At 33.1% G+C, this 57,671-nt stretch carries 57 protein-coding genes, 2 tRNA genes and 3 pseudogenes (2 of these 62 only partly in view); 38 read left to right on the forward strand and 24 right to left on the reverse strand.

Going from position 1 to position 57,671, the window contains the following annotated elements; translation table 11 throughout:
* Nucleotides 1–1,651, forward strand: partial view of a penicillin-binding protein 2 gene (gene mrdA / locus NIL_RS04125; protein WP_187648347.1) — the 3' portion only. 134 nt of this gene lie to the left of the window's left edge; 1,651 of the gene's 1,785 nt are visible here — the last part of the coding sequence; the start codon falls outside the window, past its left edge; the stop codon is at nucleotides 1,649–1,651.
* A 40-nt stretch (nucleotides 1,652–1,691) separates the two neighbouring features.
* On the opposite strand, the gene NIL_RS04130 is transcribed toward mrdA, so the two are convergent.
* Nucleotides 1,692–2,627: a calcium/sodium antiporter gene (locus tag NIL_RS04130; RefSeq protein WP_187648348.1), complete on the reverse strand. Its 936-nt coding sequence runs from the start codon at nucleotides 2,625–2,627 to the stop codon at nucleotides 1,692–1,694.
* 144 nt (nucleotides 2,628–2,771) lie between these two features.
* Entirely contained in the window at nucleotides 2,772–3,200 is a 429-nt protein-coding gene (ybeY, locus tag NIL_RS04135; RefSeq protein ID WP_187648349.1) for an rRNA maturation RNase YbeY, read from the reverse strand.
* A 152-nt stretch (nucleotides 3,201–3,352) separates the two neighbouring features.
* Here ybeY and NIL_RS04140 point away from each other — a divergent pair, with 152 nt between their 5' ends.
* From NIL_RS04140 to queC, 4 genes are read left to right on the forward strand one after another with little or no spacing between them, the layout of a single operon-like run.
* Entirely contained in the window at nucleotides 3,353–5,350 is a 1,998-nt protein-coding gene (locus NIL_RS04140) for a methyl-accepting chemotaxis protein (protein ID WP_187648350.1), read from the forward strand.
* A complete protein-coding gene (locus tag NIL_RS04145) occupies nucleotides 5,347–5,916 on the forward strand; it encodes a CheB methylesterase domain-containing protein (RefSeq protein WP_187648351.1) in 570 nt (189 codons plus the stop codon). The genes NIL_RS04140 and NIL_RS04145 overlap by 4 nt, the downstream gene beginning before the upstream one ends.
* Entirely contained in the window at nucleotides 5,909–6,676 is a 768-nt protein-coding gene (locus NIL_RS04150) for a CheR family methyltransferase (protein ID WP_187648352.1), read from the forward strand. Before NIL_RS04145 ends, NIL_RS04150 begins: the two co-directional genes overlap by 8 nt.
* A gap of 29 nt (nucleotides 6,677–6,705) precedes the next feature.
* Nucleotides 6,706–7,374, forward strand: coding sequence for a 7-cyano-7-deazaguanine synthase QueC (gene queC, locus NIL_RS04155; protein WP_187648353.1), 669 nt, complete (start codon nucleotides 6,706–6,708; stop codon nucleotides 7,372–7,374).
* A gap of 71 nt (nucleotides 7,375–7,445) precedes the next feature.
* Here the strand turns inward: queC and NIL_RS04160 are convergent, their stop codons facing one another.
* The 7 genes from NIL_RS04160 to mobB are packed head-to-tail and all read right to left on the reverse strand — an operon-like array spanning nucleotide 7,446 to nucleotide 14,227.
* On the reverse strand, nucleotides 7,446–8,537 hold the full coding sequence (locus NIL_RS04160; RefSeq protein WP_187648354.1) for a TRAP transporter substrate-binding protein: 1,092 nt from the start codon (nucleotides 8,535–8,537) through the stop codon (nucleotides 7,446–7,448).
* A gap of 37 nt (nucleotides 8,538–8,574) precedes the next feature.
* Nucleotides 8,575–9,726: a calcium:cation antiporter gene (locus NIL_RS04165; RefSeq protein ID WP_246434466.1), complete on the reverse strand. Its 1,152-nt coding sequence runs from the start codon at nucleotides 9,724–9,726 to the stop codon at nucleotides 8,575–8,577.
* 13 nt (nucleotides 9,727–9,739) lie between these two features.
* Nucleotides 9,740–10,705, reverse strand: a complete 966-nt coding sequence (locus NIL_RS04170) for a UDP-N-acetylmuramoyl-tripeptide--D-alanyl-D-alanine ligase (RefSeq protein WP_187648355.1) — start codon at nucleotides 10,703–10,705, stop codon at nucleotides 9,740–9,742.
* Complete coding sequence (metG, locus tag NIL_RS04175; RefSeq protein WP_187648356.1) at nucleotides 10,702–12,633, reverse strand: methionine--tRNA ligase; 1,932 nt, start codon at nucleotides 12,631–12,633, stop codon at nucleotides 10,702–10,704. The genes NIL_RS04170 and metG overlap by 4 nt, the downstream gene beginning before the upstream one ends.
* Before the next feature lie 56 nt (nucleotides 12,634–12,689).
* Entirely contained in the window at nucleotides 12,690–12,890 is a 201-nt protein-coding gene (locus NIL_RS04180) for a hypothetical protein (protein WP_187648357.1), read from the reverse strand.
* 3 nt (nucleotides 12,891–12,893) lie between these two features.
* A complete protein-coding gene (locus NIL_RS04185) occupies nucleotides 12,894–13,739 on the reverse strand; it encodes a class 1 fructose-bisphosphatase (RefSeq protein WP_187648358.1) in 846 nt (281 codons plus the stop codon).
* A gap of 2 nt (nucleotides 13,740–13,741) precedes the next feature.
* On the reverse strand, nucleotides 13,742–14,227 hold the full coding sequence (gene mobB, locus NIL_RS04190; RefSeq protein ID WP_187648359.1) for a molybdopterin-guanine dinucleotide biosynthesis protein B: 486 nt from the start codon (nucleotides 14,225–14,227) through the stop codon (nucleotides 13,742–13,744).
* Between the two features lie 179 nt (nucleotides 14,228–14,406).
* On the opposite strand from mobB, the gene NIL_RS04195 reads away from it, so the two are divergent.
* Nucleotides 14,407–14,889: a hypothetical protein gene (locus tag NIL_RS04195; protein WP_187648360.1), complete on the forward strand. Its 483-nt coding sequence runs from the start codon at nucleotides 14,407–14,409 to the stop codon at nucleotides 14,887–14,889.
* Here NIL_RS04195 and NIL_RS04200 read toward each other — a convergent pair.
* Genes NIL_RS04200 through gltX form a run of 3 tightly spaced genes read right to left on the reverse strand, consistent with a single transcriptional unit; the run spans nucleotide 14,846 to nucleotide 18,041 of the window.
* Complete coding sequence (locus tag NIL_RS04200; RefSeq protein ID WP_187648361.1) at nucleotides 14,846–16,450, reverse strand: lytic transglycosylase domain-containing protein; 1,605 nt, start codon at nucleotides 16,448–16,450, stop codon at nucleotides 14,846–14,848. The two genes, NIL_RS04195 and NIL_RS04200, sit on opposite strands and share 44 nt — an antisense overlap.
* Nucleotides 16,447–16,746, reverse strand: a complete 300-nt coding sequence (locus NIL_RS04205; RefSeq protein WP_246434467.1) for a YggT family protein — start codon at nucleotides 16,744–16,746, stop codon at nucleotides 16,447–16,449. The genes NIL_RS04200 and NIL_RS04205 overlap by 4 nt, the downstream gene beginning before the upstream one ends.
* Complete coding sequence (gene gltX / locus NIL_RS04210) at nucleotides 16,743–18,041, reverse strand: glutamate--tRNA ligase (RefSeq protein ID WP_187648362.1); 1,299 nt, start codon at nucleotides 18,039–18,041, stop codon at nucleotides 16,743–16,745. The genes NIL_RS04205 and gltX overlap by 4 nt, the downstream gene beginning before the upstream one ends.
* A 412-nt stretch (nucleotides 18,042–18,453) precedes the next feature.
* Here gltX and NIL_RS04215 point away from each other — a divergent pair, with 412 nt between their 5' ends.
* The 13 genes from NIL_RS04215 (at nucleotide 18,454) to NIL_RS04275 (ending at nucleotide 32,394) form a co-directional block, all read left to right on the forward strand.
* Nucleotides 18,454–19,278: a phosphatidylserine decarboxylase gene (locus NIL_RS04215; protein WP_187648363.1), complete on the forward strand. Its 825-nt coding sequence runs from the start codon at nucleotides 18,454–18,456 to the stop codon at nucleotides 19,276–19,278.
* Between the two features lie 31 nt (nucleotides 19,279–19,309).
* Nucleotides 19,310–19,588 carry a hypothetical protein gene (locus NIL_RS04220; protein ID WP_187648364.1) on the forward strand — a complete coding sequence of 93 codons (279 nt, stop codon included), beginning with the start codon at nucleotides 19,310–19,312 and terminating at the stop codon, nucleotides 19,586–19,588.
* 288 nt (nucleotides 19,589–19,876) lie between these two features.
* Nucleotides 19,877–21,739, forward strand: a complete 1,863-nt coding sequence (locus NIL_RS04225) for an EAL domain-containing protein (protein ID WP_187648365.1) — start codon at nucleotides 19,877–19,879, stop codon at nucleotides 21,737–21,739.
* Between the two features lie 320 nt (nucleotides 21,740–22,059).
* The gene (locus tag NIL_RS04230; RefSeq protein ID WP_187648366.1) at nucleotides 22,060–23,259 is read left to right on the forward strand and encodes an OprD family outer membrane porin; all 1,200 of its coding nucleotides are present in this window, start codon (nucleotides 22,060–22,062) and stop codon (nucleotides 23,257–23,259) included.
* A gap of 1 nt (nucleotide 23,260) precedes the next feature.
* Nucleotides 23,261–23,482 (forward strand): FeoA family protein, encoded by a 222-nt coding sequence (locus NIL_RS04235; RefSeq protein WP_187648367.1) that lies wholly within the window; start codon nucleotides 23,261–23,263, stop codon nucleotides 23,480–23,482.
* Between the two features lie 57 nt (nucleotides 23,483–23,539).
* Nucleotides 23,540–25,636, forward strand: a complete 2,097-nt coding sequence (gene feoB, locus NIL_RS04240; protein ID WP_187648368.1) for a ferrous iron transport protein B — start codon at nucleotides 23,540–23,542, stop codon at nucleotides 25,634–25,636.
* A gap of 199 nt (nucleotides 25,637–25,835) precedes the next feature.
* Nucleotides 25,836–26,267, forward strand: a complete 432-nt coding sequence (locus NIL_RS04245; RefSeq protein WP_187648369.1) for a CoA-binding protein — start codon at nucleotides 25,836–25,838, stop codon at nucleotides 26,265–26,267.
* A 73-nt stretch (nucleotides 26,268–26,340) separates the two neighbouring features.
* The gene (ilvA, locus tag NIL_RS04250) at nucleotides 26,341–27,549 is read left to right on the forward strand and encodes a threonine ammonia-lyase (protein WP_187648370.1); all 1,209 of its coding nucleotides are present in this window, start codon (nucleotides 26,341–26,343) and stop codon (nucleotides 27,547–27,549) included.
* Nucleotides 27,549–28,469 carry a Ppx/GppA phosphatase family protein gene (locus tag NIL_RS04255; RefSeq protein WP_187648371.1) on the forward strand — a complete coding sequence of 307 codons (921 nt, stop codon included), beginning with the start codon at nucleotides 27,549–27,551 and terminating at the stop codon, nucleotides 28,467–28,469. The genes ilvA and NIL_RS04255 overlap by 1 nt, the downstream gene beginning before the upstream one ends.
* A gap of 80 nt (nucleotides 28,470–28,549) precedes the next feature.
* The gene (locus tag NIL_RS04260) at nucleotides 28,550–30,250 is read left to right on the forward strand and encodes an acetolactate synthase large subunit (RefSeq protein ID WP_187648372.1); all 1,701 of its coding nucleotides are present in this window, start codon (nucleotides 28,550–28,552) and stop codon (nucleotides 30,248–30,250) included.
* Nucleotides 30,251–30,253: 3 nt separating this feature from the next.
* Nucleotides 30,254–30,718, forward strand: a complete 465-nt coding sequence (gene ilvN / locus NIL_RS04265) for an acetolactate synthase small subunit (RefSeq protein ID WP_187648373.1) — start codon at nucleotides 30,254–30,256, stop codon at nucleotides 30,716–30,718.
* Nucleotides 30,719–30,824: 106 nt separating this feature from the next.
* Nucleotides 30,825–31,784: a UDP-3-O-(3-hydroxymyristoyl)glucosamine N-acyltransferase gene (lpxD, locus tag NIL_RS04270; protein ID WP_187648374.1), complete on the forward strand. Its 960-nt coding sequence runs from the start codon at nucleotides 30,825–30,827 to the stop codon at nucleotides 31,782–31,784.
* A 55-nt stretch (nucleotides 31,785–31,839) separates the two neighbouring features.
* The gene (locus NIL_RS04275) at nucleotides 31,840–32,394 is read left to right on the forward strand and encodes a Uma2 family endonuclease (RefSeq protein WP_187648375.1); all 555 of its coding nucleotides are present in this window, start codon (nucleotides 31,840–31,842) and stop codon (nucleotides 32,392–32,394) included.
* A gap of 191 nt (nucleotides 32,395–32,585) precedes the next feature.
* Here the strand turns inward: NIL_RS04275 and NIL_RS11120 are convergent.
* Nucleotides 32,586–32,822 (reverse strand): annotated as a pseudogene (locus NIL_RS11120) (ATP-binding protein); the annotation flags it as partial.
* Between the two features lie 127 nt (nucleotides 32,823–32,949).
* Here NIL_RS11120 and NIL_RS11190 point away from each other — a divergent pair.
* Nucleotides 32,950–33,639, forward strand: a pseudogene (locus NIL_RS11190) (transposase).
* A gap of 48 nt (nucleotides 33,640–33,687) precedes the next feature.
* Here NIL_RS11190 and NIL_RS11195 read toward each other — a convergent pair.
* The 7 genes and pseudogenes from NIL_RS11195 to NIL_RS04325 all read right to left on the reverse strand — a co-directional run.
* Nucleotides 33,688–34,410: pseudogene (locus NIL_RS11195) on the reverse strand (IS256 family transposase); the annotation flags it as partial.
* 95 nt (nucleotides 34,411–34,505) lie between these two features.
* The gene (gene cysE / locus NIL_RS04300) at nucleotides 34,506–35,216 is read right to left on the reverse strand and encodes a serine O-acetyltransferase (protein WP_187648377.1); all 711 of its coding nucleotides are present in this window, start codon (nucleotides 35,214–35,216) and stop codon (nucleotides 34,506–34,508) included.
* Nucleotides 35,213–37,057 (reverse strand): biosynthetic arginine decarboxylase, encoded by a 1,845-nt coding sequence (speA, locus tag NIL_RS04305; RefSeq protein WP_187648378.1) that lies wholly within the window; start codon nucleotides 37,055–37,057, stop codon nucleotides 35,213–35,215. The genes cysE and speA overlap by 4 nt, the downstream gene beginning before the upstream one ends.
* A 3-nt stretch (nucleotides 37,058–37,060) precedes the next feature.
* Nucleotides 37,061–38,293, reverse strand: a complete 1,233-nt coding sequence (hisS, locus tag NIL_RS04310; protein ID WP_187648379.1) for a histidine--tRNA ligase — start codon at nucleotides 38,291–38,293, stop codon at nucleotides 37,061–37,063.
* A gap of 1 nt (nucleotide 38,294) precedes the next feature.
* Nucleotides 38,295–38,873 carry a dTMP kinase gene (tmk, locus tag NIL_RS04315; protein WP_187648380.1) on the reverse strand — a complete coding sequence of 193 codons (579 nt, stop codon included), beginning with the start codon at nucleotides 38,871–38,873 and terminating at the stop codon, nucleotides 38,295–38,297.
* A 98-nt stretch (nucleotides 38,874–38,971) separates the two neighbouring features.
* The gene (coaD, locus tag NIL_RS04320) at nucleotides 38,972–39,445 is read right to left on the reverse strand and encodes a pantetheine-phosphate adenylyltransferase (RefSeq protein WP_187648381.1); all 474 of its coding nucleotides are present in this window, start codon (nucleotides 39,443–39,445) and stop codon (nucleotides 38,972–38,974) included.
* A complete protein-coding gene (locus NIL_RS04325; protein WP_187648382.1) occupies nucleotides 39,438–39,965 on the reverse strand; it encodes a UbiX family flavin prenyltransferase in 528 nt (175 codons plus the stop codon). Before NIL_RS04325 ends, coaD begins: the two co-directional genes overlap by 8 nt.
* Nucleotides 39,966–40,045: 80 nt before the next feature.
* Here NIL_RS04325 and NIL_RS10810 point away from each other — a divergent pair, with 80 nt between their 5' ends.
* The 14 genes from NIL_RS10810 (at nucleotide 40,046) to NIL_RS04385 (ending at nucleotide 48,565) form a co-directional block, all read left to right on the forward strand.
* Nucleotides 40,046–40,225: a response regulator gene (locus NIL_RS10810; RefSeq protein WP_197972135.1), complete on the forward strand. Its 180-nt coding sequence runs from the start codon at nucleotides 40,046–40,048 to the stop codon at nucleotides 40,223–40,225.
* 43 nt (nucleotides 40,226–40,268) lie between these two features.
* Nucleotides 40,269–40,697, forward strand: coding sequence for a response regulator transcription factor (locus NIL_RS11060; protein ID WP_281389214.1), 429 nt, complete (start codon nucleotides 40,269–40,271; stop codon nucleotides 40,695–40,697).
* The gene (locus tag NIL_RS04335) at nucleotides 40,694–41,446 is read left to right on the forward strand and encodes an ATP-binding protein (RefSeq protein WP_187648383.1); all 753 of its coding nucleotides are present in this window, start codon (nucleotides 40,694–40,696) and stop codon (nucleotides 41,444–41,446) included. Before NIL_RS11060 ends, NIL_RS04335 begins: the two co-directional genes overlap by 4 nt.
* Nucleotides 41,430–41,762 (forward strand): sensor histidine kinase, encoded by a 333-nt coding sequence (locus NIL_RS04340; RefSeq protein ID WP_187648384.1) that lies wholly within the window; start codon nucleotides 41,430–41,432, stop codon nucleotides 41,760–41,762. Before NIL_RS04335 ends, NIL_RS04340 begins: the two co-directional genes overlap by 17 nt.
* Before the next feature lie 51 nt (nucleotides 41,763–41,813).
* Complete coding sequence (locus NIL_RS04345) at nucleotides 41,814–42,050, forward strand: PqqD family protein (RefSeq protein WP_187648385.1); 237 nt, start codon at nucleotides 41,814–41,816, stop codon at nucleotides 42,048–42,050.
* Nucleotides 42,047–43,078 carry an ATP-grasp domain-containing protein gene (locus NIL_RS04350; protein WP_187648386.1) on the forward strand — a complete coding sequence of 344 codons (1,032 nt, stop codon included), beginning with the start codon at nucleotides 42,047–42,049 and terminating at the stop codon, nucleotides 43,076–43,078. Before NIL_RS04345 ends, NIL_RS04350 begins: the two co-directional genes overlap by 4 nt.
* Nucleotides 43,071–43,331 carry a hypothetical protein gene (locus NIL_RS10955; RefSeq protein WP_246434468.1) on the forward strand — a complete coding sequence of 87 codons (261 nt, stop codon included), beginning with the start codon at nucleotides 43,071–43,073 and terminating at the stop codon, nucleotides 43,329–43,331. Before NIL_RS04350 ends, NIL_RS10955 begins: the two co-directional genes overlap by 8 nt.
* Nucleotides 43,332–43,366: 35 nt before the next feature.
* Nucleotides 43,367–44,419 (forward strand): alanine racemase, encoded by a 1,053-nt coding sequence (locus tag NIL_RS04355; protein WP_246434479.1) that lies wholly within the window; start codon nucleotides 43,367–43,369, stop codon nucleotides 44,417–44,419.
* A gap of 17 nt (nucleotides 44,420–44,436) precedes the next feature.
* Nucleotides 44,437–44,664, forward strand: a complete 228-nt coding sequence (locus tag NIL_RS04360; protein ID WP_281389215.1) for an urea transporter — start codon at nucleotides 44,437–44,439, stop codon at nucleotides 44,662–44,664.
* Complete coding sequence (locus NIL_RS04365) at nucleotides 44,645–45,982, forward strand: urea transporter (RefSeq protein WP_187648388.1); 1,338 nt, start codon at nucleotides 44,645–44,647, stop codon at nucleotides 45,980–45,982. The genes NIL_RS04360 and NIL_RS04365 overlap by 20 nt, the downstream gene beginning before the upstream one ends.
* Nucleotides 45,983–46,092: 110 nt before the next feature.
* On the forward strand, nucleotides 46,093–46,512 hold the full coding sequence (locus tag NIL_RS04370; RefSeq protein WP_187648389.1) for a hypothetical protein: 420 nt from the start codon (nucleotides 46,093–46,095) through the stop codon (nucleotides 46,510–46,512).
* Between the two features lie 13 nt (nucleotides 46,513–46,525).
* The gene (locus tag NIL_RS04375) at nucleotides 46,526–47,416 is read left to right on the forward strand and encodes a hypothetical protein (RefSeq protein ID WP_187648390.1); all 891 of its coding nucleotides are present in this window, start codon (nucleotides 46,526–46,528) and stop codon (nucleotides 47,414–47,416) included.
* Between the two features lie 8 nt (nucleotides 47,417–47,424).
* Nucleotides 47,425–48,033: a tetratricopeptide repeat protein gene (locus tag NIL_RS04380; protein ID WP_187648391.1), complete on the forward strand. Its 609-nt coding sequence runs from the start codon at nucleotides 47,425–47,427 to the stop codon at nucleotides 48,031–48,033.
* A gap of 67 nt (nucleotides 48,034–48,100) precedes the next feature.
* The gene (locus tag NIL_RS04385) at nucleotides 48,101–48,565 is read left to right on the forward strand and encodes a c-type cytochrome (protein ID WP_187648392.1); all 465 of its coding nucleotides are present in this window, start codon (nucleotides 48,101–48,103) and stop codon (nucleotides 48,563–48,565) included.
* Between the two features lie 22 nt (nucleotides 48,566–48,587).
* Here NIL_RS04385 and NIL_RS04390 read toward each other — a convergent pair.
* From NIL_RS04390 to NIL_RS04400, 3 genes are all read right to left on the reverse strand, one after another.
* Nucleotides 48,588–48,662, reverse strand: a tRNA-Gly gene (locus tag NIL_RS04390).
* Between the two features lie 11 nt (nucleotides 48,663–48,673).
* Nucleotides 48,674–48,760 (reverse strand) — tRNA-Leu (locus NIL_RS04395).
* 91 nt (nucleotides 48,761–48,851) lie between these two features.
* Nucleotides 48,852–49,130 carry an HU family DNA-binding protein gene (locus tag NIL_RS04400; RefSeq protein WP_187648393.1) on the reverse strand — a complete coding sequence of 93 codons (279 nt, stop codon included), beginning with the start codon at nucleotides 49,128–49,130 and terminating at the stop codon, nucleotides 48,852–48,854.
* A gap of 311 nt (nucleotides 49,131–49,441) precedes the next feature.
* Here NIL_RS04400 and NIL_RS04405 point away from each other — a divergent pair, with 311 nt between their 5' ends.
* The 3 genes from NIL_RS04405 to acnB all read left to right on the forward strand — a co-directional run bounded on the left by NIL_RS04405 (nucleotide 49,442) and on the right by acnB (nucleotide 55,601).
* Nucleotides 49,442–51,622, forward strand: coding sequence for a DNA translocase FtsK (locus tag NIL_RS04405; protein ID WP_246434469.1), 2,181 nt, complete (start codon nucleotides 49,442–49,444; stop codon nucleotides 51,620–51,622).
* A gap of 8 nt (nucleotides 51,623–51,630) precedes the next feature.
* The gene (locus NIL_RS04410) at nucleotides 51,631–52,884 is read left to right on the forward strand and encodes an MgtC/SapB family protein (protein WP_187648394.1); all 1,254 of its coding nucleotides are present in this window, start codon (nucleotides 51,631–51,633) and stop codon (nucleotides 52,882–52,884) included.
* A gap of 134 nt (nucleotides 52,885–53,018) precedes the next feature.
* Nucleotides 53,019–55,601, forward strand: a complete 2,583-nt coding sequence (gene acnB, locus NIL_RS04415; protein WP_187648395.1) for a bifunctional aconitate hydratase 2/2-methylisocitrate dehydratase — start codon at nucleotides 53,019–53,021, stop codon at nucleotides 55,599–55,601.
* Between the two features lie 26 nt (nucleotides 55,602–55,627).
* On the opposite strand, the gene lolA is transcribed toward acnB, so the two are convergent.
* The gene (lolA, locus tag NIL_RS04420; RefSeq protein WP_187648396.1) at nucleotides 55,628–56,143 is read right to left on the reverse strand and encodes a LolA-like outer membrane lipoprotein chaperone; all 516 of its coding nucleotides are present in this window, start codon (nucleotides 56,141–56,143) and stop codon (nucleotides 55,628–55,630) included.
* Between the two features lie 108 nt (nucleotides 56,144–56,251).
* On the opposite strand from lolA, the gene secA reads away from it, so the two are divergent.
* Nucleotides 56,252–57,671: the 5' portion of a preprotein translocase subunit SecA gene (gene secA / locus NIL_RS04425; protein WP_187648397.1), read on the forward strand. Its footprint extends 1,184 nt past the window's final position; 1,420 of the gene's 2,604 nt are visible here — the first part of the coding sequence; it begins with the start codon at nucleotides 56,252–56,254; the stop codon falls past the right edge of the window.

Genomic DNA, 57,671 nt, shown 5'->3' on the forward strand with positions numbered 1-57,671 from the left:
GATTATTCCCACAAGAGGAGAGATTCTTGATAGAAATTTAAAACCTCTAGCAGTGAACAATATAGGATTTAAAATAAAGGTTAAACCGCATCTATCATATAAGAAAAAAATCAAAGAACTTAATACCACAATAGATTATATTCACTCCCTTTTTCCAAATCTTGATAAAGCGAAAATGTATAGAAAATATAAAAGAAAGGATTCTCCTTACAATCACGATTTTATAGAAGTTGTGAGTTTTATTCCTTATGAAGAGGTTCTTCCCCATTTTGTAAAGTTAAATCTAAAAAAAGATATTTTGGTAGAACCTACGTTTAAAAGATACTATCCCAATAAAGATTTGGCTTCTCATATTATAGGTTATGTCTCAAGGACAAATAAAAAAGAGGCAAAAAGAGATCAAGTTGCAAAACTTGTTGGAATTATAGGTAAAGCGGGAGTCGAAAAATATTATAACAAATATCTTCAAGGCGAACTTGGATATAGACTTGTAAAAGTAACCGCTTTTAACGAAGAGATAGAGACTCTTGAACAAAAAGAACCAAAAGAGAATAGAGATCTTGTTTTGACGATAGATATAAGACTTCAAAAATATATAGAAAAACTATTTGAATCAAAAGCTGGTGTTGCTATTGTTATGGGGCTTGACGGAGAGATTTTGGCTGCCGGGAGTTTTCCAGAATATGATATAAATATGTTTGTATCGGGAATTTCAAAAGATAAATGGTATGAGCTTATAAACAACTTTGACCACCCGTTTACAAACAAACTCATAAACGGACTCTATCCTCCGGCTTCTACTATAAAGATGGGAGTTGCGCTCTCTTTTTTAGATACAAAAAAAATAAACGCATATACTCCATTTTACTGCAATGGTGCGATAGAACTAGGAAAAAGAAAGTTTAGGTGTTGGAAAAGAACGGGACACGGCGAAACAAGAATGAAAAAAGCTATAAGAGAGAGTTGTGACGTATATTTTTACGAAGGTAGTTTGAAAGTTGGTATAGATAAAATTGCAAAAACTTTAAGAGAGTTGGGTTTTGCAAGAAAAACCGGCGTTGATCTTCCAAATGAATTTATAGGAATTATTCCAGACAAAGAGTGGAAAGAGAGAAAATACGGTAGAAAATGGTATATAGGCGAAACCGTTGTAGCATCGATAGGACAGGGATATGATTTAGTAACGCCTATGCAGATGGCTAGACATACCGCTCTTTTAGCTTCAGGTAAACTTCCTACTCCTCATTTCGCAAAAAGGTTTGTAAACAAAAAGTATAAACCAAAATATGAAGATGTTTTGACACCTCTTCAAAAAAGAAAGCTACCAGCTATAAGAAGGGCTATGTATGAAGTTTGTAATCATCCTAAAGGGACGGCTACGGCACATATAAAGACATCTATAAAAATAGCAGGTAAAACCGGTACCGCTCAGGTTATTGGCATTCCTCAGGATGAAAAGGAGAGAATGAAAGAAGAAGAGCTAAAATATTATAGCCGTTCTCACGCTTGGCTGACAACTTACGGGCCTTATAAAAATCCAAAATATGTGGTAACCGTTTTAGTAGAACACGGAGGACATGGAGGAAGTGCGGCCGGGCCGATAGTTTCAAAAATATATGATAAGTTAATAGAACTAGGATATATAAAATAAAAATATAGGCAAGGGTTAAAAAACTTGTTTGCTTTGTTTGTTAACCCAAGCTTGATATGGAGTTGTAAGCAAAAAGAGTAAGTATTGTTAAAAGAGCTATACCAGCAGCCTTGTTATACATTTTGTTAGCCGTTATGAAAACTAAAACTACTGAAACAACAAGAGCTGTTGATATATCAAACAGATATTTGTGAATATCAACATCTAACGGATTTACAATTGCGGCCGAACCTAAGACAATTGTGAAGTTTGCCGCATTAGATCCTATTATATTTCCTATGCTCATATCTGCTTTTTTGTTTATTGCGGCAACTATACTAACCATAAGTTCAGGAAGACTCGTTCCGAAAGCTATCAAGAATAGACCGATTATCCACTCGCTTATTCCAAAATTTCTAGCTACATTTGAAGCGCTCTGGATTGCAAAATCGGCTCCTCCAACTACACTTACAAATCCAACGATTAATAGTATCGATGTTTTTAACCATGAAAAAGGCTCTTTAACAAGATCCTCATCTATCTCTTCAGAGAGCAGTGTAGCCTCTTTTGATAAAAATATTACATATCCTACCATTAAAATCAAGAACAAAAAACCTTCAAATCTAGTAATTACGCCGTCAAAAGCCATTAAAATAAAAACGAAAACCGGAATTAATGCCCATGTGCTATCTTTTGCAAAGATGTCTCTTTTTGGATTGATATTTTTGGAGATTAAAAAAACGAGACCTAAAACTAAAGTTATATTGAGTATGACACTACCTAAAACGTTTGCTACCGCCATTTCGCTTTTATGGTTGTAACTTGCCGCTATGCTAGCGGCCATTTCCGGAAGACTGGTTCCTATCGCAACTAAGGTAGCGCCTATTACAAATTCGGAAATATTGAAATGCAAAGCTATTCTTTCTGCCTCTTTTATGATTAAGTCAGCTCCTTTTATAAGAATCGTCATAGAAATTATGAAGATGATAAAATCCAAATATGCTCCTTTATTATTAAGTTAAAATAGTTAAAAATGTTTAGTAGTAAAGTGGTTGAAATAGTTTAAAAAAGTTAAATTAGTTGAGTAGTTTTATAACCAATTCTTCTACTCAACTACTCATCCACTCAACAATTTAACAACTTAACCATCTAAATCTTCATTTCTTACAATCAAACTTTTTGGCAAACCAAATTTATCTATAATCTCTTTCTCTTTTTCTCTCATCTCTCCGTTATCTTTTTCATGATCATATCCTAAAAGATGTAAAAGGCCATGTATAAAAAGAAGTGCCAATTCCTCTTTGGGTGTATGTCCAAACTTTTGTGTAGCCTCTAAAACTTTATCTACAGATATTACAATTACTCCAAGCAAAGCTCCTGGTGTTTCTTCAAGAGGAAAACTTATAACGTCTGTTGGTTTATCTACATTTCTAAATTCATGATTTATAGCTTTTATTTCCGCATCGTCGGTTAAAATAAGTTCAATATCTCTGTTTGTTAGATTTTGCGCTATCTTTTCCAAAAAATCTATATCGAAATCGTAGTCTGTTCTATTATCTAAATCTATCATATTATCTCCCTAAAGTTTAAGTTATTTTAGCAGAAGTAGCTTTATTTAACTCTATTTAATAAAAAAAAATATAAAATTTATATAAAATATTGTAAAAACTTTGTAAAATATAAAAATAAATAAATAAAATAAAATGTGGAGAAAGGCTGTATATGAAATTTTTAAAAAATCTTACAATTAAAACAAAGCTTATTTTGCTTGTTGCAATATCTGTTTTAAGCGTAGTAATACTCTCTTATATTTTAATATATGAAAACTACAAGGATTACAAAATTAACAAAAATTTGAAAAATAGCGTTGTTTTATCAGTAAAAATTTCAAATATAGTTCATGAGTTGCAAAAAGAGCGTGGTAGAACGGCAGGTTTTCTAGGAAGCAAAGGAAAAAAGTTTGTTAATGAGATTAAAGAGCAAAGAGAGTTAACCAATATTAAAAAAGCAGAACTTATTTCTTTTATGAAGTCTAAAAATTTTAGTGAAATCGACAGTACTATAAAAAAAGAGTATAAAAAAGCTTTTGAACTTCTAAAAAAACTTGATAGTGTTAGAAAAGAAATCGATAATTTCTCTATAGATACGAAAGAGGCATTAAAATATTATACTACACTAAACGGATATTTTTTAGATACTATTGCCCTCATATCAAAAAAGAGTAACAATGCAGAATTGGCAAAAAAATTAATAGCGTACACTAATTTTCTTTTATCTAAAGAGAGAGCCGGGATAGAGAGGGCGGTTCTATCTAATACTTTTGCAAGAGAGAAGTTTTTAGAAGGTTTTTTTGTAAAATTTTTAACTCTTTTAAGCGAGCAGAAGGCATTTATAAAAAGTTTTGAAGTAGCAGCTCCAAAAGAGTTTATCGACTATTATAAGAGTAAAATAAAAGGAGATGTGATTCAAGAAGTTGAAAGAATGGAAAGGATTGCCATTGAAAAGGGTGATGTAGGAGGGTTTAATATAGAACCTTCGTATTGGTTCAAAAAAATTACCCAAAAAATCGATCTTTTAAAAGATGTTGAAAATTTTATGTCAAACAAATTACTTTTATATATATCAAGAACTATAGAAGTTAAGAAAAGAGTTTTGATAACACATACATTTTTTTCAATTGTAATTGTTATTATAATATTGATATTAGGTTATGTTATTGCAAATAGATCTATCAGTTTCAAGATTGTTAAAATAAAGGATATATTAAAAGAGATAGCCGAAAAAAAAGATTTTACAAAAAAAATTGAGATAGATACAGATGATGAGATTGGAATTATAGCAAAAAGTATAAACCAAACAATGAACTCTGCAAAAGAAGTTATAAATCAAGCAAAGATTGCGGCTCAAGAAGATGCTTCTATAGCAGCAGAACTAAGCTCAACTGCTATGGAAATAGGAAAGAGAGCCGAAGAAGAATCAACCATTGTCTCTTCTACCACACAAAAAGCAAATTATATGAAAGAACCTCTTGAAAATACCGTGAAAAGGCTTGATGAATCAAAGGAAGAGGTAAAAAAAGCCAATGAAAAACTTGATATTTCTAGAAACAGTATTCTCGAGTTAGTAAAAACAGTTCAAGATAGTTCGAAAAATGAAGAAAAAATAGTGCAAGATCTGGAAAAATTAATTGAGCGAACAAATGAGACTAAAAATGTATTAAATCTTATAGAGTCAATTGCTAGTCAGACAAATCTTTTAGCGTTAAACGCAGCTATAGAAGCGGCAAGAGCTGGAGAACACGGTAAAGGTTTTGCTGTTGTTGCCGAAGAAGTTAGAAATTTGGCCGAAAAATCTAGTGAGCATGTTGAAAATATTAGCGATACAATGAATAGGTTAATTGATAGTATAAATATAATAAGCGAAAAGATCTCATTAAATGCTAAAGAGTTTTCAAAGATGACTAAATCGGCTTCGATTGTTGAAAAAGATATTGATGAAGTATCTCATGTTATGCAAAATAGTGTAAAAAAATCTGAAGAGTCTTCTAAAAGTATAAAAGAAATAAGAATAGAAATAGAAAATATTTTAAACGAAATAGAAAGAATAAACGATATATCATCTTCAAACGCAAGAAGCGTGGAAGAGATAGCTACTGCAACGGAACATCTTTATAAACAGATAGAAGAGTTAAGCAACCTTCTTGAACAGTTTAAAACATGAAAATCGTAGCTATTGGAATCTCTACCGGCGGCCCCTCTATTATAGAAAAAGTTGCAAAAAGGATTGAAAAAGCGCAAAAAGGCTCAATTGTTATCTGTTTACATATGCAACCCGATATTTTAGAAAGTTTTGTCTCAAGAATCTCGGCTATAGCTAATTTGCCAATAGAAATTACAAAAGATAAGTTGGAGTTGCAAATAGGAAAAATATATATATGTACTGCTTTTAAAAACACTTTGTATAAAAATTATAATGGAAAAGAGATTTTTCAGCTTTCAAACTATCAAACCTTGTTTCAACCAAATATAGATATTTTTTTCGAATCATTAGCAGATAGAAAAAATGATGTACATAATATTTTGGGAATTATATTGACCGGGATAGGTGATGATGGTGTAAAAGGTCTAATGTCTTTAAAAAAAAGAGGTGCAGTTACGCTGGCCTCCAATAAAGAGAGTTCCGTAATTTACGGAATGCCTAAGAGGGCCAAAGAGATTGGTGCAACTTCTAAAGTCCTGTCACTAGATGAAATCATCAAAGAGATAGAAAGATTTTTAAATGAATAAATGCCTTGATGATATTTTGAAATTTTTTTACAAAAAAACCGGAATTGTTTTTGAAAACAAACTATACATTTTAGAAAATAAAATTGTTAAATTTTATAAACATATAAATTACAGCGATTGTAGAGATTTTTTAATGGCATTAAAAAATTCCGAGAAGCTTTTTCAAGATTTTGTAAATTTTTTGACCGTTTCTGAGAGTTTTTTTTTCAGAGAGAAAGGGCATTTTGATTTTGTTATTGAAGAGATTAAAAAAGATATAAAACAAAAATATAGATTTCTATCGATTCCTTGTTCTAGCGGTGAAGAACCATATACTATCTTAATATATTTGTTTGAAAACGATTTTAGAGATTTTGAGATTATGGGCGCCGATATAAATACAAAAGTTATAGAAGAGGCAAAAATAGGTATATATACGCAAAGAAGAGTGTTGTATGTTCCAAAAGATTTGTTAGAAAAATATTTTGAAAAAGTTGGTAAAAATTATATGTTTAAAGATATGTATAAAAAATATATCACTTTTAAATATTTAAATCTCTTTGATAAAAAAATATTCTCTCTTGGAAAATTTGATTTTATTTTTAGCAGAAATCTTTTTATCTATTTTGACGATCAAAGTAGAGAAGAAGCGCTTAAGATTTTTCACAAACTTTTACTGCCAGGTGGATATCTACTTTTAGGACACGCGGATATAATAAAACAAATGCCAGGATTTGAAAGAGTGAAGATACCTGGTTTGCAGATTTTAAAAAAAATCTGATAAAATCTCAAAAAAAATTAAGGTAGGATATGAAAAAAGCGGTTTGTATTATTAGCGGAGGTATGGATAGTGCGGTGGTGGCATATATAGCAAAAAACAAAGGGTATGAAATAATAGGTTTGCATTTTAACTATGGACAAAGAACCGAAAAAAAAGAGCTAGAATGTTTTGAAAAAATCTCAAAAGCCTTGAATGCAAAGATTTATGTTGTAGAATTACCGTTTTTTTCTCAAATAGGCGCTTCTGCGTTAATAGACAAAAATATTGCAGTACCTACAGATGGTTTGAAACCGGGAGTTCCGATTACATACGTTCCTTTTAGAAACGGTATATTTTTGAGTATTGCTGCGGCTGTTGCAGAAAAAGAGGCGGCCGAAGCTATTTACATAGGTGTTGTAGAAGAGGATAGTAGCGGTTATCCAGACTGCAGGGAAGAGTTTATAAAATCTATGGAGAGATCAATAAATCTAGGAATTAAAGAGGAAACTAAGATTAAACTAAAAACTCCTCTTGTTCATTTACGTAAAGAGGATATTGTCTCTAAGGCTATAGAGTTAGGGGTTCCTCTTGAATTTACATGGAGCTGTTATCAAGCCGAAGATGAAGCATGTGGGGTTTGTGATAGTTGTCGTTTAAGGTTAAAGGGTTTTAAAAAGGCTGGCATAAAAGATAAGATACCTTATAAAATTAGCAATTAAATTTATTAAATGTAGATCAGAAAAGTTACATTTTTGGCTTTGATTCTACTTTACGATTTATAAATTTCTAATCAGCCTCTCATCTGAAGATATTTTTTTAATCCAAGATTTGACCACTCTCTATTTTCTAACCAAAAAGGTTCGATTATATCCCAAACTTTTTTGAAATCATCACTCTTTTTAGATTGCTCTTTAATTACTTCAAAAAGAGCATTTTTTGCCGCATCTACAATCTCTTTTGGCCATTTTTTTAAAATTACGCCTCTACTTTTTAACTCTTTTAAAGCCTTAGCGTTTTGTGCTTGAAATTCGAAAACCATAGTGGAGTTTAGTTCATTGGCGCAAGATTCTATCAATTTTTTATGCTCATTTCCCAAGTTATCCCACACTTTTTTATTGAAAGTTAGTTCCAAAACGCTTCCGGGTTCATGAAAACCGCTATAGTAATATTTTGCAACTTTAAAAAATCCCATTTTTATATCTAAAGCAGGACCAACCCATTCGGTAGCGTCTATAGTACCTCTTTCCAGAGCGGTATAGATCTCTCCGGCAGGCAAAAGTATTGGATTAACTCCAAGTTTTGCCATAACCTCTCCGCCAAGACCCGGAATTCTCATCTTTAGACCTTTGAGGTCTGAGAGAGTTTTTATCTCTTTTCTAAACCATCCTCCCATTTGAACGTCTGTATTTCCTCCAAGCATCGGATAGAGATCATATTTTTTATATATCTCTCTCCAGATATCCAATCCTCCTCCAAACATCATCCATGCGCCCATCTCGTTTGCCGTAAATCCAAAAGGAAATCCTCCAAAAAGACTAAAAGCGGCATTTTTACCTTTCCAGTAGTAAGGACCTGAATGAAAAGCGTCTATCTGACCGCTGCTACATGCATCAAAAACTAGGAGTGCTGGAATGAGAATGTTTTTTGGGAAAACTTTTATCTCTATTTCTCCGTTACTTGCCTCGTTGACTCTTTTTGCAAATCTCTCTACGCCTTCTCCCATTATAGGAAAATTTGCCGGCCAGCTGGTACAGAGTTTAATCTCAATTTTTTTCTTTTTATTTATATTTATGGAAGAGTAGTTTTTCTCTTCTCTTTTACACCCCGAAATAAAAGAAGCCGTAGCTATAGCGGTAGTAGCGATAAAGGTTCTTCTTTTCATTTCAAATCCTTTTAATTTTCCATAACCTTCTATCTATTTAATACAGCGCGGCAATTACGGCAAAACAGATAAATAGCATTAGATGTGATATTCCCTCTATATAGTTGGTTTCACCATTATCGGTTGTTTTCCAAGCAAGAATTACCGTAAAAATCAAAGCACCAATCTGTAAAGAGTTAAAATCTAAAGTAAAATGAATACCGTTCATATAAGAAAGAGCCATCAATATAGGAACAGTCAACAAAATAGAAACCGTTGATGCTCCCATCGCTATGTTGATAACTCTTTGAATCTGATCATTTTTAGCAGCTTTTACGGCAGTGAAAATTTCTGGAGTAACGCTTATGATAGCTATGATTAAACCGGCTAAACCTGTAGATATACCAAGTTCTTTAAAAACCGGCATACCGTCGCTAGCAAAAATCTCTGCTATAAATCCAACCATCAGTATAAGAGCAAAAATAACTATAAAATTTATAAAGTTAGAGAATTTATCGAATATATAATTTTCCTCTTCTTCCTCTTCGTTGATTTTTCTTTTCATTCTCATAATCCTGCTTCTTGCAGTAGATTTAAAAAAATGAGAATGGGTTTTTGTCTGGAATATATATATAAAAATATAATATATTGCTAACATTATCGATATTATTATACTCGCTTCTGTAAGTTTTTTTTCCGCTTCGTTGGAAAACTGTAATACACTTGGAACTAAAAGTGCTAGTGCAGAAACAAATAAAATTGTAGTATAGGTACTCGACGTATCTTCATTGTGTTCTTGCTCTTTAAAAGCCAGACCTCCTACGAATACGGCAAGTCCTAAAAGTACGTTCATATCGACTATTACAGCAGAGATTATACCGCTTTTTACTGTTTCAAGCGTTTCAGGATCAGCATGTTCACCACTGCTTAGTATCATAAAAAGTAAAAGTATCTCAACCGCAACCGCACTAAAAGTCAAAACGAAACTACCGTAAGGCTCGCCTAATCTTTCGGCTAAGATTTCGGCAATCTCCGAAATTGTTACGGATAGTGCGCCTATTGAAATCGCTGCTAATATAGTGCTTACTAAAGGAAGGCCGTTTTTGTGAGCCAAAAAAGCTAATATACCAAAAAAAATACCTACGAAGATATCCCAATATGCGGAGAAAAACTCCATAAAACTCGACGAAGGTTTGTCAGAAGATTCCAATTTATAATACTCCTTAAAAAAGTGATTTGTATGTTTTTTTGATCTCTAAATCTTCAAGTTTTAGATCTTTCTTTGCTATAAGAGCAAAATTAAAATGTTCATTGTACAAAATTTCCTTTATTTTATCAAATCTTTTTTCAAATATAAACCCTTTTGTTTTTTTATCGCTTATATAAATTTTTTTAGCCCATTTAGCGTCGCTTTCCAAAAAACTCCTCTCTTTTTCCAAAAGTGTATAATCATTTTCGATTATTATTACTTTATCACTCTTTCCAAACTCTTTTAAAGAGAATCTATTATCTATAAAATAAGGCTTGAAATGGTCTAATTTTTCTATATTTTTTAAGTTAAATTCAACAAAGCGCTCTTCTAAAAGATTTAAAACTCTATTGAACTCTTCTATAAAAATAGGACTTATATAAACTCTTTCATAAAAAATATTGTCGTAAATAAAAGATGTTTCGAAAATATACGTTTTTATAATATTTACTTTTTTTGAGATTTTTGGCGTATTATAATCGAGCGATAACCTTTTTAAACTATCTGTATCGCTGATCAATATCAGTTTTACATCTTTTTTAAAAAAGTCGATTAAAGCTTTTATAAAATCTTTTTTTATAAAAAGTATATCTTTATCATTACTAAGCTCTTTTGCGATATTGTATTCAACAGAAGATAGTTTAAATATAGGTATCGATTTTTGTATGAGAAAAAATCTAAGAAGTTTTAATGCGGCAATTTCTATGTTTTCTACTTTTATCCAAGCGATTTCCGAGTCTGTTATCTGCGTCCAACCTTCAAATAAAACGGCATACGCTCCGTTTTGAACTGCTTGGTTTATATCCTTTTTATTTTTTGCGAAAAAAAGTTCCCCTCTTTTTATACTGTTTGAATCAAAAGAGAAACCTTTTATTTCCGATACGCAAGGAGAGCTTTTAAGCTCCCCGCCAATAAGATAAACAAGGTTTTCTATTCTCATTTAACAGGGGTGCCGGGTTTTTTTCGCTTCATAGGTGTTATTAAAGTGAGTCCATCCTCATCTTTTGCGGCCAAAATCATACCTTCGCTTAAAATATCCATCAATTTTGCGGGTTTTAAGTTGGCAACTACACAAACCTGTTTTTCAATCAACTCGTCAGGTGTAAAGTACTCTTTTATACCTGCAACTATCTGTCTTGGCCTATCTTCACCTAGATCTACTTTGAGTTTTAAAAGTTTTTTGCTTTTTGGAACCTCTTCGACCTCTTTTATTACCCCAACTTTTATAGATACTTTAAAAAAATCCTCTATAGTAATGATGCCTTCTATTTTTTTCTCTTTGTTATCTTTTTTCTCTTCTTTCTTTTTCTGCTCCTGCGGTTTTGATTCTTGCATCAAAGGTTCTTCTATTTTAGGAAACAGAGGAAGAATTTTTTTAATAATAGTCTCTTCTAAAAGCTGACAATTTGTGATAAATTTATCAAAATTCTCTTTTGTAATTTCAAATCCCAAAGCATCCGCAAGTTTAGAAGTAGTTTTAGGCATAACAGGATGTAAAAGCAGGGCGGTTTTTGTCAATATATTGGCTACTAGCGCTATGGTGGCCATAGCTTCGTCGTTCCTACCTTCTTTCATCTTACTCCAAGGAGCGTAGGTATCGATAGATTTATTGGCGATAGATAGGATTTTCCATAGCTCTTCAAGATATTTGTTCCATTTCATCTCTTTTACATATTTCTCTAAAGAGAGCGTGATCTCTTCAACCTCTTTTAATTCTTTTTCATGAAATTTTTTAACATTTTCGCTCTTTATTTTAAAATCGAAATATTTTCCGCTCATTCCAATAATTCTGTTTAGAAGATTGCCAAGATCGTTGCTTAAATCGCTATTTATTCTATCTATCAGAGCTTTTTGGCTAAAATCACCATCTTGACCAAAAGGAACTTCTCTTAGAAGAAAATATCTGAAATTTTCCAGTCCATACGCATCTGCAACGGTTTTTGGATCAACTACATTTCCTTTAGATTTGCTCATCTTTTCACCGTTTCTTGTCCACCAACCGTGAGCGGCTATGTGACACGGTAGTTCTAGTCCTAAACTCATTAAAAAGGCCGGCCAATATACTGCATGAAATCTGAGTATATCTTTTCCTACAAGATGATAGTTTGCAGGCCAATAATGCATAAGTTTTTCATCTGTTCCGAATCCCAAAGCTGTTATGTAGTTTAATAGGGCGTCAAGCCATACATACATAACATGTTTTGGATCGTTGATTGAAGAGGGTAGTTTAACGCCCCAATCAAAACTGGTTCTTGTGATGGAAAGATCGTTAAGTCCATCTTCTACAAATCTAATAACCTCATTTTTTTTAGACTTAGGTAAAATAGAGTCATCTACCTCTTTATACCATTTTAGCAGATCTTCTTGATATTTTGAGAGTCTAAAAAAGTAGCTCTCCTCTTTAACAATAGTTGTAACTTTTCCACAGTCAGGACAAAATTCACCTTCAATTAGTTGAGTTTCGGGAAAGAAGGCTTCGCAACTAATGCAGTAGTGTCCTTCATACTCCCCTTTGTATATATCACCTTTTTCGTACATAATTTCAAATGCTTTTTGAACACCTTTTATATGCTCTGAATCTGTCGTTCTTATAAATCTGTCGTAACTAATCTCAAATTGATCCCATAAATCTTTAAACTTTTTACTTATCTCATCAGCGTACTCTTTTGGAGATTTTCTTTTGGATTTTGCTGATTGCTCTATCTTTTGTCCATGCTCGTCAGTACCCGTCAAAAAAAACGTATCATAACCTCTTAGTCTAAAATATCTTGCTGCACTGTCTGCAATAATGGTAGTATATGCATGTCCGATATGCGGTACGTCGTTAACATAATAAATAGGTGTAGTTATGTACATCTTTTTACCCATAAAAATCCTTTCTTGCCTCTTTTAAAAATCTTCGATTAGAATATAAATATTTTAAACTAAAACTCAAACCCTCCGCCTTCACCTTTATTCATACTCTCATATACGGCGTTTACATATTCGTTTCTTGTTTTACAGCCTATTATTTCATTGCATTTTAAACAGCTATCAATACTTTTTTCTTGCTGACATTTTTTTAAAATTTCTAGTTTTTCTAACAAGGCTTTTTTAAATTTATCTATCTGAGTCTCTTTAGTCAATTTTTAACCTTTTATATCATAATACTCTTTTACTCTATCTATCTCATATTTTGAGCCGAAAAAACATGGAGTAGTATCGTGAACGTTATCTATTTTGAGGTTGAGAAGTCTCTCTCCTTTTTCGTTTATTGCAAATCCACCGGCTTTTTCAAATATATTTGCAAAAGGTAATACCTCAAAAACTTTTCTTAGTTTTCCATTTGGCTTATCTTTTGTTCCGGGATAACTAAAAAGTCCTCCACCCTTTACTAAAACCTGATGAAGGTCCGGTACCATTCCTCCAGAATATCTAAGCCTATAACCCTCTTTGAAAAGAGAGTCTATCATAGATTTATGATAGTCGTACCACTCTTTTTGAGTACCTCCGGGTGCATTTATTTTACCTTTGTTAGCTAGCCTAATCTCTTCCATAAAATGAAACTCTCCATCTCTTAGAATAAATCTTTCAACTTTTACTGTGGCTATGACAAGCTCTACTCTCGGACCGTAAACAATATATGCAGAAGCTACCAAATCTTTTCCGTTAAAACCGTTTTCATAAATACCAAATATGGAACCAACACTTAGATTTACGTCAATAAGACTACTTCCATCTAAAGGATCATAGCCTATAAGATATTTTCCGTTTTCATTTATAAGAAGTGGCTCGGTTTTCTCTTCACTTGCCAAAATTTTAACGGAGTTAATTTTTGATAACTCTTCTTCTATTACTTCGTCACTTTTAACATCTAGTTTTAGTTGTTTTTCACCAGAACAATTTTCACCTTCACAGTAACCGAGTTCTTCAAAATTTATCGCTTCGTGAACTCTTTTTGCACCTCTTTTTATCGCTTCAAAAATCTCATGCATAGCTACACCTCTTTTGCGTTTTTAAATATCCAATCTATAATCGAATCAATATCGTTAAGATCCAAAATATCTATATTTTTAGGAATACTCTTTTTATCAATGTTATTGTCTATTGCAACCGCTTTTATGAAACCAAAATAGCTTTCGTCTATTTTTTCTCTAAATATAGCAATTCTAGGCAAAGGGAGAGTTTTTAACCCCTCTACTATCATTATTTCAAAATCATTTACCATATTTATAATATCTTCCAACTCTTTTTTTCTATGGGAAAAATAGGTAGTTCTTGTAGGTGAAGTTACTACAACTTCCGCCCCGGTTTTATAAAACTTGTAACTATCTTTCCCTTCTATATCAAATTTGGCTTTATCTTTTGGGTCATTTTTTACTATAACGATTTTATACTTGTTTATGAGTTTTTTCGCTATCTTTTCAATAGCTGTTGTTTTACCACTGTTAGAAGGGCCGGTAAAAGCTACGGCGATTCTCATCGATTACCTTTGATAATATAATTTGTTTATAGATTAATATTAAGTTAAAACTTTTAAGTGGTTAAGCAGCCACTCAACCAAAATCTGTTGTGATTTTACCAAAATATAGATAAAAGGCAGTTAAGGTGGGTTTTTGTATAATTGGATGAAAAGAATTTAAATATTTTTAAAGGCTGTATATGAGAAAAATTTTTTTGATAGTAACTTTAACGGCTCTATTTTTATTTAATGGATGCGGATATAAAAACGGTTTTGCGTTTTTTAGCAAAGACAAACCCTACGAAAAGGCTATTTCATATACAAAAAAAGGTGAAATTGTAGTTTCTATGGAAAATAAAGCTTTTATTATCGCAACTTATCTAAATCCAATATATAAAAGATATGAGGATGGAGACTATTTTTTTGTTAGAGTTTATATATCCAACGATTTTGAGGACGATAAAAAAAACGGTCTTCTCAATCCAAAGTACCATCTGCTTTTAAACGATCAAGAACCAACCATGATAAAAGAGTTGTCAAGAGAGGATATTTTGACAAAAGAGATGCCTATGGTAAAACCTTGGTATAAAATCTATCTCGTCAAATTTCCAAAAGATAGCGGGGTTAAAAAGCTCCACTTTAAAAGCGATGATTACGGTCAAACGGTACTAATTTTTCAATAAGAGAGTGTAGATTCTCTTTAACACCCAAAATCTTACAATAGATCACATAATTTGCCAAAACTTTTTTGCCGTACTTTCTTGATTCAGGATATGGAACAAGTTCCATTCCCAAAAAAGGTTCAAACTTATTTTCATCGAAAATATCAGTTTTTACAATTTTTCTTTTTGTAAAACCGATCCCACCATTATAAGCGTAAGCAATCAAAAGAGGATGTTTTAGTTTTCTTTTTAAAAATTTTATATGATGCAAGGCAAAATCGAGGTTTATTTTAGGTTCAAACATAAGATCTAGATCAAAACCATCTATATTTTTTTCTTTTGCTATGGCTTTTGCTAAAAAAGGCATTATCTGCATTGTACCTAATGCAAATGAAGTAGAGATACTTGAAGGTATAAATCTGCTTTCTTGTCTAGCTAAAGCGTATATCAAAGCTCTATCTTTTTTATCTACCCCTTTTAAATAACTCTCGAATGGAGTTATGTAAGGATGAATTTTGTATTTATAATATCTCTCCATTAAAAAAGCATACACCGGAAGAAGATTTTTGCTTCTAAAATTAAAAGCGAATCTTTTTAGCTCCTCCTCTTTTAAACTCTTTGTTTTATTTAAAATTTCTAGCCAAACGAAGGGATCTTTTATATTGATATCGTTGCTATTATTTTCAAAATCAAAAGTGACAAAATTATCGATTTTTTTGTGAAGTCTCTCTTTAGCGTAAATAGAGTAGATATTAATATCTTTTGATTCGGTAAGTTTTTCTAAAATTTTTGGATTTTTTGTTATAAGGTATAACCAAAAAAGAGCTTTATCTTTATCGAAAGTATAGTATGCTTTATTATAAGAGTATATTAAAAACCTTTTAGCTATCTCGTATTTTGAATATCTAATGGCATTAATCGCTATCAAAAAAGATGAATAAGCACTTAAATCTTGAGTAGAGATATCAAAAAAGGAAAAATGAATTTTTTTTAATTTAGGATTGGTTATTGCGATATTTACAAAAGTGTCAAAACCTTTTTTATTTTTGATTTTTTCCAAAAAATATGTCGGTATTGTGTAGTTAAGGTGTTTTTCACGAAATTTATCTCCTACTTGGTTAAAAATGTTAAAAAATATATATTCATTATTTAAAAGTATAAAAAAAGGGTATTTGGAAGACAAAACAGTGAAAATTTTATAAGTTTTTTCGAACTTTTTTACTTTTTTTGCTATTTTTTTTCTCTCTTCCAAGTCTAAAGATACAAATTTATAGGGACTCATCCCCGCAGCAATACACTCCGCGTTTTCTTTTATATACTCTTTAGGTTTTAGTTTCATACATCTAGCGATCTCTTTTATATATTTATCATCGCTTTTTTTTGCAAATCTAAGAAAGATTTTTCTATTTACGTTTTTTGTTTGATAGAAGGCTTTATTGGCTTCATTGGAAGTGATATTTTGATCTAAAAAACGCCATATATAGTAATCTTTGGCAACAGATGTGGGCTTTTGCGTTATAAAATCTAATGTTACCTCTTTTGAAAATAGCAAAAGAGGTAACATTAAAATCAGTTTTTTCATTGCAATGAGTATGCTAGCTGAAAAAGAAGTTTAACCAAAAAGAGATCTATAAACTGCAATACGATAATAACGATTAGAGGTGCAAGATCGATACCCCCGATAACTGTAGGTATATATTTTCTTATAAAATAGTAAACTGGTTCGGTGAGTCTATAGAGTGTTTGAACTATAGGATTGTAAGGATCCGGTCGTACCCAGCTTATAAGCGCGGCTATAATAACAACCCATATATAGATATTGATTACCATATGTAAAATGTTAGCGACAGCTTCTAAAAGTGTGGAAATAACTATCATCTTACTACCTCATTTATGAATTTTCTTAAAATCGGATACAAAAGCGAAATTTCCGGTCCGTGCTCCTGGCCGGTTAAGAGTAGTCTTAATGGTTTGAAAAACTTTTTACCTTTCAATCCGCTTTCTTGCATCAACATTTTTTTGAACTCATCAAACTTTTTTATATTACTATAATCTTTTATCAACTTTTTTAAAACTTCAACCTCTTTTTCATACTCGGATGGAATCTCTTTTTTAGAAAAAATCTTTTCTATCTTAGGCTTTAGCTCTTTTAAAGTACTTGCCTCTTCAATATATATTTTAGCAAGTTTTCCTATATTTTCATCATCATAACCCAAAAGTTTGGCTAAGATTTTATCATCTAATATTTTAATATGCGCTCTATTTATAAATCTTAGTTTATCTAAATCAAATTTGGCGCTGTTTTTTGATAGATTTTTAAGATCGAACCAATCTATAGCCTCTTGCATAGTAAATATCTCTTTTGGAGTTTTGTTACCCAGAAGTATGAGATAGTTTGCGATCGCTTGTGGCAAAAAACCTTCTTCCAAAAGCCATTTTACACTTGAGGCCTTATCCCGTTTGCTCATCTTTTTGCCCTCTTCATTTAAAATTATTGGAAGATGGCAATAATCTATATCTTTCGTGTATCCTAAAAGCTCTCTTATGTGTATCTGCTTTGGAGTATTTGATAGATGATCTTCTCCTCTTATGATTAAAGATACATCATGAAGCATATCATCTATCGAACATGCAAAATTGTAAGTCGGTCTTTCATCTGCTCTTAAAATAACAAAAGAGTCCACTTCATTTGGCTCAAAAGCCATTTTTCCTTTTAAAATATCATTAAACTCAATCCTTTTTTGGGGTTTTTTGATTCTGACTACAAAAGGTTCTGCTTTTTTAGATGCTTCTTCAATAGTGATCTCTTCACATTTTCCGCTATATCTATAGGCAATTTTTGTTTTTTTTGCCTTTTCTCTCTCTTTTTCAAGTTCCTCTTTGGTACAAAAACATGCAAAGGCTTTTTTGTCCTGCAAAAGTTTATATGCAAAATTTTGATGAAAGGTGATGTTTTTACTTTGATATAGAAGTTCGTCATACTCAATATCGAATTTTTTCAAGATTTCTAGTATCTCTTTATCTTTTCCATCTATATTTCTTTCAATATCGGTATCTTCGATTCTAACCAAAAATCTCTCTTGTTTTTGTTTCGCAACTATATAGTTGAAAATAGCGACTCTTAAATTTCCTATATGCATATCGCCTGTCGGGCTTGGAGCAAATCTAAGCATAATTCTCCTTGTTTAAATTTATAGAGTATTTCATAACTCCACACTAATTGAGTGTTCTGAATAAATAGCAAATTTCGCTCAAGCAAGTTATCATTTTTGCTTTCGGCAACGCTTGAAAATTTTATTAAAAAGTGCGAACGGGAGGAGCGTTAAGCCAGCACAAACTGCTTTGCGTTGGTAGCTCCGCACGGCGAGGCGTTTATGCAAACTTGCATAGCCTACGCCAGGGGAGCGCCCCTTCGGGGTTGAGCGCACTTTTTTGCTCTTATGACCAACATAAAATTTTCAAGCTAAAATGATAAAGCTTTCGCTTAATTTCTATTTATTCAGAGGGTTCAATTAACAAATAAGTTTTGGGATTTTATCCAATTTTTGGTATATTTATCATAAAAATAATAAGGAGTGGCTTTTTTTGAGAAGAGTAAGAAAAAGAGTAATAAGCAACATCATCTCAAAGAGTTTCGGAAAATTTGCTAGTCACAGATTTCATCCTGCTCTTCAAAAATTTATTAACAGATCGTATGTTAAATTTTTAAAATTGGATATGAAAGAGTTTAAAAAAGCTGAAGAGTATAAAACTCTTAATGAGCTTTTTACTAGAGAGCTTATTAACCAAAGAGACATAGATATAGATCAAAAATCGGTTGTATCTCCTACAGATTCGCTTATAACAGAATGCGGAAAACTCCAAAAAGATAGACTTTTTCAGATAAAAGGTATGGAGTATTGTGTTGACTCTTTGTTATTGGAGTGTGACGAAAAGAGTAAAAAAAGAGTTTATAACGGTGAATTTATAAATTTTTATCTCTCTCCAAGAGATTATCATAGGTACCACATGCCTTATGATCTTCAGATAAAAAAAGTGATTCATATTCCAGGTAAGCTCTATCCGGTTAACCTTAGATATCTTAGAAAAAAGATAAATCTTTTCATAGAAAACGAAAGGGTTATTTTAGAGTGCTATACAAAAGATTCTAAATTGCTTTATATCGTTTTGGTAGGCGCTTTGAATGTAGGACAGATGACTTTGGTTTTTGAAAGTAGGATAGAGACAAACAAAAATAGAGAAATTTCTGTTTATGAGTATGAAAATCTTTGGATGAATAAAGGCGAACTTCTAGGATATTTCAAGATGGGTTCGACGGTAGTGATGCTTTTTGAAAAAGATAGTGTAAAATTAGAAATAGTTGCAGGCCAAAAAGTAAAGTTCGGCGATAAAGTGGCCGAATTTTACTAAGCAGATATCAAAATTTAATAAAAGGATTATTATGGAAAAAGAGGATATTTTAGTAGTTGAAGCTGAGATTTTACCGGATGGACTTGGGAGCTGGGTTATAAAGGCTATAAATAAAGAGACGGGAGAAGAGAGATTTTGTAAAACGATAGAAGATTATAACGCATTTTTAAACGAATGTGTATATTCTACCCAAAAAGATAATTTTCAAGCCGTATGGAACGAATCTCCAAAAGCAACTCCGGAAATGATAGCAGATGTTAGGCAGAAGTTGATGAAGTTTTATGATCAAATAAATCAAGTTGAACAATAATTAGTATATTAGTGTATTGGTGTATTTGATGTAAACAAACATTAACGATACATCAATATACTATTTGTTTTCCACCTAAAAATTAAACAAACTTTCGTTTTACTGAGTTAACTATTTCATAGCTTTGCAATAGAAATTGAAATTGCAAGACACTTTAGTAAAACTTATAACTCCAAACATTAAAAAAATCATGAAAATACCGAAATTATCACAATAAGGAGTTTTTCTTTTTTTTAATGCTTATAAAAAATCATATACTTTTAAGAATCTATATGATATAAAATTTGTATGAAGATAAATCGCGCATTTTTAGTAAAGAATATAAAAGAAATCAGTACAGAGATAGATAAAGAGTATAGCGACGTACTTCTTTCAAATAAGAGTATAGAGCTATTAGAAAAGTTTTTTCAAAAAAATGGTGCTGAGGAGTTACGGGAGTTTGGAAAATATTGTGCGATACAAGAGATCCCTTATTTGGAGCTTAATTTTATCATCGAAGATCTTTTTAAGCGGGTATATATAGAATATAACGAGTATATTGATCACATCGCATATGGTTATTTACATATAAAACTGCAAAATGACGCCAAATATTTTGAGATAAAAGTTCAAAAGATATTCGTCGCGACGATAAATAAAGTACGTGATACCATTAATTTGCATATATACTGGATACTTGAGTTTATCTCTTCCGTTACTAACAATACCAAACCGCCGCAGATGGATGAAACCCAGTGCCATCTTGGATGCTGGATTGAAAAAATGAGCGAAGAGTTTGATACAAAAGAGATTCGAGAGCAGCATCACAACCTACATACTTTAGCGAAACATGCTTATATATCTTACCAAAAAGGGGCTTTTCACAGATTTTTGTTACTCTATATAGATATGATCTACTATAGTGCGATTATACGCCAAAATATTTTACAATACTTTACGGAAGAGGAGCTTATATCTATCACTATAGATGTTCTAACACACCTTCCTAACCGTTTTACCCTACAAAGCGACGTAAAAAATCTTGATGCGAGTATGAGCATTTTTTTGTTCAATATTAAAGATTTTTCAAAAATTAATCTAATGTTTGGTCAAAGAACGGGCGATAAAGTTATAAAAAGTGTTGCTCAAGTATTGTTGCAATGTAAAGAGTGTCAAAAAGTTTATCGTATATACGGAGACGAGTTTGGCGTATTGCTAAAAAATGAGAACGTATATGAATCTATTCAAAAACTTGTCAATATTCTCGAGAGCCAACCTTATCCGAAAGATACGAAACTCGTAAACATCACTATTTATGGATCATACGCAAAAGTAGGCGAACATCTGCTTGAGAAAGCGGAGTTCGGTATCATATACGGCAAACAAAACTCAAACAAAATTACAAACGTTGATAGATTCACACGTGAAGAGATGCTTGAATACGCAAAGAACCTTCAGCTCTCGCAACGCTTGCAACTTGCTTTTGCTAGTAATAAGATCTATCCATATTATCAACCAATTTTTAATATCGATACGGGTAGGATTGAAAAATATGAAGTGCTTTTGCGGGTTGAAGACTTAAGCGGTAGAATTATGTCTCCATCGGAATTTTTGGATGTGCTTAAAAATATGTTTATCTATCCTGAAGTTACAAAAATGGTATTAATCAAAGCGTTTGACAAATTCAAAGATAAACCATACGAGTTTAGCGTCAACTTGTCCTTTCGTGACATTATCAATGAAGAGACTAGCCATATGATAGAAAATATCATACAAAACAATCCTCAAACCACCAAACGGCTTACTATCGAGTTGCTTGAGTACGAAGCGATCCTCAACTTTTCTAAAGTTTCACAGTTTATTGAAAAAGTAAGGAGTTATGGTGTTAAGATAGCGCTGGATGATTTTGGTGCCGGGTATTCAAACTTTATCAATATTTTTAAACTCAATATCGACTTTATCAAGATAGACGGTTCAATTATTCAAAACATTTTAATCGATAAAAAATCGAAAGTACTTGTAATATCGATACAAAATATTGCGGAAGAGATAGGCGCAAAAACCATAGCGGAATTTGTTTCAAGCGAACGGATATTTGAGGCCGTCAAACTATTTGGAGTGAACTATGCACAAGGTTATTTCATAGGAGAGCCTAAGGCAGATTTGCAATAGATATATTAAGTTTTAGTTTGGAACTTTGTTTTGGTCTAAATAAGTATGTGACGAGGTATAGCTATAACTACTTCATTATGATATTAAAAATCGCAAATTGCTAAAGATGTCCAAATTTTAATACAACAAATTTCTTGATATTCCCTAATCAAGCTACATTAAATCCGGATTTCCAATAAGTAAAAGCACTACTATAATAAATTCTATTACAAAACCCGGTTTTAAACTATTTTCAAAAGATAATGAAATGATTATCAAGATTAAGAAAAAGGTAAGTTTTCTTTTTGTATTATTTCAAAAATTGATTTATAGGATTTGTTATGAAAAGGGTATTTGTAGCTGTCGCTCTTTTTGCGGCTGTAAATATTGTTGCAGAGACATCTTTAAGAACAAAGTTGGGTGAAAATACGCCTCTAGAACATACAAAAAGTGAAATTAGATTTGGATACATTTATCAAGATAATAGAGACAAATATGATACAAAAGCTTTAGGATTTGGCGGTCATTTACATATTTATACAAAAGAGTTTTACGGCTTTAGCGCAGTTTCAAGTTTTTATGCGGTAGGAGATTTTGGACTAAATCCTTCTTTGGATGAAACAAACGAAAATCTATTGGGTTCAAAAAAGAGAGGAGCGGCTTTTGTAAGTGAAGCCTATGTGAAGTATCATTTTGGAAAATCAGTTTTAAAGGCTGGAAGAATGATGGTGGATACTCCACATGCTGATAGTGACGATATTATGATGATTCCAAATTTTTTTCAAGGTGTTTGTTTTAAGAGTTACTTTTATAAAGATATTGAAATAACATTTGCAAAACTTGACAAAATGGCTGGATGGGAGAACGGTATTGATGCTTCAAAATTTGTTAATATCAGTGAAGTTATTGGAGTAGAAAAAAGAACTGACGGTATGGCTTTAGCTTCGATAGAGTATGAAAAGGGATATAAAAATATATCTATTTGGTTTTATAAAATTTATGATATTGCTGATGATTATTTTATAACTGCCGGCAACTCTTTTTTGTACAAAGATTTAGAGTTTTATCTTGCTTTTCAGCTAGATAGGGCAATAAACAGTGGAGACTCATTACTTGGTAAAATAGATACGAAAACTTTTGGAGTTCTAACTGAACTTTTTGTAAAAGATGTTAAAATTCAATGGGCATATAATGAAGAGCTTGGTTCAACAAAAAGTTTTTTTAGTTTAGGTGGAGGTCCTTTTTTTACCTCGCTGGAAGAACAAACAATAGACTCTATTCAAGCTAAAAACGCAAAGAGCTATACTTTGGGCGTAGAATACTATTTTAACGAAGATATAACGATAGGAGTTGCGAGAGGCGTTTTTAAAGCCGGCAATGAAGAAGAGTTTTATACTATAGAGAATGACATTTATGTGGAAGCTACGCTCAAGGATGATATAAATTTACAATTTGTTTGCGCTTTTATCGATGATCAAATAGATTCAAGAAATGATCACAATATTTTTAGAGTAGTTTTGAAAAAGAGTTTCAGGAGATGAGATGAAGAGTATTGTAGAGATGAAAATAGACGAAGAAGCAGTTATAAAAAAGATCAAAGCAAAAGAACCGGTCAAAAGTAGATTGACCGCTATGGGAGTAGCCAAAGGAAACAGACTAAAACTGCTCGATTATACTCTTAAAAAACAGACTTGGGAAGTAGATGTTGAGGGAACAAGAGTAGCGTTAAGAAAAGAGGAAGCAGAAAGTATATTGGTTGATTAGACTCAATTATGCAAATTATTATATAATTTTATATTTTAAAGAAATAAGAGGCGAGATATGAAAAAAATCAAAGTGGCGTTGGTAGGTCAGCCTAATGTAGGAAAATCATCTATTATAAACTCGATAACAGATGCTAAACTGCACGTGGGAAATTTCGCCGGGGTTACTGTAGAGAAGAAAGAGGTTTTGGTTAAAAAAGAGGATTATGAGATTGATATAGTCGATCTTCCCGGAATTTACTCTCTTAATGCATATACTCCGGAAGAGCACGTAGCGAAAAAGTATCTTTTAGAGGAGGATTATGATCTTATCATCAACGTGGTAGATGCCAATGTTTTACAAAGAAATCTTATATTTACCATGCAACTTCTCGATATGAATAAAAAGATGATTTTAGTAGTGAATATGATAGATGAGGTAGAAAAAAACGGTGGAAAAATTGATGCTCACAAGCTCTCTTCTTTGTTAGGAATTCCAGTTATTTTGACATCTGCAAAAGAGAATAGGGGAGTTGATGAGATAATCGACAAAGTTATCGAAGTTTACAATTTGCCACAACCAAAAAGAAAGATTTTTTACAATGAAAAAATAGAGGAAGAGATTGTTAAGCTTTCAAATATTCTTATGAAATCTCCACATTTTAATGATAAAGAGGAGTCTCGTTTTTTTATCATTAGACTTTTAGAAAAAGATGAAGATATATATAAAATAGTCCATGATCTTCCTATATTTTTAGAACTTCACGAAGAGCTTGGAGAGAGTATTAAAAAGCTTAAATTGGAGTTCGATGAAGAGAGTGTGACCGACATCTTTACCGATGAGAGAAACTCTTTGGCAAAAAGTATCGTAATGCAGGTTATGATACTCCCTCAAAAAGAGAGTTTGACGGATAAAATAGATAAGATATTAATACATCCTATTTTTGGTTTGCCAATATTTCTTTTTTTTATGTGGCTACTTTTTCAGCTTACATTTCAAGTCGGTTCTATTCCTATGGAGTATATAGACCAAACGGTAACCAATTTTGCTCAGTGGCTTAAAATGATACTACCCAAAGGGGATTTAAACTCCGTTATAACCGATGGTGTGATTCCAGCAGTTGGCGCTATCATAATGTTTTTGCCAAATATCCTAATACTCTTTTTAGGTATCAATCTTCTGGAACAGACCGGATATATGGCAAGGGCTGCCTTTTTGCTAGATGGTTTTTTAAAAAAGTTCGGGCTTCAAGGGAAAGCTTTCATTCCTTTGGTAAGTGGTTTTGGTTGTACTGTTCCTGCATATATGGCAGCTAGAACGCTTAAAAATCCAAAAGACAGACTAATAACTATGCTGGTTTTGGGATTTATGAACTGTAGTGCTAGACTTCCGGTTTATGTTCTTTTTATAGCCGCTTTTTTTCCTGCTCATAATGCAGGTAACGTACTTTTTGTCATCTATATAAGCGGTGCTATTCTTGGTCTTGTAGTAGCCAAAATATTACGTACCGTACTTTTTAAAGGGGAACCTGAACCTTTTGTTATGGAGATGCCTCCATATAGGTTTCCTTCGGTTAAGGCTCTTTTGATGGAGCTGTGGATAAAAGCTAAAATATTTATAAAAAAAGCAGGTACTTTTATTGCCGGTACCGCTATGATAGTCTGGTTTTTGAGTTCTTATCCAGTAGATGAGACTCTAAAAACGGAGTATTTAAAAAAGATAGAGTTTGCCACAAGTAAAGAAGAAAAAAGAGTGTTGCAAAATGAACTTGCTGCTAAAGAGCTTGAAAGTAGCTATCTTGGAATGGTTGGAAAGGCAATTGAGCCAATTTTTTCTCCGATAGGGTTTGATTGGAGACTTAGTGTAGCCACTATTAGTGGTTTGGCTGCAAAAGAGGTGATTGTATCTACTTTGGCTACTTTATATGCGGTTGGAGAAGCTGACGAACACAGTACTACACTTATTAACAAATTAAGAGAAAATATCGATTTTAAAACGGCTATTGCGCTAATTATAATAATAATGATCTATTCTCCGTGTATTGCGGCTATGAGTACTTTTTACGCTGAAGTACCTCAGTGGGCTTGGAGAGCGTTTTATACCATATATCCAAATGTTTTAGCGTGGACTTTAGCTTTTATTGTTTATAGAGTTTTATTGCTTTTTGGTCTGTGATAGAGTATTTTTTGATTTTAAAGATGAATGTTGGATGATCTATTTTAAGTCTAGATAAAATCTAAAACTAAAAAGCAGACATTCAACATTCATCTTGATTTTCTAACTATAAAACCTTTTTACTACTTTATTACAAAATTAAATAAGATATTAACCTTCATTTTGGTAATATTCATCAAATTTTCTTAAAAGGTAAGAGATGGATTGTGGATTTCCAACAATTAACGAAAATAAAGAATCGATTAAATCCATTTTTAAAAGTGTCAAAACTATAGCGATTGTAGGTCTTTCTCCAGATCCTTCAAAAGATAGTCATAAAGTTGCGGCTTACTTGCAAAGTGCCGGATACAAAATAATCCCAATATACCCTAAAGGCGAAGAGATTTTAGGTGAAAAGGTTTATAAAAGTTTGGAACTTGTACCGGATAAAATTGATATGATTGATATTTTTAGAAAGCCCGCCGCTGTTTTGCCTATTGTTGAAATAGCTATAAGTAGAGGGGATATAAAAGTTGTTTGGATGCAAAAGGGTATCGTTAATAACGAAGCCGCTGAACTAGCTCATAAGTCTGGAATAAAAGTGGTACAAAACATGTGTACTATGATTGAACATAAAAATCTATTTGTTTAACGAAAATTTTGTATGTTTCAAACTGCAAAATTTCTATTTCTTCCGTTATAGTTCTAAAAGTTAAGGAAGTTTGATGATAGATCTTCTAAAGATAAAAGAGGCGCAAAAAAGGGTTGAACAAGTAGCGGTAAAAACTCCTTTTGCCTATGCTCCGATTTTAAGTAAAAGATATTCTAGTGATGTTTATCTAAAAAAAGAGAATCTACAAGTAACAGGAGCTTTTAAAATAAGAGGAGCTTTTAACAAAATAGCCCAACTAGATGAGAGTGAGAAAAAGATGGGAGTGGTTGCCGCAAGCGCGGGAAATCACGCTCAAGGAGTAGCTTTTAGTTCTAACTATTTTAAAATTCCTGCAACGATTGTTATGCCTGAAAATACACCACTTACAAAAATTAACGGTGTAAAAGCTTACGGTGCTGAAGTTTTGCTGTACGGTTCCAATTATGACGAAGCATATTTATATGCGATTGAGTATGCACAAAAGCAAAATAGGGTTTTTGTGCATCCTTTTGCGGATGAAGAGGTAATGGCTGGCCAGGGGACGATATCTTTAGAGATTTTAGAAGCTTGTAAAGATATAGATGTGGTTGTTGTTCCTATAGGCGGTGGAGGGTTGATTGCAGGAATGGCAAGTGCTATAAAACAGATAAATCCCGCTATTAAAGTTATAGGAGTCACGGCTGCGGGTGCCCCGGCTATGAGAAACTCTTTTTATCTTGGACGTCCGATAGATTCAACTGATGTAAAAACTATAGCCGACGGAATAGCTGTTAGAGACACCTCTAAGATAACGTTGGATATCATTTTAGAGTGTGTGGATGAGATAGTTGAAGTTGACGATGAAGAGATAGCAGATGCCATACTTTTTTTGCTTGAAAATCAAAAGCTTGTTGTAGAAGGAGCCGGTGCGGTAGGAGTTGCCGCCCTTATGTATAATAAACTAAATGTAGAAAATCAAAAAGTAGCTATTGTTTTAAGCGGTGGAAATATCGATGTTACTATGTTATCTGTTATCATAGAAAAAGGTTTGATAAAATCTTATAGGAAAATGAAACTTGTTGTTACTTTGATAGATAAACCCGGCTCATTGATGAAACTTACTGAAATTTTGGCTAGCGTCGGCGCTAATATTGTTCAGATAGGTTACGATAGGACCTCAGCCTCTTTAGCTTATGGAGACGCAAACGTATCTATAGGCCTTGAGACGAAGGGAAAAGAGCATCAAGAACGCATAAGAGAGCTTTTGACGAAAAACGGATATAGATTTTACGAGGAATCTTGATGATTGCGATAGATATCGGTTCTAACTCTTTGAGAGTTTTGAAGTTAGATTGCGATACATTGCAAAAAGTGTTTGAATATGAAAAGATAGTAAGAACCGCGGATAATATAAATAAAACGGGAATTATCTTCGATGAAGCAGTAGATAGAATCATTGAAGCGTTGACAGAAGTCAAAAAAAGTATCGATTTTTCAAATCAAGAGATAAGAGCCGTAGCGACTGCAGCTTTTAGAAAAGCTTCTAATGCCGAAAATGTAATAAAAACCATACTGGAAAAAACAGGAATAAAAGTAGATATAATCGATGCCGATTTGGAAGGGTTTTATAGCGCTACCGCTGTAGAGTATAGGTTAAAAAGACTCGGTATTGAGAGTGAAAAGTTTTTGTTAGCTGATATAGGAGGAGGCTCTACGGAGCTAATACTAAAATATAGAAATGAGATTGTTTCCCAAAGTTTTGATTTTGGTATTGTAACTGTTGCACAAAAATATAAAACAAAAGAAAACATTGTAAAAGGTATTAGAAAAAATTTAGAAGCGGTAAAAATCTATTTACAAGATATTTATGAACTTTTCGGCAAGCCAAAAAGATTTATATCAACCGGCGGAACGCCGACTACTTTAGCGGCTATGAAACTTGGGATGAATTATAAAAACTATGATAGTGAAAAGATAAATGGAACGGTTTTGTTTCCTTTTGATTTAAATAGGGCATTAAAAAAACTTGTCTCAATGAGTGAGAAAGAACGGGCTAAAATTGTTGGAACAGGTAGAGAAGATCTAATAATCGCAGGCGTTTTGATTTTAAAAGAGCTTATGAGTGTAGCCGGATATGACGAAGTTTTAGTTAGCGATGATGGAGTAAGGGAAGGAGTGGCGATACTTGGCTGTAAGAAACTTTTAAATAATTTAAGTAAATAGATAATAAAGTTTTAAAAAGCAAATATTTAGATAAAATAAGATAAAAATTATCTGATTTGAATTTTAAAGTAGGAGATAAGATGCAACAAATGACCGGTGCCAGAATGGTTGTTGAAGCTATGAAAAGAGAAAACGTTGAGGTTGTTTTTGGATATCCCGGCGGCGCTATTATGAATGTTTATGACGAGGTCTATAAGCATAGATATTTTCAGCATATTTTAACAAGACACGAGCAAGCGGCAGTACATGCAGCTGATGGTTATGCAAGGGCTACCGGAAAAGTAGGTGTGGCTTTTGTTACTTCTGGTCCTGGATTTACTAACGCAGTAACAGGACTTGCTACTGCTTATATGGACTCTATTCCTTTGGTAGTGATAAGCGGTCAGGTACCAATGAGTATGATAGGAACGGATGCTTTTCAAGAGATTGATGCGGTAGGTATCAGTAGACCCTGTACTAAACACAACTTTTTAGTAAAAGATGTAAAAGAGCTCCCTTTTATACTTAAAGAGGCTTTTTATCTTGCAAGAAGCGGAAGACCGGGACCGGTTCACGTGGATATTCCAAAAGATGTAACCGCTCAGATAGGTGAGTTTGATTATCCCGAAGAGATAAAGCTTGAAACATATAAACCTACCTATAAGGGCAATATGAGACAGATCAAAAAAGCTGTTGAAGCTATAGCGGAGGCTAAAAAGCCGGTTTTTTATCTTGGAGGCGGAATTGTAAGAAGTGGTGCTCACGAACTTGTTAGAGAATTGGTCTCCTTTACCGGTATTCCCGCTGTTGAAACCTTAATGGCAAGAGGTGTTTTAAGATATGATGATCCTATGCTTTTAGGCATGGTAGGAATGCATGGGACGTATGCTGCCAATATGGCGATGAGTGAAGCTGATCTTTTAATAGCACTAGGGCCTAGGTTTGATGATAGGGTTACCGGAAAGTTGTCTGAATTTGCCAAGTATGCAAAAATCATACATGTTGATATAGACCCTAGTAGTATAGGTAAATTGGTTCACGTAGATTATCCTATAGTTGGTGATTTGAAAAACGTATTAAAAGAGATGTTGCCATTGGCAAAAGAGAAAGTAAAAAGTGATAGATATGAGAGTTGGAGAGAGATACTAAAAAGATATCAAGAGTTGCATCCACTTACTTACGAAGATAGTGACAAAGTTTTAAAACCCCAATGGATTATTCAAAGAGTTGGTGAAAAGCTAAAAGGTAAAGCCAGAATTTCTACAGATGTTGGGCAACACCAGATGTGGGCGGCTCAGTTTTATCCTTTTACAAGACCTAACGAATTTATAACAAGTGGTGGTCTTGGAACAATGGGTTTTGGCTTCCCTGCGGCAATTGGCGTTAAAAGGGGAGTTACGGATGAGATTTCTATAAATATTAGCGGGGATGGCTCTATTTTGATGAATATTCAAGAACTTATTACTGCTATTGAGTATAGATTGCCTGTTATTAATATAGTTTTAAATAACCATTATTTAGGAATGGTTAGGCAGTGGCAAACCTTTTTTTATGATAAAAGATATTCCCAAACCGATCTCTCTTTACAGCCCGATTTTGTAAAAGTAGCTGAGAGCTTTGGAGGTATAGGATATAGGGTGGAGACAAAAGAGGAGTTTGATGAGGCCTTAGAAGATGCAATAAGCAAAAATGTTGTAGCAATAATAGACGTTATAGTTGATAGATATGAAAATGTTCTTCCAATGGTTCCTGCTGGTGGATCATTATATAACATGCTTTTAGAATACAAAGATGAGGGATAAAAGATGGAAAGAAGAGTTATTTCGGTTTTAGTTCAGAATGAGCATGGAGTATTGTCGAGGATTTCTGGACTTTTTGCAGGAAGAGGGTACAATATCGAGACTTTGACGGTCGCTCCTATTCCAAATTCGGACTTTTCGAGACTTACCATAGTAACATCAGGTAGTCCAAGAGTAATTGAGCAGATAATAAAGCAGCTTCATAAACTTATACCTGTCTATAAAGTTATAGAACATGAAGAACTGATAGAAAAAGAGATGGTTTTGGCAAAAATTCCTCTTGGAGAGAGATTAGCGGATGTTGAAGCTTTATGCAAAGCATATAACGGAAGTATAGTAAATGTTGGTAAGGACGGTATTATCGTAATGGCCGCGGATGAACCCGGAAGAGTTAAAAACTTTATACATGCTCTTGGCAATTTTAATCCAAAAGAGATAATAAGAGGCGGCGTAGTAGCTATTGAGAGATAGTTTTTTTGAGGAGTGGGTAAGTAATTAGTGTATTAGATATAGTTTATTGGAGATTAGTGAATTGAGTAATAAACTAACACTAACACTAAACAAGATAGGATAATAGATGAAACTAAGTTTTTTGGCAAAAGAGTTAAGCTTAAAGTTAGTTGGTGAAGATAAAGAGATCACAAAGATTCAAAGTCTTAAAAAGGCAGGTTTTAACGATCTGTCGTTTTTAGAAAACCAAAAATATTTAAAAGATTTAAAAGCTACAAAAGCTGCAGCGGTAATTTTGCAAGAAAAATATATACAAGAGCTTCCAAAAGGGGTATCGGCTCTAATAAGCGATGAGCCATATCTCTCTTTAGCGCATGCGACAAAATATTTTGCAAAGCCTCCCATTGAAGATAAGGGAGATGACCCAATCATCGAAGAGGGTGTGAAAATATATCCACATGTATATATTGGGAAAAATTCCAAAATTTCGAAAAATGTTGTATTAATGCCCGGTGTTTTTGTAGGTGACAATGTAGAGATTGGTGAAAACACTCTAATTTATCCCAACGTAACTATATATAAAGATTGTAAAATAGGTAAAAATTGCATCATACACGCAGGAACGGTAATAGGTAGCGACGGGTATGGATTTGCTCATACAAAAGATGGAAAACATATAAAAATCTATCAAAATGGGAATGTGATCATAGAAGATGAGGTGGAAATAGGAGCTAACTGTTGTATAGATAGAGCCGTATTTGACTCTACTATTATTAAAAAAGGAACAAAATTAGATAATCTTATTCAGGTTGCTCACAATTGTGAAGTTGGTGAAAACGTTCTTATGGCGGCTCAATCTGGACTATCAGGTTCTACTGTTCTTGGAAGAAATGTTGTTATGGGCGGACAAAGCGCGACTGCCGGACATTTAAAGATAGGAGATTTTGCAGTAATAGCCGCTAGAGGCGGTGTTACAAAATCTATAGAGGGCGGAAAGATATATGCTGGGTTTCCTTTAATGCTTCATAAAGAGTGGCTGAAGTTACAAGCAAAACTATCACAATTTTTGAAAAAGAGAGGCTCTTAAATAAAAATTGAAATTTACTATATAATATATAAGAGATTAATTTTTAGGGAAAAATATGCCAGCAATAAAAATAGATAAGATTTATTATACTTATGACGATTATAAAAACTGGGAGGGGGATTGGGAGTTAATAAATGGTATACCGTATGCTATGGCGCCGGCACCGGTAAAAAAACATCAAAGTATTGCAAGCGCTATTATTTCAAATTTTTATGAACAATTAGATAGTTGTTTAAAATGTGAAGTTTTAGGGGAAATTGATTATAAAATTTCAGAAGATACTGTAGTTAGACCAGATGTTGTATTAACTTGCGATGAGGAAAATGAGGCATATCTTACAAAAACTCCGGAAATAATAGTAGAAATAGTCAGTAAAAATAGCGTAAAAAAAGATGAGATTTATAAATTTAGCCTATATGAAGCTGAAAAAGTAAAATATTATGTCATTGTCTATCCGGAAGATTTAAGGGCAAAAATTTTTAAACATAATGGAAAAAGATATGAAAAAGTTGGAGATTTTTTTAAAGAGAGCTATTTTTTTGAAGATACCTCTTGTAAAGTCAGTTTAGATTTTGATAAAGTTTTTAAAAGATTAAGAAAACAGATATGAAATGAGGCAAAAAATAGTACTAAAATGAGATTTTTTTTATCTTGTTTTTGTTTGTACAAGTAGTTTTTGCAAATAGCGTTAAAGATGAGCCACTATTTTCTAAAATAGTATGTAGATATAAAAAAATAAAGGGTCAAGACTAGTTTAGAGGTTCGGCAATGTAAAAATGCACCATCTGTTACATTGAGAAACTAACTGTTTAACCCTGTAAAAATACCTGCTTTTCTTTTTTGCTTAAGCCTATAGCTTTCACCCTGAATGTTTAAGATATGACTGTGATGAATAAGTCTATCAAGTATTGCGGTAGTCAATGCTTCATCATTGTTAAGTACCTCCTTGAATTTGGTAAAGTTAAGGTTGGATGTGATTATGATCGAGCCGCTCTCGTATCTTTTGTTGATTATCTGGAAAAAGAGGTCGGCCTGATTTTCATTTAGACAGTGTACACTAAAGTTCGCAATTTTACTTGAAGACTCTTTTTGAGATTTTGAAATCTTCAAAAGAGTTGGATAGACTTCCCAGTGAGGAATAAAGCAAACAGGAGGAAGCCTATCCATGAGGAATAATAGCAAAAAAATAGATGAAACAAAAATATTCAAAGAGATAATGACACAGTTTGTAGTTGATGAAGATCCACTTTTATCAATGATGAAATGGATGATGGAACAGTTGATGAAGATAGAGTCCGAGATGAAAGTTGGAGCTAAAAAAGGTGAGCATAATAGTGAGAGAAAAAGCTATTTCAGTGGTTATAGACCAAGAAGGTTCGATACAAGGTTAGGTATGGAAGAGCTTTTTCGATAAACTCAAACAAAGAGGAGTGCAAAAGATTGCTCTTTTAATCAGTGATGTACATCAAGGGATTCAAAAAGCTTTTAAAGCAAGTTTCGTCTATGCATCGCGGCAACAACGGTGCAAAGTATGCTTTATGCGTAATATATTGGCCATATACCTCATAGAGCAAAAGAATCCTTTGCAGCAAAACTAAAACGGTTCTGGCTGCAAAATAACAAAAAGGAAGCTTGTCTTATGGCTGAAGCTATTATTGAAGAATTTAGCAAAAAATTCCCTGAAGCAATTGAAGTGCTTCAAGAAGGACTAGAAGATTCACTGCAATTTTATCACTTCCCACAAATCGATAATATGGAATATACTAAAGATTGGAAAATTGAAAGAAGCTATATCAAACCAGACAAGCTTCATGAGGTTATGAAAATCTATGAGGCGCAGCTTAAAGTTGCTTGATATGCAATGAAATATAACTTGCTGGGAAGGAAAATTGCGAACAATACTTGACAGTATTAGAATATCTTGAGCCCCTCGATTGTTTAAATCTGTTAAAACTTGTAGCCAGAAATTGGCTCCTTCGGATTCTGAGAGGTATAAACCAAGTATCTCTTTACGCTCATCAAGCCGAACGCCTAAAATGGTGTAGATGGCTTTAGAGATATATTTTTCATTCTTTTTGATTTTATAGTGTATTGCATCAAGCCAAATGAATGGATATACTGCCTCTAATGGCCTTTATTGCCACTCTTTGACTTTGGAGATAATTTTATCCGTAATTGTATTGATTGTAGCAGTTGAAAGGGATATGCGATAAATCTCTTCGATATGATTCGCTATGTCGTTGTAGCTCATCCCAAGAGCATACATCGATAGAATCTTCTCTTCGATTTCGTCACTAATTGTGGTTTTTCGTTTCGATTACACTCACATCACTGCAAACAGAAGGTGTTTTTTAACTATTTGTGGTTCGAATGAGCCTTCTCTATCTCTTGGAGTAGCTAACTCAAATTTACCGTCACTACTTTTTATCTTTTTCCTGTTATAACCGTTCCTACGATTCTTTTTACCCTTTAAAACTTCATCGGCTATATGGGATTCAATCTCGGCTTCTAATGCAGCTTCTACTAACTGCTTCACCAATGAAGCTAAAACCTCATCTTTGTCACTTATCCTCTTACCTGCAAGCAGTTCTTTTACTGCTTTGTTAAAATCAAATTTCTCCTCCATGTCAGTCCTTTCTTTCTCTTTATTCTATCTAACTGACACGAAATTTCTAACGCTCCCTTTTAATACTATATCTTGCTCACACTATATATTTTCTGTTATTCTTTCATCGATTTGATAAATGCTTCGTAAATATGTTCAAGCTCTTCTTCTTCTTTTAAAATATCTTTGTTTCCGGTCAATAATGCATGTTCCAAAAGTGCAACCCGTTTTATGAGATACTCAAACATCTCTTTATCGATGTCTGGAAGTTTGTTGTGACTTAACATTGATTTGTCAAAGCCTTTTTTAATAACACGTGCCGGTATTCCAACTGCTGTAGAATCGTCAGGTACGTCTTTTACAACTACGGAGTTTGCACCTATTTTAACATTTTTACCTAAAGTTATATTTCCTAAAACTTTTGCTCCTGCTCCTATTACAGTCCCACTTTTTATAGTAGGGTGTCTTTTACCTTTATGAAGACTTACTCCTCCTAAAGTTACTTGTTGATAGATTAAAACATCATCTCCAATCTCGGCTGTCTCTCCTATAACGACTCCTATACCGTGATCTATAAAAACTCTTCTTCCAATTGTTGCAGCTGGGTGAATATCGATACCAGTAAAAATCTGATTTATACCCATTATAATTCTAGCAATTACGTGAAAGCCTTTTTTATAGAATCTGTTTGCTATTCTATACCAAAAAAGCGCCCAAACTCCTGGATAGTTTGTAAAAAGCTCAAATTTAGATTTTATAGCGGGATCTCTTTCGAAAGCTATAGCAAAATCCTCTTTAATTATCTCCCATAGTGAGATATTTTTCATTCACTTTCCTTTTTTGGTGACATTTTTAAATAACTATTTTCGTTTAGTATAAGTGCCAAAAGTTCAAATATCTTCTCTTTCTCTTCTTCATCAATTAGCTCGGAATTAGCAAGATTTGTTTTAAGATTGCTTTGGAGTTCGTTTAGATCATAATCTAAATCGTACAGTATATCCAAAATACTTTGAGCTTCCACAATCCTTTCAAGAGTGTATCTCTCTTCGTTAAACTCTACCGTAACTTCCGTAGGGTGGGTAAAAAGATTATGTTTCATTCCTAAGATTTCTTGATAAGCTCCTACTAGGAAAAAGGCTAAAAAATACTCCTCTTTTTTAAGATCAATATCGTGAAGATATAAAGGGTAGTCGATATTAAAATCGATTTCTCCATCACTGTCACATGTTATGTCCCATAAAGATGCACTTCTTGTAGGTTGAACGTCAAGATTGTTTAGAGGCATAACCGGAAATCTCTGTTTTAGTCCCCAAAAGTCAGGAAGACTCTGAAACAAAGAGAAATTTAAAAGATATCTTTCCTGTACTCTATCTTGTATCTTTTTAAGTTCTTGATATTTTGAGTTTTTCATAAGCTCTATAGCTTTTTTTATGATTAGGTGTACCAAAATTTCCGTATTGCTTCTATCTTGCAAATCTATATAACCAAGATCAAAAAGTGTTAGAAGCGATTCCATATGATCTAAACTGTCGTGAAGATACTCAATAGCGTTTTTTTTGTTAATACTTTTGTATAGATCATAAAGTTCTTGAACCAAAGGGGGGTTATTTTTTTTGAGTTTTAGACCTTTTTCCGTATATTCTTGGCTAAAGAGCTCTAACACCGGAGTTATCAATACGGCGTGATTGGCAGCTATGAATCTTCCGGATTCCGTATAGATATCCGGCTGAATAACCCCTTTTTGTTCCGCTATTTCTTTTAGTAAAAAAACCACATCATTTGTAAACTCTGTAATAGTATAGTTTATTGTATGAAAGTTTTCATGTTGCGAATACTCGATGGCTAAGCCACCTCCAAGATTAATGGCTTTTAAGTTTTTTGCTCCCATTTTTCTTAATTCCGCATACATATTACCCGCTTCTCTCAAAGCTCTTTTTACGGGAGCTATTTCACTTATCTGACTTCCTATGTGAAAATGAATCATTTTAAATCTATCTAAAAGATCATTTTCTTTTAAAAGTTCAACGGCTTCTAAGAGTTCGGTCGAAGTAAGACCGAATTTTGAGTTGATTCCGCCGCTTTTTGCCCAAATGCCTATTCCTGAGCTATGTAGTCTTATACGAAGTCCTATATTGGGTATGGGTTCGCTAAGTTCTTGTGCCACTTCTAAAATAGTTTCAAGTTCATTTAACCCCTCTATCGTTAAAGTTATATCAAATCCCATTTTGGCCGCTATAAAGCCAAGATTTATCATACCTTTGTCTTTAAAGCCGTTTACCGTAATAGGGGCGTTTTTGTTGTTATAAGCCATTGCAATTATCAGTTCGGCTTTACTGCCGGCTTCTAAACCGTAGTTGTACTCTTTTGCGATTGATACTAAAGAGGTTACAAAGTTTGGAAACTGATTTACTTTTAAAGGAAAAACTGCGTTAAATTTTCCTTGGTATTTGAAAACTTTCATCGCTCTGTGGAACTCTTTGTAAAGAGTGTCTATCTGTTTTTTTATAAGGTGCGGAAATCTTAAAAGAAGCGGTCCCCTGATACCTGTTTGACGTATTTTTTTGGTGATCTCAAGTAGTGACGGTTTTGTTTTGTAATTGACTTTTACAAGTCCATCTTCAATGACAAAGTTGTTGTTTGACCATATTTTTATTCCATAATCGAACATATATCAGTCTCCAAATCTTTTTAGAAATTCTTCGATATTTATTATCTCCTCTTTTTTCTCTTCCAGGTCTTTCAGCCAGATACTTTTTTGTTTAAACTCATCTTCACCAATTATTGCTGCATATCTGGTATTTGTTTTATCGGCTCCTTTTAAGTGGGCTTTTAGAGACTTTTTCTTGTAAGGAAACTCTACAAATATCTTTTTTCTAAGATTAGATGCAATTTCAAAGGCTAGCGGTAAAGCTTCTTCTATCATAACTCCAAGATATACTCCTTCTCTTTGTTTTTGGGGAAGCTCTATCAGATCCAAAATCCTTTCCACTCCTATGGCAAACCCAATAGCCGGAGTAGGTTTACCGCCTAAAAACTCCACGAGTCTATCAAATCTTCCTCCGCCTGCTATGGCATTTTGTGCTCCCAGATGGCCGCTTACAAATTCAAACGCTGTTTTTGTATAGTAGTCAAGCCCGCGAACCAAGAAAATATCTACCTCAAAATCGATTCTATTTGCTTTTAAAAGCTCTTGTAAAGTTGAGAAGTCGCTTTTGCACTCATCACAAAGATTTTCTAGAAGTTTTGGAGCATCTACATATACATCTTTACATGCATCAATTTTGCAATCTAGTACCCTTATAGGATTAGTTGCTTTTCTTCTTGCACAATCTTCACAGATTTTAGCTTCCACTTTTTCTAAAAACTCTATCAGTTTTGTTTTATATTTAGGCATACATTTAGGGCATCCCAATGAGTTTATTTTAAGAGTATAATCTATATTGAAAAATTCCAAAATCTCTTTAACTAACATTATCATGTTTGCGTCTTCAAATACGCTTTGCTCACCGAAACTTTCGCATCCAAACTGATGAAACTCTCTAAATCTTCCTTTTTGAGGTCTTTCGTATCTGAACATAGGACCGTAGTAAAAATATCTAAAATTTCCCTCTTGGCGATCGAGTTTATGTTCTATGAAACTTCTTACTACTCCGGCAGTACCTTCGGGTCTAAGACAGACGTCGTTGCCGCCTTTATCGATAAACTGATACATCTCTTTACCTACTATATCGCTTGACTCGCCCACACTTCTTTTAAACAATGCCGTCTCTTCTAAAATAGGCGTTTCGATATATTTAAATCCGAAATTTTCCGCAAGGCGGCTCGCGTTTTGTAGAAAATATAGATATTTTTCACTAAGCGGAGGGAGTATATCTTTCATTCCTCTTAAAGCTTTTATTGCCATATCAAACCTTTTTAATGAAATCTACGATTTTTTCGTTTATTTCCTCTATAGTCAATTTAGCATCGATAAGAAGATATTGAATAGAAAGTTTTTTTATAGTCTCTTCCATAATTTTTTGTACTTCTAAAAGATATTCAATTCCTCTTTTTTCTATAGAATCCAATTCTTGGATATGCATTCTTTTTTTTAATTCAGACTCATCTATTTTGATTAGTATGATTTTATCTGGTACTATATCTTCCATCGCCGTAAGATTGAGTTTTAAAAGTTTTTCAATACTTAGATTTGATTTTACTTTTGCGTATGCAATACCGGAGACAAAACCTCTGTCGCTAATAATTAGTCTGTCAATATTTGGTTTTATAACTTTTTGTATATGCTCGTTTCTATCAGCCAAAAAGAGAAAAATCTCAGCAATTGGACTTATCTCTTTTTCATATAGTACAATTTCTCTTATCTTTTTACCAAATTCGGTTCCGCCTGGTTCTTTTGTAAAGATTGCATCTTTAAACTCTTTTTTTAAAAGTTCAATTTGCGTGCTTTTTCCGACTCTGTCTATTCCTTCTAAAATGACATACATTATCTCTCCAATAATTTAGTATAGAGTAGGGAGTAAGGAGTATGGAGTTTAATTTTTTTATATTATTTATCATACTCCTAATTCCCAATTCCCAATGCCTAATTCCCAATAACTAAATCTTCCAAAATCTCTTTAGGCACTAGATGGCTAACGTCTCCTCCAAATTGTAAGATTGTTCTAACAACTGATGAACTTACAAACGCATTTTTAAGATTTGGCATAAGGTATATGGTTTCTAAGTCTTCTTTTAGAGACTGATTGGCATACCCCATTTGCAGTTCGTACTCAAAATCGCTTACGGCTCTTAATCCTCTGATTATTACGTTTGCACCTTCTTTTTCACAAAGATCTACTAAAAGGGAGTCAAAAAAAATAACTTTTACATTTTTTAGATTCTGTACAGCTTTTTTAGCCATCTTAACTCTTTTTTGAAGATCAAACATAGGTTTTTTCTCTTTTGATTCAGCTACAGCTACAATAACCTCGTCAAAAAGTTTTGCCGCTCTTTTTATAATATCAAGATGACCGTTGGTTAAGGGATCAAAAGTACCAGGATATATCACTTTATTCATTTTTTCCCCATCGTTTGTAAAGTGAATTTTCTATGCCTAAGAGATCGAACCATTTTCCTATTATAAAATCTTCCATCTCTTCAAGACTTTTTTGTTGACTATAATATCCCAAAACTGGAGGTGCAATTATAACATTTAAAAGAGACAGTTTATGCATATTTTCAAGAGCGATTGGGCTAAAAGGGAGTTCTCTTGGGGATAGAAGCAGTTTTTTTTTCTCTTTTATGATAACGCTAGCTGCTCTTGTGGTTAGATTGTCCGATATACCTACGGCTATTTTTGCCAATGTATTCATAGAACATGGAACTACCATCATAGCGTCTACTCCAAAACTACCGCTTGCAGGTCCTTCCCAGATCTCTTTATTTTCAAAGATATTGTATCCTCTCTCTTTTAATGATACGATATCGGCATTTTCATTTACTATTAGATATTTTTCGTGATTTTTAGGAATCTTATCGTATGTTTTTAATCCGAGATTTACTCCACTTGCACCTGAAATAGCGACTACTATTTTCATTTTTAACCTTTTTAAGCAGATAATTGTAAATAAGATGAAATAATATAGAAAATGATATCATAAAACGAACTGGAGCTTTTATGAAAATTTTGCTTGTTGAAGATGATGTTACTTTAGGGGAAACGCTAAAAGAGCTTCTAGAGAAAAATGGATTTGAAGTAGTTTGGGTTAGTGACGGTCAAAGCGCTTTGGATACTACGTACTATCAAAAATTTGATCTTTGGCTTTTTGACGTAAAGGTCTTTTTTAGACGGATTTGAACTTTTAAAAAGTCTTAGAGATGCTGGATATGAGACTCCGACAATTTTTATAACCGCATTGACAGATATAAACTCTCTTTCAACAGGTTTTGAGATAGGCGCTGACGATTATATAAAAAAGCCTTTCGATTTTGATGAATTACTTGTAAGAATAAAAGCTCTACTAAAAAAGAGATTCTCCAATAAAAAAAAGTATATAAAATACAAAAATCTTTCATACAATATTGAAAAAGAGGAGATAAGCTTAGATGGAGAGAAGATACATCTTCCTCCGGTTCAGATGAGGCTTTTAAAACTATTTTTAAAAAATATAGGCAAAACTTTGCCAAAAGATGAAATAATCTGGGAGATATCCGAAGATGAAGAGGTTAGTGAACTTGCACTGAGAGTTCATATAAACAAACTAAGAAAACTTGGACTTAATATAAAAAATATTAGAAAAATAGGTTATATATTGGAGGAAGAGAGTTGAAAAGATATGAAAAAAGAGTTTTTTGGAAATTTTTTGTGATCTATTTTGCTTCCGTATCCCTCTTAATACTTAGTGCGGGATATTTTTATTATAAAGAGCAAAAACAGGTTCTTTTATCAAAAGAGCAGTTTTCCCTTATTTTATATGCGAGAATGCTTAAAATGAGTGATTTTAGATATAAAAAAGATGGATATTTTTATGAAATATTGGATAAAAAGATAGAGAAGTTTGAACCTAGAAATCTAAAAATTACGGATTGTTGTATAGAAAAGATAGTTCCAAATAGATATCAACAGGGATTTATAGTCGTAAAAAAAAGCAAAGAAGAGTTTTTAAATCATAAAAGAAAATTGATAATCAAGGTTTTGATTATTCAAGTTTTACTACTTCTATTTTTTGGAGTAATAAGTTTTTTTCTAGCCAAACTAGCCATAAAACCTTTACAAGAAACGATAAATAGGCTGAGCTTGTTTATAAAAGATTTGATTCATGATTTGAATACACCGGTAACTTTTATACTTTTAAATCTAAAACTGTTGAATAGTTATAATGAGTGTAAAGATAAAAAAGAGCTTGTCAGAATTGAAAACAGTGCTAAAGAGATAGCTGATCTTTACAAAAATCTAAATATTTTATTGGAGGAGAGAACTTTCAAGAAGGAGGAGTTAAATCTTTATGAAATAGTTAAAGACGTGGTAGAAATTATAAAGACAAAATATTACGATATAAGAGTTGGAAATCGAGTGTAAAAATTTTGTCGTTAAAAGTCATGAAGGAGCATTAAGGCAGATTCTTGTAAACGTTTTAGATAATGCGTGCAAATATAACAAAAAAGGCGGATATGTTAAGATTTGGACAAAAAAAGATACTCTCTTTATCAAAGATAGCGGTATAGGGATAGAAAATATAGAAAAAATATTTGATAGATACTATAAAGAGCATCAAGAGGGGAAGGGCATAGGACTTCACATCGTAAAAACTCTTTGTGAAGCTATGGATATAGATATAGATGTAGAATCTAAAAAAAATTTTGGGACTGTTTTTATGTTTAGATTTTATAAATAATTAACGTTTTATTAACTCTATATTGTTAATATTAACAAAAAGGAGTAAAGAATGAGGATAGAAAATTTGGCTATTAACAAAAACGGTTTTGCGTTCGATCCGACAACCGGAGAGACGTTTACACTCAATGACACAGCTAAAGAGATTATAGAAGATTTAGCAAAAGGAATAGAAGAAAAAGAGATAGCAAAAAAACTCTCTAAAGAGTATGATGTAACAGAGGAGGAGGCCTTAAACGATGTTTTGGATTTTAAAGAGAAACTAAAACTTTATGGACTGTTGTCATGATTGTAGCGATTAGCGGAGTAAACGATACCGACAATCCAGGACCCGGTATTGGCGTGGCGAGAAGTTTAAAGGAAGCTGACTCTTCCATTAAAACTGTAGGACTTAGCTACGATGTTCAAGATCCTGGAAACTATATGGATTTCGTTATAGATAAGAGTTATATTTTAACTTATCCATCTCAAGGTTGGGAGCCTATATTTGATAGGCTTTTATATATCAAAGAGAGTTACGGTCTTGATGCCGTTATTCCTACATTAGATGCAGAATTACCATTATATATCAAATATCAAGAGGAGTTAAATAGAGTAGGTATAAAAACTTTCTTGCCAAATCTTGAACAATTTGAATTAAGAAGTAAAGAGAATCTAGGTAAAGTTAGTGAAATATTAGAAATTTTATATCCAAAAACTAAAAAAGTGTTTAATATTGACCAGCTAAAAGAGGCAGTAAACGAGATAGGATTTCCGTGTGTCGTTAAAGGAAACTATTATAAGGCTTATAAAGTCAAATCTTTATCGGAAGCCGTTTACTATTTTACGGAAATCTCAAATGAGTGGGGTTTTCCTATACTAGTTCAAGAGGTTATAAAAGGGGAGGAGCTTAACGTCGTAGGCGCAGGTGACGGTAAAGGCAACTCTTTAGGACTTGTCGTAATAAAAAAGATGACAACTACGCATCTTGGAAAAATATGGAACGGTGTGACCATAAAACACAATAAGCTACTAAAAGTTGCTGAGGATTTTGTTAACAAATATAAATGGAAAGGACCTTTTGAACTTGAGTGTATAGTTGATGAAGAGAATATTATTTTAATAGAGATAAACCCAAGATTCCCGGCCTGGGTATATTTTGCTACGGGTGTGGGAGTAAATCTTCCAAAAAGAGTTTTAGACGTTATGTTTGGTAAAAATGTTGATACATCAAGCAGTTATGAGAGCGGAAAGATGATGGTTAGATATACATACGAACTTATTACGGATATTGATAATCTTAGTGAATTAGCCACAAAAGGAGAGAGTGATGGCTAAAAAAACTTACGAAAAGCCTACCATAATAAAAGTAGAGAGCAGTCACTCAAAAGCCGGCGTTCCTATGCCAAAACAGAAAATTAGGAAAACGATAGGGGGAGTAAACATCGATGAAATGGTAGATAAATTTGGCTCTCCCCTGTTTATTTTTGACGAGAAGGCGATAAGAGAGAAGTATAAAAGAGCTTATGAGGCATTTTCTAGTAGATATCCCAATTTCAATTTGGATGGAGCTATAAAACCAATTATCTAAAGGCCGTATGTGCCGTTTTTCACCAAGAAGGAGCTATTGCTGAAGTTGTAAGCGAATTTGAGTATGAAAAAGCAAGAGAGTTAGGTATCGATGGTAAAGATATTATATACAACGGTCCATATAAACCGTATGAGTCTTTAGTAACAGCGGCAAAAGAGGGAGCTAAGATCCATATAGATACTTTTGATGAGATAAACGATCTTGAAAAGGTTGCAGATGAACTTGGATTAGAGATACCAGTAGCCATAAGACTCAATATGGATACGGGAATCTATCCGCAATGGAGTCGCTTTGGATTCAATATCGAAAGCGGTCAAGCGATGGATGCGGTCAAGCGTATAAAAGCCGGAGGAAAACTTAGACTTACTGGTCTTCACGCTCACATAGGTACTTTTATGTTAGATGCGAACGCTTACAAGATAGAGACTGCTAAAATGGTTCGGTTTATGAATGAAGTTGAAGAGAAGGTTGGATTTACAATAGAGTATATAGATGTGGGCGGAGGTTTTGCCTCAAAAAATCATCTAAGGGGCATTTATCAGCCGCCGGAAGTAGTTGTCCCGACAATCGATGATTATGCAGAAGCTATAACTAGTGCACTGTATGAAAATCTGAAAGGAAACAGCTATCCTAAACTCTATCTTGAAACCGGAAGGCATCTTATAGACGAAGCTGGATATTTGGTAACTTCGGTAGTTGCTAGCAAAACTTTGCCAGATTCAAGAAGAAGCTACATTGTAGATGCGGGCGTAAATCTTTTATATACCTATTTTTGGTATAAATTTAACATTGAGTTGACTAGAGAAGTAAGTGGTATAAGTGAACCTGCTATGATAAACGGGCCTCTTTGTATGAATATTGACGTTATAGACGAATCAATTTTGCTTCCGAGATTAAGAAGAGGTGATAAGTTGGTTATTTCTCCTGTAGGAGCCTATAACGTTACCCAATGGATGCAGTTTATCAGATATAGACCTAGAGTTTTAATGGTCACAGAAGATGGAAATGTGGAGTTAATAAGAGAAAAAGAGGATTTAAGCGATATTGAAAAAAGAGAGATATTACCGGAAAAACTAAAACTTAAATGAGGAAATCTTTGATTGATATGGCGGGTTTTAAAAGTTTTAAATCTTATATCAACTCTATTTTAGCCGCATATGCAGAAGTCCTGTTTATAGAAAATAAAAAAATAGGTATTTTGCTTTTAATCGTAACGTTTATAAATCCTAACATAGCTATAAGCGGTCTTTTGGGAGTGATTTTTGTTCTTATTTTTGCAGCTTATATCAGAATGGACCCTGAATTTTTAGAAAGTGGAATTTTATATCTATAATCCTTTGCTTGTAGGAATGAGCATAGGTTTTTTGTTTAAGCTTTCATTGGTAACCGTTTTTTTAATAGCTGTGGCTTCTGTTTTAACCTTTTTGGTTACCATAGTTTTGCATACTCTTTTTTCGACCTATCTCATTCCTATATTATCACTTCCTTTTGCAATAGTTAGTTCTATTGTCTATCTGGCGTTGCTTAATTACTCCAACCTTTTTTTAGAGACTCTTTATAATCATCCTGAACTTTTAAGCGTCTATTTTTATATACCAGTTTGGATAGACTCTTTTTTTAAATCTATAGGGACTATTCTTTTTTTGCCGAACTTTTGGGTTGGAGTACTCTTTTTTGTTTTCATTCTTTTTCATTCTAGAATAATGGCAATTTTAGCGGTTGCGGGATACTATTTTGGAGTTTATATCCATTCGTTGCTAAGCGGTTCGTTTATAGCTTCTTTGTTAAATCCCTACGGATTTAACTATGTTTTGGTTGCCATTGCTTTAGGCTCTATATTTTTGGTACCTGGCATTAGAAGTTATTTGATGGCAATGCTTGGTGTGGGGATTTCAGTATTATTAGTGGACTCAACTGCAATTTTTTGGACGCTTTATAAAATACCAGTTTTTACTTTGCCTTTTAATTTTACAGTTATAAGTTTTTTGTTCGTATTGCGTCTTGTTAAATATAAAGAGTTTGCATATATCATAAAAAGAACCCCCGAAAACAGTTTAAGTTACTATCTTATGAGTCTTTTTAGATTCAGATCAAACGAAGTTAGTATATTTTTGCCGTTTTCCGGGACATGGAGCGTGTATCAAGCTTTTGACGATATATGGACTCATCAGGGTAGATGGAGATACGCTTACGATTTTGTTATAAGAGACGATGAAGGTAAAAGCTACAAAAATAGTGGAAACTATCTTGAGGATTATTACGCATTCAAAAAACCTGTTTTGTCTCCTGTTAGTGGATATGTAGTTGAAGCCGTATCGTATCATAAAGATAATCCGATAGGAGAAGTGGATAATATCAATAACTGGGGAAACTATATAATTTTATCGACGAGTAATGGTGTTTATGTAGAGATATCTCACCTAGCCCAAAACTCATTACGTATTAAAAAAGGCGATTTTGTCGAAGCAGGACAGATTATTGCACTATGTGGTAACAGCGGTTATTCACCTGAACCTCATATTCATATTCAAGTTCAAGAGAGTTCTTATCTGGGGTCGAAAACCGTTCCTTTTAATTTTGTTGCATATAGTAAAAATGATAGACTCTTTTTTTACGAAAGACCGAAAAAGATGAAAAAATATCCAGTTTAAGTGCAGATAAATCTTTAGATAATAGATTTAGTTTTGTTTTAGATTCACTCTATTATTATGAAGTTTTAAAAAATGATAAAAAAATCGATAAATTTAGTATTAAAGTAGGAATGGATAGATTTAGCGGGAAGTTTTTCTTTGAAGATGAGAAGAAAAACCGACTCTTTTTTGCTAAAGATTATGGAGTATTCTACTTTTATGATTATATAGGAAGCGATAAAAGTTATCTAAAAAAGTTTTTTATGGCTGTTCCAAAAGTTCCTCTTATCGATAATAAAAAAGTCAACTGGAAAGATACGTTAACTCCAAGAGTTGTTTTTGGAGGATTTAAAAAGGAACTTTTGATGTTTTTATCCTCTTTTTGTTATAAACCGTTTTTATATATAGGTATCTGGGAGAAAGAGGGAGATATTATTAGTGGAAAAATTAATTTAAACGGAAAAAATATACTCTGTTTTGGAAAAATCGACGAAGTACAAGGTCTAAGCTGGATTAAGGTTGAAAATATAACAATCAGAAGAATAAAATGAAAAAAATTATATTTTGTCAATCTTAACAACTCTATCTTTAGTAGCTGCAGAAGTAAAAGAAGTAAATATGGTAATGCCTTTTGCCGGTTATATCAGTTATGGAGATAAAAGTGTAAAGGATAAAGGTTTTTACGGCGGAATACATCTAAACGGAAAAACTTTAGAGCAACAAGTAGATATTCAGTATAGTTATATAAAACTAGACTATCAAGATAATACTCCGGCTTTTGGTCAAAACGATTTTTCGCTTGTATATTCAAATTACGGAATAGAAAATTATATATTAAAAGGAGGTGTTCACTATATAGACTCGGATGATTACCTAACCGATGAAGGAATGATCTTTTTTGGAGGGGTAAAATATTATCAAACTTACAATTTCGACTTAGGAGTAGAGGGGTACTACTCTACATATAAAAACTTTTCTCCAAAGTTAAACGTTTGGCAATTGACTCCATCGGTTGGTAAATATTTTCATACTCAAAGATTAGGAGATTTTTATATAAATCTTCAATACTTTTATATTACGTTTAAAGAGAATAAAATAGTTGAAACGGTAAACAATAGCAATGTTGGACATAATACTCATACTATTAAGCGGGTTGAAGATTATGAAAACAACAACCATTCTGTTCAGTTTTCAGTTACAAACTATTATGGGAAATTTACTACTACTGGATACGTTTGGGGAGGTAAACAGGCGTACGCCGTTAGAAACGGAGGATTTACGGTATATAATCTTGCCGAGATCCATAAAGGAGGAGGCGGATTCATAATAAATTATAAACTAAAAAATAGTTTAGGAATAAGTTTTAATGTGGCATATGAAAAATTTACCGACACTGAAACATCTGAAGATACAAATGTGTTAGCTACGGGCATATCTTTAAACTATATCTTTTAGGGGGATTTATGAAAAAAATTATCTTATTTGCAATTTTGGCTATATTTTCATATAGTTATGATGATATTATAAAAAAATCTTATTACGACTCCTATAATTATGAAAAGATGGGAGATTATGAAGATGCTATAAAATCGTTAATGCCGGTAATACAAAAATATCCGGATGCTTATACGCCAAATCTTAGATTGGGATGGCTCTATTATCTCGATAAAAAGTACAAAAATGCACTCTATCATTACAAAAAAGCCGCTATAGCCGCAAAAAGTGCGATATCTCCAAGACTTGGAATAATCAATATATATATACTTCAGCAAAAATATGATGATGCCCTTAAAATATGTAACGATATTTTAAAAGTTGATTATTATAACTATTATGCCAATTTATATCTAGTAAAAATTCTTATAGGAAAGAGTGATTTTATAAACGCCAAAGCAATAGCTTATAAAATGCTCTCTTTATATCCTACTGATATCTCTTTTTTAGAGCTTTTAGCTAAAATTTATCAAAAAACAGATAATTTAGAAAATGCTAAAAAGATTTATGAGGATATACTGATTTTAGATCCAAAAAATTTTGCGGCGTATAACTTTTTTCAATCTTTGATTAGATAGTTAACGTTTTGTTAATAGTGTAAATGTATTATTTTAGATAGCCAAAATTTAGAAAAAGGATGTGATAATGAAAAAAACTTTTGTTTGTGTTGCATTAATGAGTTCTGCTTTACTGTTTGCTTCACAAAATTATGATGGGAAGAAGTTATTTGAAGAGAAGTGTATGTCATGTCATATAGCTACGATACCAACTATAAAACAGAAAAGGAGTATGGTTGCTCCTCCAATAATGGGCGTAATGTTTCATGTTAAAGAGAATTACAGCAATAAAGAGGATGCGGTTAACTTTATTATAGATTATGTAATGAATCCCTCACTAAAAAAAGCTGTTTGTATGCCGGGTAGTATAAGAAGATTTGGTTTGATGCCTTCTATGAAAGATACAGTTACTAAAGATGAGTTAAAGGCTATAGCAAAATATATTTATGATAATTATCCTCCTAAAGGGTTTATGCATCCTAATATGAATAAACAGGCTACAAAAAATTCTTCAAACAACAATTGTAATGTAAAAAGTAACACAAATCAGTAGAAAAAAATAGAGGAAATTTTTATGGAGCGGGAGACGGGATTCGAACCCGCGACCCCAACCTTGGCAAGGTTGTGCTCTACCCCTGAGCTACTCCCGCAAGGAGTATAGTGGTACCGAGGGAGGGACTCGAACCCTCACGGGCAAAAGCCCACGAGATTTTGAGTCTCGCGTGTCTACCAGTTTCACCACCTCGGCTAAAACGAGTGAAATTATATACTCTTTACACTTAAATAAGTTTTAATAGAGAGTTTTATCCAGCCCGAAGGCTGGAAAGAGGAGGGTGTTATTAAGCGTTTGCAACTGCTTCTTTTAATTTTTTACCTACTTTAAATTTAACTACTCTTGTTGCAGGGACTTTTACGACTTTGTTTGTTCCAGGAACTTTAGCTTCTCTTGCTGCTCTTTGAGCCGTTGTAAATGTACCAAAGCCTATAAATGCAACTTCATCACCTTTTGCTAGTGCTTCAGTGATTGTCTCTAAAGCTGCATCTATTACATTTTGAGTGTCTTTTTTAGACAACCCTGTCTTCTCTGCAACAGCATTGATAAAGTCCGCTTTTTTCATTGCACATCCTTTATAGAAATTTATTACGTTTCTATTGTACAGATTTTTTTTAAAAAATTCAAGCATTTTTTTTGAAAAAATTGCTAAAATGTGTGAAAAATAGGCAAAAAAACTAATAAAAGCTTTTAAAAAAACAAAAAATCACTAAAAATTATAAATCGGTAATAATGGGATTTTGTTTTTTGAATAGTGTGAGTTTTTTTTTTAAAATCTGAAATAAGATTAAAAAAAATATATAAAAAAATCAAAATTAATATCTTTGGATATATTTTATAAATAAAAATGCATATTTAGAATTTTGTTTATATTAATTGTTGTATAATTGGACTCTTAAATCGGTTAAAGGAGAGAACATTTTAAAAGATATTATTTTAATAATTACAGCTGTTATATTTTTATATCTCGGATTTTCCACTATTATTGATGATCCTAAATATGTTGGTAAATTTGGACACGCTTTTTCTTTGTCCAATAAAGAGTATTTCGGCTATATCGCTTTTGTATATCTTTTTTTACTTCTTTATCCTTTATATAAGATATACAAAAAACCTATTTTTAATAAAAAAAGTTTCGAGACTCTTGTAGCATATTTGCTCTTACTTTTCTCTTTTTTGATTTTTCAAGCCTTAGTTGTTGATGATCTCTACAAAGGCAAAATAGGTAACTTGATAGTTTCATCAATAAAACCGTATATAGGGATTGCTGGTGCTTGGCTTTTTTGGTTTGTAACATTTTCCATATCTTTGATTTTGCTGTTTGATAAAAGAGTAGAGGAGTTTTTTGCAAAATATAAAAAAACTACCTCTAGGTTCGAAAGAGAGCTTCCAAAAACAGTAAAAACTAAGAGTGTAGAAAAAGTTTCATCCAAAGATAAAAAAGTAAATAAAAATGAAAAAATAGTTATACCCAATAATCCTATAGAGGCAGATAATAGTGAAACTATAGAGACTAAGAGTGATGAAGAGGAACGTAAAACTGATACGTTTAAAGAGCCCTCTTTAATAACCGATATCGTAAAAACTGAGATAGTTGACGAGCTTGAAGAAAATAAAAAACTTCTGGAAACGGTAGAAAAAGGGAGTCTTGAAAAACCTAAAAATTTCAAACTACCGACACTTGATTTTTTAGAAAAGCCTCAAAAAAAGAGAAGTAGTATCAATGAAGCGGAGATCGATAAAAAAATAAAAGAACTTATTGAAAAGCTTGCTAAATTTAAAATAGAAGGGGATGTAGTTAGAACATATACTGGTCCTGTTGTTACAACATTTGAATTTAAACCTGCTCCCCATATAAAAGTATCTAAGATACTAAATCTTCAAGATGATTTAGCAATGGCTTTGAAAGCTAAAACCATAAGGATTCAAGCCCCAGTTCCTGGAAAAGACGTGGTTGGTATAGAGATCCCTAATAAAGAGATTGAGACGATATACCTTAGAGAAATTCTCGAGAGCGACATTTTTAAAAACGCGGCTTCTCCTTTGACCATAGCCCTTGGAAAAGATATTGTGGGAAAATCTTTTGTAACCGATCTAAAAAAACTTCCACATCTGCTTATTGCGGGAACGACTGGTAGCGGGAAAAGTGTAGGTATAAACTCTATAATAGTAAGTCTTTTATATAGAAATTCTCCGGATAACTTAAAACTTATGTTGATAGATCCTAAAATGCTCGAATTTTCTATTTATAACGATATTCCTCACCTATTGACACCTGTGATAACAAAATCAAAACAGGCCATAACTGCTTTAAACAATATGGTTGCAGAGATGGAGAGACGCTATCAGTTGATGAGTAAAACCAAAACAAAAAATATTGAAAGTTACAATAAAAAGGCAAAAAAAGAGGGTTTTGAACCTTTGCCTTATATTGTGGTAACTATTGATGAACTTGCAGATTTGATGATGACAAGCGGCAAAGAGGTAGAATACTCCATAGCAAGACTTGCACAGATGGCAAGAGCTTCGGGAATACATCTAATAGTAGCAACACAAAGACCAAGTGTAGATGTTGTAACAGGACTTATCAAAGCAAATCTTCCATCACGTATAAGTTTTAAAGTTGGACAAAAAATAGATTCTAAAGTTATATTAGATACTTTTGGTGCCGAATCTCTTCTTGGCAGAGGGGATATGTTGTTTACTCCTCCAGGAATTACAGGCCTTATTAGACTTCATGCACCTTGGATCAGTGAAAATGAGATAGAAAATATTGTAGAATTTTTAAAAGTACAAAGAGAACCTGAGTATGATGAAAAATTTCTAAAAGAAGAGATAGGAAGTAATGGAAATACTAATGAAATAGATGAGGAGCTGGATGAACTTTATGAAGAGGCAAAAGAGATTGTTTTAAAAGAAAGGAAAACTTCTATAAGCTACCTTCAAAGAAGATTGCAAATTGGATATAACCGGGCAGCAAGAATAGTTGAACAGTTAGAAAACACTGGTGTTTTGTCTCCTCCAAATTCAAAAGGGAACAGAGAAATTATAATATAAGGTTATTTATGGATTTAGATTTTGCTGGCGGTCTTGCCATAGCTATAATTTTGGGTTTTATGATAGGACTGCAAAGAGAGATTCAAGTCTATTTTGAAAAGTCTCAAGAGTTTGGAGGGGCTAGAACTTTTGCAATTATTTCACTTATCGGTTATCTTTGTGCATATCTAACGACCTACACAGAGTGGATTTTGCCTTCAGTAATTTTGGGTTTAATTATATTTTTGACTTATGTCCATTCAAAAACGGTGGTTTTAACAAAAGATATTGGTACTACAACGGAGTTTGCCGCTATTGCTACTTTTTTAGTGGGAGCTTTACTCTTTTTTAAAGATAAACAGAGTGCGATTTACAGTGCTATTTTAATACTTTTTTTGCTTGGATTAAAAAGTAAAATTAAAGAAGTAGAGGGGAAAATCACTAGAAAAGATCTCTCTTTGGCAATTTTGTTTTTTTTGATGACTTTTGTTATTTTACCGGTTTTACCAAAAAAAGCAGTTGATCCTTTTGGAATATTTAATCCTTATCAAATCTGGTTAATGGTTGTGTTGATATCAGGACTCTCTTTTTTAGGATATATCAGTGTAAAATTTATAGGTGTTAAAAAAGGGCTTTTGGCTACAGGTTTTTTTGGAGGATTGGTTTCATCAACTGCTGTTGCTCTCTCTTTATCAAAAAAAGCTGTTGCAAATAAAGATCTTTCTTTGTATTTGGCAGTTACTATAGGTGTGGCTTCAAGTACTATGTTTTTTAGAGTAATAATTGAGGTAGCTATAGTCGACAAAAATCTATTAAAGTTTGTCTTTTATCCTTTTTTAGCTGCAACACTCTCTGGTTATATCTATCTCTATTTATTATATAAAAAATCATCTTTTAAACTTTCATCTGCCGAAGTTGAGTTTAAAAATCCGCTTGAATTAAAAGAGGCTATCAAGGTTGGTTTGGCATTTGGAATAATTTTTGGTTCTATATCGATTGTTGAGAAATATTTTGGAAATGCAGGAGTTTATGTTATTTCGATTTTATCCGGTCTTACTGATGTTGACGCTATAACACTTTCGATTGCAAATATGAGTGCAAAAGGAGAATTTTCTTTAAAATCTGCTTCAATAGCTATTGTCTTAGCATCTGTGTCAAACTCTTTATCAAAAATGCTTATTGTAATATATCTTGGAGGAAAAGTTATAGGAAAATATATTGCTGGTTTTTTTACGGTTTCCCTACTTTCAATGGCTGCAGTTCTTTTCTTGCTCATTTTGTAACCATTTTACACATAAACAATTTTATATGTTACGTTGTGAAACATATATATTATACTTATGGTTTTAATTAGGTAGAATTTTAAATCATAACAGGGTATTTTTAGAAAATTTACTTAAATTTAAAAGGAGATTGTATGAGCTTTATCGAAGAGTATAAAAAAGAAGCAGCTGAGAGAGCGAAACTTGGAATACCTCCAAAACCTTTGACAGCTAAGCAAGTTGCGGAGGTTATTGAGCTATTGAAACAAGTTCCTATTGTTGAAGAAGAGTTTTTGATGGATCTTCTAGTAAACAGAGTTCCACCTGGCGTTGATGATGCGGCTTATGTTAAAGCAGCATTTTTAAGAGATATTGTTAGAGGACATGCTAAGACCGCTGCAATAAGTCCAAAACATGCGGTAGAAATTTTGGGAACTATGCTAGGTGGTTACAATGTAAATCCGTTAGTTGAAGCGTTGAGCCATGAAGATGAAGAGGTAGCTAGTGCTGCGGCGGAAGCCTTGAAAAAGACATTGCTTGTTTATGATGCCTTTAATGATGTTGTTGAACTTTCAAAAACAAATAGATTTGCCAAAGAGGTTCTTGAGTCTTGGGCGAATGCAGAGTGGTTCCTAAATAGACCTGAACTTTCCGAATCTATAAAAGTAGTTGTTTTTAAAGTTCCGGGTGAAACAAATACAGACGATCTATCTCCTGCAAGTGAAGCATGGAGTAGAAGTGATATTCCTCTACATGCTTTATCAATGCTTAAAGCAAAAATGCCAGATGCTCAAGATACTATAAAAAAATTAAAAGAAGAGACTGGACTTCCTGTTGCTTTTGTAGGGGACGTTGTTGGAACGGGAAGTTCTAGAAAATCTGGAATCAACTCAGTTCAATGGTGGATAGGTGATGATATACCACATGTGCCAAACAAAAGAACAGGTGGCGTAATAATTGGTGGAATAATTGCTCCAATTTTCTTTAATACCGCAGAAGACTCAGGCGCACTTCCTATTGAAGCTCCGGTAGACAATCTCGAAACTGGCGATGTAATAGAGATTAGACCATATGAAGGAAAAATACTAAAAAATGGTGAAGTAGTTAGTGAATTTAAACTAAAACCAAATACCCTTCCTGATGAATTTAGAGCCGGAGGTAGAATCCCACTTATCATAGGAAGAGGACTAACAAGAAAAGCTAGAACTGCCCTTGGAATGGAAGAGGAAAATATCTTTGCTAGACCTGAACAGCCAGAAGGTAAAGAGGGCGTTGGATATACGTTGGCTCAAAAGATGGTAGGACGTGCTTGTGGTATGGAAGGTGTAAGACCTGGAATGTATATAGAGCCTGAGACAAAAACTGTGGGTTCTCAAGATACAACTGGAGCTATGACAAGAGATGAGATTAAAGAGTTGGCAGCTTTAAGTTTCGGTGCTGATTTTGTTCTTCAAAGTTTTTGTCATACAGCGGCTTATCCAAAACCTGCCGATATAGAACTTCAACATACATTACCTGAATTTATCACATCAAGAGGGGGAGTTAGTTTAAGACCGGGCGATGGCGTTATCCACTCTTGGTTAAATAGAATGGTTCTTCCTGACACAGTTGGAACAGGTGGTGACTCTCATACAAGATTTCCTATAGGTATCTCTTTCCCAGCAGGTTCCGGACTTGTTGCTTTTGCAGCTGTTACAGGAAGTATGCCTTTAAATATGCCTGAGTCTGTTTTGGTTAGATTTTCAGGTGAATTACAGCCAGGAATTACTTTAAGAGATCTTGTTAATGCTATTCCATATTTTGCAATCAAACAAGGACTTTTGACTGTTGAGAAGAAGGGTAAGAAAAATATATTTGCGGGACGCGTTTTAGAGATAGAGGGTCTTCCTTTCTTAAAAGTAGAGCAAGCTTTCGAGCTTAGTGATGCTAGTGCTGAAAGAAGTGCTGCGGCTTGTACGGTTGAATTAGATGAAGAGCCTGTAATAGAGTATCTTCAATCAAATATCAAATTGATTGAAAAGATGATAGAGGCAGGATATGAGGATAAAAGAACTTTAGAGAGAAGAATGAACGCTATGAAAGAGTGGCTAAAAGAGCCAAAACTTATGAAAGCCGATAAAAATGCAGAGTATGCTGCTGTTATCGAGATAGATCTAAATGAGATTAAAGAGCCAATCGTAGCTTGTCCTAATGATCCGGATGATGTTGCTACACTTAGTGAAGTATTGGCAGATCCAAATAGACCTCACAATATTGACGAGGTGTTTGTTGGAAGCTGTATGACAAACATAGGACACTATAGAGCGCTTGGAGAGATATTGAAAGGAGAAGGACAAGTTCCTGTTAGACTTTGGGTTGTTCCTCCGACAAAAATGGATGAAGAAGAACTTATAGAAGAGGGATATTACTCAATTTTCGGTGCGGCAGGAGCTAGAACAGAGATTCCTGGATGTAGTTTATGTATGGGTAACCAGGCAAGAGTTAGAGATAACGCGATAGTGTTCTCAACTTCTACAAGAAACTTTGATAACAGAATGGGTAAAGGCGCTCAAGTATATCTTGGAAGTGCTGAACTTGCAGCGGTTACTGCTCTTCTCGGAAGAATTCCTACAAAAGAAGAGTATGTTGAAATTGTTACTAAAAAACTTGCAGGAAAAGAGGATAAAGTTTACACTTACCTCAATTTCCACCAGATGAACGAACAGCTTCTAGAGGAGATGGTACACAAGTATGTTTAAGCTACTGCGGGTATTTACCCGCAGTATTAGTTATATATGATATCAAAGGATGGATCAATAACAATTTCAAAAATATTATCCTCTATATCGATATTTTGCTTCGGGTTTAAAAAAAGTATCTCCACATCCTTTTCAAACCTGTCTTTGAATTTTATCTTTTTAAGATTCCCTTCATTATCTAAGTATATTAAAAATTTTTGATCGTTATATTTTGCTTTATAAAGATTTTTTGTGATTTTTTGGGCGCCTTTTAATATGTTTATGATATTGTTAACATCTGAATATTTCGATATTGTGACTTGTTCTAGTTCCGGTTCTACTATAACAACTTTTTCTCCTATTATATAAATATCTTTTTTTATGGGTTTTTCGTATCTCCAAAGAATTTTTAAAGGCTTTCTAAAATAGATTTTTCCGTAGTAGCTTATATTTTTTTTTGAGCTATCTTTTATCGTTTGGATAAATTCGCTTTTGAAAGAGTTTATCTCTATCTGAGCGAAAAGTTGCGTAAAAATAAAAAAAAGTGTTATATAAATCTTCATTTATTTCCCTTTTTTCTTTGATTTTTGATCTAATTTTATCGAAAATAAAAAAAAGTTAAAATTATGATAAAATTTCATACAAAAACGGTAAAATGTCAAAGGAAACAGATGTTAAAAAATTTAGTTCAAAAAGTTATAGGAACAAAAAACGATAGAGAGCTTAAAAGATACAAAAAACGCGTAAAAAAAATCAACGATTTAGAACCTAAATATGAAAAATATAGCGATGAAGAGCTAAAAGAGGCGTTTAACGCCATCAAAGAGAAGGTTAAAAAAGGCGAAGCCACTATGGATGAAGTGTTGGAGGACTCTTTTGCCATTACAAGAGAGGCAAGTAAGAGAGTCTTAGGTATGAGACACTATGATGTGCAGCTTATAGGTGGTATGGTTTTGCATGATGGTAAAATTGCCGAGATGAAAACGGGTGAGGGCAAAACACTTGTCGCTACTTTAGCAGTTGCACTAAATGCAATGACAGGAGAAGGTGTTCATGTAGTGACTGTAAATGACTATTTGGCAAAACGTGACGCTACCGAGATGGGGAAACTCTATAATTTTTTGGGCTACAACGTAGGATGTATAACAAGCGAGATCGATGATGACCAAGAGAGAAAAAAGCAGTATCTTGCCGACATTACATACGGAACTAACAACGAATTTGGATTTGACTATCTAAGAGACAACATGAAATACTCTTTGGATGAGATGGTTCAAAGAGGACACAACTACGCTATAGTAGATGAAGTTGACTCTATATTGATAGATGAGGCAAGAACCCCTCTTATTATCTCAGGTCCTACAAATAGAAAACTAGATAACTATGTAAGAGCTGATAAAATCGCAAAGCAGATGATAAAAGATGAAGATTTTACCGTAGATGAAAAGAATAGGGTTATTTTGATAACTGAAAAAGGTATTGAAAAGGCTGAAAAGCTTTTTGGAGTAAATAATCTATACGATCTGGAAAATGCGATACTCGCACATCATCTTGATCAAGCATTGAAAGCAAATTTTCTTTTTGAAAAAAATGTTGATTATGTTGTAAAAGATGGGGAGGTTGTAATTGTTGATGAGTTTACAGGAAGATTAAGTGAAGGTAGAAGATTTAGTGAAGGGCTTCATCAAGCCTTGGAAGCTAAAGAGGGTGTAGAGATAAAAGAGGAGTCCCAAACTCTTGCAGATATAACTTTCCAAAACTATTTTAGGATGTATAAAAAGTTAGCTGGTATGACTGGTACGGCTCAAACGGAAGCTACTGAATTTTCTCAAATTTACGGTTTGGAAGTTATATCTATTCCTACTAATAAACCGGTTATTAGAAAAGATTTGGATGATCTTATTTATAAAACAGAAAAAGAGAAGTATGAAGCCGTTGTTAAAAAGATAAAAGAGCTTCATAAAAAAGGGCAGCCTGTTTTGGTAGGAACTACCTCTATTGAGAAAAACGAACTTTTACATGAACTTTTAAAAAAAGAGAAGATTCCTCACGCCGTTTTAAATGCAAAACATCACGAACAAGAAGCTGAAA

The sequence above is a fragment of the Nitrosophilus labii genome, assembly GCF_014466985.1.
Classification (GTDB): Bacteria; Campylobacterota; Campylobacteria; order Campylobacterales; family Nitratiruptoraceae; genus Nitrosophilus_A; species Nitrosophilus_A labii.

Bases quoted from the DNA above. Each gene is read 5' to 3' on its own strand.
- ybeY (WP_187648349.1), bottom strand. From the start codon at position 3,200: ATGATAGATTTAGATAATAGAACAGACTACGATTTCGATATAGATTTT.
- NIL_RS04140 (WP_187648350.1), top strand. From the start codon at position 3,353: ATGAAATTTTTAAAAAATCTTACAATTAAAACAAAGCTTATTTTGCTT.
- NIL_RS04145 (WP_187648351.1), top strand. From the start codon at position 5,347: ATGAAAATCGTAGCTATTGGAATCTCTACCGGCGGCCCCTCTATTATA.
- NIL_RS04150 (WP_187648352.1), top strand. From the start codon at position 5,909: ATGAATAAATGCCTTGATGATATTTTGAAATTTTTTTACAAAAAAACC.
- queC (WP_187648353.1), top strand. From the start codon at position 6,706: ATGAAAAAAGCGGTTTGTATTATTAGCGGAGGTATGGATAGTGCGGTG.
- NIL_RS04160 (WP_187648354.1), bottom strand. From the start codon at position 8,537: ATGAAAAGAAGAACCTTTATCGCTACTACCGCTATAGCTACGGCTTCT.
- NIL_RS04170 (WP_187648355.1), bottom strand. From the start codon at position 10,705: ATGAGAATAGAAAACCTTGTTTATCTTATTGGCGGGGAGCTTAAAAGC.
- metG (WP_187648356.1), bottom strand. From the start codon at position 12,633: ATGGGTAAAAAGATGTACATAACTACACCTATTTATTATGTTAACGAC.
- NIL_RS04185 (WP_187648358.1), bottom strand. From the start codon at position 13,739: ATGCATGAGATTTTTGAAGCGATAAAAAGAGGTGCAAAAAGAGTTCAC.
- mobB (WP_187648359.1), bottom strand. From the start codon at position 14,227: ATGAGAATCGCCGTAGCTTTTACCGGCCCTTCTAACAGTGGTAAAACA.
- NIL_RS04195 (WP_187648360.1), top strand. From the start codon at position 14,407: ATGAGAAAAATTTTTTTGATAGTAACTTTAACGGCTCTATTTTTATTT.
- NIL_RS04200 (WP_187648361.1), bottom strand. From the start codon at position 16,450: ATGAAAAAACTGATTTTAATGTTACCTCTTTTGCTATTTTCAAAAGAG.
- NIL_RS04205 (WP_246434467.1), bottom strand. From the start codon at position 16,746: ATGATAGTTATTTCCACACTTTTAGAAGCTGTCGCTAACATTTTACAT.
- gltX (WP_187648362.1), bottom strand. From the start codon at position 18,041: ATGCTTAGATTTGCTCCAAGCCCGACAGGCGATATGCATATAGGAAAT.
- NIL_RS04220 (WP_187648364.1), top strand. From the start codon at position 19,310: ATGGAAAAAGAGGATATTTTAGTAGTTGAAGCTGAGATTTTACCGGAT.
- NIL_RS04225 (WP_187648365.1), top strand. From the start codon at position 19,877: ATGAAGATAAATCGCGCATTTTTAGTAAAGAATATAAAAGAAATCAGT.
- NIL_RS04230 (WP_187648366.1), top strand. From the start codon at position 22,060: ATGAAAAGGGTATTTGTAGCTGTCGCTCTTTTTGCGGCTGTAAATATT.
- NIL_RS04235 (WP_187648367.1), top strand. From the start codon at position 23,261: ATGAAGAGTATTGTAGAGATGAAAATAGACGAAGAAGCAGTTATAAAA.
- feoB (WP_187648368.1), top strand. From the start codon at position 23,540: ATGAAAAAAATCAAAGTGGCGTTGGTAGGTCAGCCTAATGTAGGAAAA.
- NIL_RS04245 (WP_187648369.1), top strand. From the start codon at position 25,836: ATGGATTGTGGATTTCCAACAATTAACGAAAATAAAGAATCGATTAAA.
- ilvA (WP_187648370.1), top strand. From the start codon at position 26,341: ATGATAGATCTTCTAAAGATAAAAGAGGCGCAAAAAAGGGTTGAACAA.
- NIL_RS04255 (WP_187648371.1), top strand. From the start codon at position 27,549: ATGATTGCGATAGATATCGGTTCTAACTCTTTGAGAGTTTTGAAGTTA.
- NIL_RS04260 (WP_187648372.1), top strand. From the start codon at position 28,550: ATGCAACAAATGACCGGTGCCAGAATGGTTGTTGAAGCTATGAAAAGA.
- ilvN (WP_187648373.1), top strand. From the start codon at position 30,254: ATGGAAAGAAGAGTTATTTCGGTTTTAGTTCAGAATGAGCATGGAGTA.
- lpxD (WP_187648374.1), top strand. From the start codon at position 30,825: ATGAAACTAAGTTTTTTGGCAAAAGAGTTAAGCTTAAAGTTAGTTGGT.
- NIL_RS04275 (WP_187648375.1), top strand. From the start codon at position 31,840: ATGCCAGCAATAAAAATAGATAAGATTTATTATACTTATGACGATTAT.
- cysE (WP_187648377.1), bottom strand. From the start codon at position 35,216: ATGAAAAATATCTCACTATGGGAGATAATTAAAGAGGATTTTGCTATA.
- speA (WP_187648378.1), bottom strand. From the start codon at position 37,057: ATGTTCGATTATGGAATAAAAATATGGTCAAACAACAACTTTGTCATT.
- hisS (WP_187648379.1), bottom strand. From the start codon at position 38,293: ATGGCAATAAAAGCTTTAAGAGGAATGAAAGATATACTCCCTCCGCTT.
- tmk (WP_187648380.1), bottom strand. From the start codon at position 38,873: ATGTATGTCATTTTAGAAGGAATAGACAGAGTCGGAAAAAGCACGCAA.
- coaD (WP_187648381.1), bottom strand. From the start codon at position 39,445: ATGAATAAAGTGATATATCCTGGTACTTTTGATCCCTTAACCAACGGT.
- NIL_RS04325 (WP_187648382.1), bottom strand. From the start codon at position 39,965: ATGAAAATAGTAGTCGCTATTTCAGGTGCAAGTGGAGTAAATCTCGGA.
- NIL_RS10810 (WP_197972135.1), top strand. From the start codon at position 40,046: ATGAAAATTTTGCTTGTTGAAGATGATGTTACTTTAGGGGAAACGCTA.
- NIL_RS04345 (WP_187648385.1), top strand. From the start codon at position 41,814: ATGAGGATAGAAAATTTGGCTATTAACAAAAACGGTTTTGCGTTCGAT.
- NIL_RS04350 (WP_187648386.1), top strand. From the start codon at position 42,047: ATGATTGTAGCGATTAGCGGAGTAAACGATACCGACAATCCAGGACCC.
- NIL_RS10955 (WP_246434468.1), top strand. From the start codon at position 43,071: ATGGCTAAAAAAACTTACGAAAAGCCTACCATAATAAAAGTAGAGAGC.
- NIL_RS04360 (WP_281389215.1), top strand. From the start codon at position 44,437: ATGGCGGGTTTTAAAAGTTTTAAATCTTATATCAACTCTATTTTAGCC.
- NIL_RS04370 (WP_187648389.1), top strand. From the start codon at position 46,093: ATGGATAGATTTAGCGGGAAGTTTTTCTTTGAAGATGAGAAGAAAAAC.
- NIL_RS04380 (WP_187648391.1), top strand. From the start codon at position 47,425: ATGAAAAAAATTATCTTATTTGCAATTTTGGCTATATTTTCATATAGT.
- NIL_RS04385 (WP_187648392.1), top strand. From the start codon at position 48,101: ATGAAAAAAACTTTTGTTTGTGTTGCATTAATGAGTTCTGCTTTACTG.
- NIL_RS04400 (WP_187648393.1), bottom strand. From the start codon at position 49,130: ATGAAAAAAGCGGACTTTATCAATGCTGTTGCAGAGAAGACAGGGTTG.
- NIL_RS04410 (WP_187648394.1), top strand. From the start codon at position 51,631: ATGGATTTAGATTTTGCTGGCGGTCTTGCCATAGCTATAATTTTGGGT.
- acnB (WP_187648395.1), top strand. From the start codon at position 53,019: ATGAGCTTTATCGAAGAGTATAAAAAAGAAGCAGCTGAGAGAGCGAAA.
- lolA (WP_187648396.1), bottom strand. From the start codon at position 56,143: ATGAAGATTTATATAACACTTTTTTTTATTTTTACGCAACTTTTCGCT.